This window comes from Rhizobium moroccans (genome assembly GCF_057559155.1).
Genome location: NZ_JBHFJG010000007.1, coordinates 1 through 54,613 on the forward strand (window position 1 = coordinate 1; position 54,613 = coordinate 54,613).

General features: G+C 62.2%; 57 protein-coding genes, 1 tRNA gene, 1 other RNA gene and 1 riboswitch (1 of these 60 cut by a window edge). Of the genes, 33 read left to right on the top strand and 26 right to left on the bottom strand.

Annotation, left to right across the window (positions count from 1 at the left end; genetic code table 11):
* Window positions 1-274 precede the first annotated feature (274 nt).
* From ACE04I_RS04740 to ACE04I_RS04750, 3 genes are all read left to right on the top strand, one after another.
* A complete protein-coding gene (locus ACE04I_RS04740) occupies window positions 275-1,687 on the top strand; it encodes an FAD-binding oxidoreductase (RefSeq protein WP_046792614.1) in 1,413 nt (470 codons plus the stop codon).
* A gap of 136 nt (window positions 1,688-1,823) precedes the next feature.
* Complete coding sequence (locus ACE04I_RS04745) at window positions 1,824-5,534, top strand: AsmA family protein (RefSeq protein WP_487206702.1); 3,711 nt, start codon at window positions 1,824-1,826, stop codon at window positions 5,532-5,534.
* A gap of 10 nt (window positions 5,535-5,544) precedes the next feature.
* Entirely contained in the window at window positions 5,545-6,327 is a 783-nt protein-coding gene (locus ACE04I_RS04750) for a DUF3658 domain-containing protein (RefSeq protein ID WP_082118216.1), read from the top strand.
* Here ACE04I_RS04750 and ACE04I_RS04755 read toward each other — a convergent pair.
* The 5 genes from ACE04I_RS04755 to ACE04I_RS04775 form a co-directional block, all read right to left on the bottom strand.
* Entirely contained in the window at window positions 6,324-6,539 is a 216-nt protein-coding gene (locus ACE04I_RS04755) for a ribbon-helix-helix domain-containing protein (protein WP_046792611.1), read from the bottom strand. The genes ACE04I_RS04750 and ACE04I_RS04755 overlap by 4 nt on opposite strands.
* A 74-nt stretch (window positions 6,540-6,613) precedes the next feature.
* Window positions 6,614-6,808 carry a DUF4169 family protein gene (locus ACE04I_RS04760; protein ID WP_046792610.1) on the bottom strand — a complete coding sequence of 65 codons (195 nt, stop codon included), beginning with the start codon at window positions 6,806-6,808 and terminating at the stop codon, window positions 6,614-6,616.
* Window positions 6,809-6,822: 14 nt separating this feature from the next.
* Window positions 6,823-7,329 (bottom strand): SspB family protein, encoded by a 507-nt coding sequence (locus tag ACE04I_RS04765; RefSeq protein ID WP_046792609.1) that lies wholly within the window; start codon window positions 7,327-7,329, stop codon window positions 6,823-6,825.
* Window positions 7,330-7,447: 118 nt separating this feature from the next.
* Window positions 7,448-7,814, bottom strand: a transfer-messenger RNA (tmRNA) gene (gene ssrA, locus ACE04I_RS04770).
* 65 nt (window positions 7,815-7,879) lie between these two features.
* Window positions 7,880-8,686, bottom strand: a complete 807-nt coding sequence (locus tag ACE04I_RS04775) for an NAD(P)H-dependent oxidoreductase (protein ID WP_046792608.1) — start codon at window positions 8,684-8,686, stop codon at window positions 7,880-7,882.
* Between the two features lie 94 nt (window positions 8,687-8,780).
* On the opposite strand from ACE04I_RS04775, the gene ACE04I_RS04780 reads away from it, so the two are divergent.
* The 6 genes from ACE04I_RS04780 (at window position 8,781) to ACE04I_RS04805 (ending at window position 15,365) form a co-directional block, all read left to right on the top strand.
* A complete protein-coding gene (locus tag ACE04I_RS04780; protein WP_046792607.1) occupies window positions 8,781-9,698 on the top strand; it encodes a LysR family transcriptional regulator in 918 nt (305 codons plus the stop codon).
* Window positions 9,699-9,791: 93 nt separating this feature from the next.
* A complete protein-coding gene (locus tag ACE04I_RS04785; protein ID WP_046792606.1) occupies window positions 9,792-10,586 on the top strand; it encodes a thymidylate synthase in 795 nt (264 codons plus the stop codon).
* A complete protein-coding gene (locus tag ACE04I_RS04790; protein WP_046792605.1) occupies window positions 10,586-11,113 on the top strand; it encodes a dihydrofolate reductase in 528 nt (175 codons plus the stop codon). Before ACE04I_RS04785 ends, ACE04I_RS04790 begins: the two co-directional genes overlap by 1 nt.
* A gap of 146 nt (window positions 11,114-11,259) precedes the next feature.
* Window positions 11,260-12,360, top strand: coding sequence for an FtsH protease activity modulator HflK (gene hflK, locus ACE04I_RS04795; RefSeq protein WP_046792604.1), 1,101 nt, complete (start codon window positions 11,260-11,262; stop codon window positions 12,358-12,360).
* Complete coding sequence (gene hflC, locus ACE04I_RS04800; protein ID WP_046792603.1) at window positions 12,360-13,298, top strand: protease modulator HflC; 939 nt, start codon at window positions 12,360-12,362, stop codon at window positions 13,296-13,298. The genes hflK and hflC overlap by 1 nt, the downstream gene beginning before the upstream one ends.
* Window positions 13,299-13,769: 471 nt before the next feature.
* Window positions 13,770-15,365 (top strand): Do family serine endopeptidase, encoded by a 1,596-nt coding sequence (locus ACE04I_RS04805; RefSeq protein ID WP_082118215.1) that lies wholly within the window; start codon window positions 13,770-13,772, stop codon window positions 15,363-15,365.
* A 369-nt stretch (window positions 15,366-15,734) separates the two neighbouring features.
* Here ACE04I_RS04805 and ACE04I_RS04810 read toward each other — a convergent pair whose 3' ends face one another.
* Genes ACE04I_RS04810 through serB form a run of 4 tightly spaced genes read right to left on the bottom strand, consistent with a single transcriptional unit; the run spans window position 15,735 to window position 17,838 of the window.
* Window positions 15,735-16,337, bottom strand: a complete 603-nt coding sequence (locus tag ACE04I_RS04810; protein ID WP_245282030.1) for a GNAT family N-acetyltransferase — start codon at window positions 16,335-16,337, stop codon at window positions 15,735-15,737.
* The gene (locus ACE04I_RS04815) at window positions 16,334-16,621 is read right to left on the bottom strand and encodes a BrnA antitoxin family protein (protein ID WP_046792601.1); all 288 of its coding nucleotides are present in this window, start codon (window positions 16,619-16,621) and stop codon (window positions 16,334-16,336) included. Before ACE04I_RS04815 ends, ACE04I_RS04810 begins: the two co-directional genes overlap by 4 nt.
* Window positions 16,602-16,889, bottom strand: coding sequence for a BrnT family toxin (locus tag ACE04I_RS04820; RefSeq protein WP_046792600.1), 288 nt, complete (start codon window positions 16,887-16,889; stop codon window positions 16,602-16,604). Before ACE04I_RS04820 ends, ACE04I_RS04815 begins: the two co-directional genes overlap by 20 nt.
* 58 nt (window positions 16,890-16,947) lie before the next feature.
* Window positions 16,948-17,838 (bottom strand): phosphoserine phosphatase SerB, encoded by an 891-nt coding sequence (gene serB, locus ACE04I_RS04825; protein ID WP_046792599.1) that lies wholly within the window; start codon window positions 17,836-17,838, stop codon window positions 16,948-16,950.
* Here serB and miaA point away from each other — a divergent pair, their 5' ends adjacent.
* Complete coding sequence (miaA, locus tag ACE04I_RS04830) at window positions 17,839-18,729, top strand: tRNA (adenosine(37)-N6)-dimethylallyltransferase MiaA (RefSeq protein WP_046792598.1); 891 nt, start codon at window positions 17,839-17,841, stop codon at window positions 18,727-18,729.
* 9 nt (window positions 18,730-18,738) lie between these two features.
* On the opposite strand, the gene ACE04I_RS04835 is transcribed toward miaA, so the two are convergent.
* Complete coding sequence (locus tag ACE04I_RS04835) at window positions 18,739-20,823, bottom strand: ATP-binding protein (protein ID WP_487206703.1); 2,085 nt, start codon at window positions 20,821-20,823, stop codon at window positions 18,739-18,741.
* Window positions 20,824-21,203: 380 nt separating this feature from the next.
* Here ACE04I_RS04835 and ACE04I_RS04840 point away from each other — a divergent pair, with 380 nt between their 5' ends.
* Window positions 21,204-22,982 (top strand): acetolactate synthase 3 large subunit, encoded by a 1,779-nt coding sequence (locus ACE04I_RS04840; protein WP_046792596.1) that lies wholly within the window; start codon window positions 21,204-21,206, stop codon window positions 22,980-22,982.
* A 49-nt stretch (window positions 22,983-23,031) separates the two neighbouring features.
* Window positions 23,032-23,604 (top strand): acetolactate synthase small subunit, encoded by a 573-nt coding sequence (gene ilvN, locus ACE04I_RS04845; protein WP_046792595.1) that lies wholly within the window; start codon window positions 23,032-23,034, stop codon window positions 23,602-23,604.
* A gap of 3 nt (window positions 23,605-23,607) precedes the next feature.
* On the opposite strand, the gene ACE04I_RS04850 is transcribed toward ilvN, so the two are convergent.
* Window positions 23,608-24,453, bottom strand: coding sequence for an aldo/keto reductase (locus tag ACE04I_RS04850; protein WP_046792594.1), 846 nt, complete (start codon window positions 24,451-24,453; stop codon window positions 23,608-23,610).
* 166 nt (window positions 24,454-24,619) lie between these two features.
* Here ACE04I_RS04850 and ACE04I_RS04855 point away from each other — a divergent pair, with 166 nt between their 5' ends.
* Both ACE04I_RS04855 and ACE04I_RS04860 read left to right on the top strand, forming a co-directional pair.
* Window positions 24,620-25,213, top strand: coding sequence for a LysE family translocator (locus ACE04I_RS04855; protein WP_046792593.1), 594 nt, complete (start codon window positions 24,620-24,622; stop codon window positions 25,211-25,213).
* Entirely contained in the window at window positions 25,213-26,001 is a 789-nt protein-coding gene (locus ACE04I_RS04860; RefSeq protein ID WP_046792592.1) for a bestrophin-like domain, read from the top strand. Before ACE04I_RS04855 ends, ACE04I_RS04860 begins: the two co-directional genes overlap by 1 nt.
* 94 nt (window positions 26,002-26,095) lie before the next feature.
* Here ACE04I_RS04860 and ACE04I_RS04865 read toward each other — a convergent pair whose 3' ends face one another.
* The 4 genes from ACE04I_RS04865 to ACE04I_RS04880 form a co-directional block, all read right to left on the bottom strand.
* On the bottom strand, window positions 26,096-26,881 hold the full coding sequence (locus tag ACE04I_RS04865; protein WP_046792591.1) for an anti-sigma factor family protein: 786 nt from the start codon (window positions 26,879-26,881) through the stop codon (window positions 26,096-26,098).
* Window positions 26,878-27,429: an RNA polymerase sigma factor gene (locus ACE04I_RS04870; RefSeq protein ID WP_046792590.1), complete on the bottom strand. Its 552-nt coding sequence runs from the start codon at window positions 27,427-27,429 to the stop codon at window positions 26,878-26,880. Before ACE04I_RS04870 ends, ACE04I_RS04865 begins: the two co-directional genes overlap by 4 nt.
* On the bottom strand, window positions 27,413-27,787 hold the full coding sequence (locus tag ACE04I_RS04875) for a COG4315 family predicted lipoprotein (protein ID WP_046792589.1): 375 nt from the start codon (window positions 27,785-27,787) through the stop codon (window positions 27,413-27,415). Before ACE04I_RS04875 ends, ACE04I_RS04870 begins: the two co-directional genes overlap by 17 nt.
* A 102-nt stretch (window positions 27,788-27,889) precedes the next feature.
* Window positions 27,890-29,029 carry a mandelate racemase/muconate lactonizing enzyme family protein gene (locus tag ACE04I_RS04880; protein ID WP_046792588.1) on the bottom strand — a complete coding sequence of 380 codons (1,140 nt, stop codon included), beginning with the start codon at window positions 29,027-29,029 and terminating at the stop codon, window positions 27,890-27,892.
* Between the two features lie 137 nt (window positions 29,030-29,166).
* On the opposite strand from ACE04I_RS04880, the gene ACE04I_RS04885 reads away from it, so the two are divergent.
* Both ACE04I_RS04885 and ACE04I_RS04890 read left to right on the top strand, forming a co-directional pair.
* Window positions 29,167-30,294 (top strand): ATP-dependent DNA helicase, encoded by a 1,128-nt coding sequence (locus ACE04I_RS04885; RefSeq protein WP_046792587.1) that lies wholly within the window; start codon window positions 29,167-29,169, stop codon window positions 30,292-30,294.
* A gap of 104 nt (window positions 30,295-30,398) precedes the next feature.
* Entirely contained in the window at window positions 30,399-31,151 is a 753-nt protein-coding gene (locus ACE04I_RS04890) for a pyridoxine 5'-phosphate synthase (RefSeq protein ID WP_046792586.1), read from the top strand.
* On the opposite strand, the gene ACE04I_RS04895 is transcribed toward ACE04I_RS04890, so the two are convergent.
* Together ACE04I_RS04895 and ACE04I_RS04900 are read right to left on the bottom strand one after the other, a co-directional pair.
* A complete protein-coding gene (locus ACE04I_RS04895; RefSeq protein ID WP_487206704.1) occupies window positions 31,148-32,086 on the bottom strand; it encodes a bifunctional helix-turn-helix transcriptional regulator/GNAT family N-acetyltransferase in 939 nt (312 codons plus the stop codon). The two genes, ACE04I_RS04890 and ACE04I_RS04895, sit on opposite strands and share 4 nt — an antisense overlap.
* Window positions 32,087-32,143: 57 nt before the next feature.
* Window positions 32,144-33,031, bottom strand: a complete 888-nt coding sequence (locus tag ACE04I_RS04900) for an SDR family oxidoreductase (RefSeq protein ID WP_046792584.1) — start codon at window positions 33,029-33,031, stop codon at window positions 32,144-32,146.
* Between the two features lie 145 nt (window positions 33,032-33,176).
* Between ACE04I_RS04900 and ACE04I_RS04905 the strand changes: the two genes are divergently transcribed.
* Window positions 33,177-33,584 (top strand): winged helix-turn-helix transcriptional regulator, encoded by a 408-nt coding sequence (locus ACE04I_RS04905; protein WP_046792583.1) that lies wholly within the window; start codon window positions 33,177-33,179, stop codon window positions 33,582-33,584.
* Window positions 33,585-33,619: 35 nt separating this feature from the next.
* Window positions 33,620-34,204, top strand: coding sequence for an AAA family ATPase (locus tag ACE04I_RS04910; protein WP_046792582.1), 585 nt, complete (start codon window positions 33,620-33,622; stop codon window positions 34,202-34,204).
* Window positions 34,205-34,259: 55 nt separating this feature from the next.
* On the opposite strand, the gene ACE04I_RS04915 is transcribed toward ACE04I_RS04910, so the two are convergent.
* Both ACE04I_RS04915 and ACE04I_RS04920 read right to left on the bottom strand, forming a co-directional pair.
* The gene (locus ACE04I_RS04915) at window positions 34,260-35,306 is read right to left on the bottom strand and encodes an NAD(P)-dependent alcohol dehydrogenase (protein WP_046792581.1); all 1,047 of its coding nucleotides are present in this window, start codon (window positions 35,304-35,306) and stop codon (window positions 34,260-34,262) included.
* A 153-nt stretch (window positions 35,307-35,459) separates the two neighbouring features.
* Window positions 35,460-35,840: a VOC family protein gene (locus ACE04I_RS04920; protein WP_046792580.1), complete on the bottom strand. Its 381-nt coding sequence runs from the start codon at window positions 35,838-35,840 to the stop codon at window positions 35,460-35,462.
* Between the two features lie 91 nt (window positions 35,841-35,931).
* On the opposite strand from ACE04I_RS04920, the gene ACE04I_RS04925 reads away from it, so the two are divergent.
* From ACE04I_RS04925 to ilvC, 5 genes are all read left to right on the top strand, one after another.
* Window positions 35,932-36,843: an AraC family transcriptional regulator gene (locus tag ACE04I_RS04925; protein WP_046792579.1), complete on the top strand. Its 912-nt coding sequence runs from the start codon at window positions 35,932-35,934 to the stop codon at window positions 36,841-36,843.
* Window positions 36,844-37,038: 195 nt separating this feature from the next.
* Window positions 37,039-37,185, top strand: a riboswitch (FMN riboswitch).
* 113 nt (window positions 37,186-37,298) lie between these two features.
* Window positions 37,299-37,934 carry a 3,4-dihydroxy-2-butanone-4-phosphate synthase gene (ribB, locus tag ACE04I_RS04930; RefSeq protein WP_046792578.1) on the top strand — a complete coding sequence of 212 codons (636 nt, stop codon included), beginning with the start codon at window positions 37,299-37,301 and terminating at the stop codon, window positions 37,932-37,934.
* Window positions 37,935-38,124: 190 nt separating this feature from the next.
* The gene (locus ACE04I_RS04935) at window positions 38,125-38,763 is read left to right on the top strand and encodes a glutathione S-transferase family protein (RefSeq protein WP_046792577.1); all 639 of its coding nucleotides are present in this window, start codon (window positions 38,125-38,127) and stop codon (window positions 38,761-38,763) included.
* 173 nt (window positions 38,764-38,936) lie between these two features.
* On the top strand, window positions 38,937-39,575 hold the full coding sequence (locus tag ACE04I_RS04940) for a TetR/AcrR family transcriptional regulator C-terminal domain-containing protein (protein WP_046793008.1): 639 nt from the start codon (window positions 38,937-38,939) through the stop codon (window positions 39,573-39,575).
* 40 nt (window positions 39,576-39,615) lie between these two features.
* Complete coding sequence (gene ilvC, locus ACE04I_RS04945; protein ID WP_046792576.1) at window positions 39,616-40,635, top strand: ketol-acid reductoisomerase; 1,020 nt, start codon at window positions 39,616-39,618, stop codon at window positions 40,633-40,635.
* A 48-nt stretch (window positions 40,636-40,683) separates the two neighbouring features.
* On the opposite strand, the gene ACE04I_RS04950 is transcribed toward ilvC, so the two are convergent.
* Together ACE04I_RS04950 and ACE04I_RS04955 are read right to left on the bottom strand one after the other, a co-directional pair.
* Entirely contained in the window at window positions 40,684-41,235 is a 552-nt protein-coding gene (locus ACE04I_RS04950) for a hypothetical protein (protein WP_046792575.1), read from the bottom strand.
* Between the two features lie 30 nt (window positions 41,236-41,265).
* The gene (locus tag ACE04I_RS04955) at window positions 41,266-41,718 is read right to left on the bottom strand and encodes an RbsD/FucU family protein (protein WP_046792574.1); all 453 of its coding nucleotides are present in this window, start codon (window positions 41,716-41,718) and stop codon (window positions 41,266-41,268) included.
* A 266-nt stretch (window positions 41,719-41,984) separates the two neighbouring features.
* On the opposite strand from ACE04I_RS04955, the gene ACE04I_RS04960 reads away from it, so the two are divergent.
* The 7 genes from ACE04I_RS04960 (at window position 41,985) to ACE04I_RS04990 (ending at window position 49,954) form a co-directional block, all read left to right on the top strand.
* On the top strand, window positions 41,985-43,211 hold the full coding sequence (locus tag ACE04I_RS04960; protein ID WP_046792573.1) for an aminotransferase-like domain-containing protein: 1,227 nt from the start codon (window positions 41,985-41,987) through the stop codon (window positions 43,209-43,211).
* 151 nt (window positions 43,212-43,362) lie between these two features.
* Entirely contained in the window at window positions 43,363-44,346 is a 984-nt protein-coding gene (locus ACE04I_RS04965) for an ABC transporter substrate-binding protein (RefSeq protein WP_046792572.1), read from the top strand.
* Between the two features lie 12 nt (window positions 44,347-44,358).
* Window positions 44,359-46,053: an ABC transporter permease gene (locus tag ACE04I_RS04970; protein WP_046792571.1), complete on the top strand. Its 1,695-nt coding sequence runs from the start codon at window positions 44,359-44,361 to the stop codon at window positions 46,051-46,053.
* Window positions 46,041-47,069: an ABC transporter ATP-binding protein gene (locus ACE04I_RS04975; protein ID WP_487206705.1), complete on the top strand. Its 1,029-nt coding sequence runs from the start codon at window positions 46,041-46,043 to the stop codon at window positions 47,067-47,069. Before ACE04I_RS04970 ends, ACE04I_RS04975 begins: the two co-directional genes overlap by 13 nt.
* Before the next feature lie 53 nt (window positions 47,070-47,122).
* Window positions 47,123-48,232 (top strand): endonuclease/exonuclease/phosphatase family protein, encoded by a 1,110-nt coding sequence (locus ACE04I_RS04980; RefSeq protein ID WP_487206706.1) that lies wholly within the window; start codon window positions 47,123-47,125, stop codon window positions 48,230-48,232.
* Complete coding sequence (locus ACE04I_RS04985) at window positions 48,229-48,975, top strand: DNA mismatch repair protein MutT (protein ID WP_046792568.1); 747 nt, start codon at window positions 48,229-48,231, stop codon at window positions 48,973-48,975. Before ACE04I_RS04980 ends, ACE04I_RS04985 begins: the two co-directional genes overlap by 4 nt.
* Window positions 48,976-49,036: 61 nt before the next feature.
* Window positions 49,037-49,954 carry a PhzF family phenazine biosynthesis protein gene (locus ACE04I_RS04990; protein WP_046792567.1) on the top strand — a complete coding sequence of 306 codons (918 nt, stop codon included), beginning with the start codon at window positions 49,037-49,039 and terminating at the stop codon, window positions 49,952-49,954.
* A 103-nt stretch (window positions 49,955-50,057) separates the two neighbouring features.
* Here the strand turns inward: ACE04I_RS04990 and ACE04I_RS04995 are convergent, their stop codons facing one another.
* From ACE04I_RS04995 to ACE04I_RS05005, 3 genes are all read right to left on the bottom strand, one after another.
* Window positions 50,058-50,351: a hypothetical protein gene (locus tag ACE04I_RS04995; protein ID WP_082118213.1), complete on the bottom strand. Its 294-nt coding sequence runs from the start codon at window positions 50,349-50,351 to the stop codon at window positions 50,058-50,060.
* 84 nt (window positions 50,352-50,435) lie between these two features.
* The gene (locus tag ACE04I_RS05000; RefSeq protein WP_046792566.1) at window positions 50,436-50,948 is read right to left on the bottom strand and encodes a DUF2243 domain-containing protein; all 513 of its coding nucleotides are present in this window, start codon (window positions 50,946-50,948) and stop codon (window positions 50,436-50,438) included.
* 121 nt (window positions 50,949-51,069) lie between these two features.
* Entirely contained in the window at window positions 51,070-51,255 is a 186-nt protein-coding gene (locus ACE04I_RS05005) for a hypothetical protein (RefSeq protein ID WP_046792565.1), read from the bottom strand.
* 163 nt (window positions 51,256-51,418) lie between these two features.
* Between ACE04I_RS05005 and ACE04I_RS05010 the strand changes: the two genes are divergently transcribed.
* From ACE04I_RS05010 to ACE04I_RS05020, 3 genes are all read left to right on the top strand, one after another.
* Entirely contained in the window at window positions 51,419-52,156 is a 738-nt protein-coding gene (locus ACE04I_RS05010) for a helix-turn-helix transcriptional regulator (RefSeq protein WP_487206707.1), read from the top strand.
* A gap of 110 nt (window positions 52,157-52,266) precedes the next feature.
* On the top strand, window positions 52,267-52,929 hold the full coding sequence (locus ACE04I_RS05015; protein WP_487206708.1) for an acyl-homoserine-lactone synthase: 663 nt from the start codon (window positions 52,267-52,269) through the stop codon (window positions 52,927-52,929).
* Between the two features lie 34 nt (window positions 52,930-52,963).
* On the top strand, window positions 52,964-53,143 hold the full coding sequence (locus tag ACE04I_RS05020) for a hypothetical protein (RefSeq protein ID WP_046792562.1): 180 nt from the start codon (window positions 52,964-52,966) through the stop codon (window positions 53,141-53,143).
* A gap of 217 nt (window positions 53,144-53,360) precedes the next feature.
* On the opposite strand, the gene ACE04I_RS05025 is transcribed toward ACE04I_RS05020, so the two are convergent.
* Together ACE04I_RS05025 and ACE04I_RS05030 are read right to left on the bottom strand one after the other, a co-directional pair.
* Window positions 53,361-53,436: transfer RNA gene (locus ACE04I_RS05025), tRNA-Lys, on the bottom strand.
* A gap of 112 nt (window positions 53,437-53,548) precedes the next feature.
* Window positions 53,549-54,613: the 3' portion of an MFS transporter gene (locus ACE04I_RS05030; RefSeq protein ID WP_052760330.1), read on the bottom strand. It continues 129 nt past the right edge of the window; 1,065 of the gene's 1,194 nt are visible here — the last part of the coding sequence; its start codon lies off the right edge, out of view; the stop codon is at window positions 53,549-53,551.

Here is a 54,613-nt window from a genome sequence, read left to right on the forward strand (position 1 = left end):
CCGAACGGGACACGTCGCGTGTCACCTATAAAATTCAATACGAGGCACACGACGTGTCCCGGCCGTCCTCGGATCGCGCTTCGCTTGTCCGAGGATGACGAAAAGAAAACCGCTGCAGCACCAAGAGAGGAGTCCGTCCACTCGTCACCCTCGGGCCTTCGAGGAAACCGTTCAATACTCGGGTCGTCCTCCTCGGGCCTGACCCGAGGACGAGGGTGGACAAAGCGAAAACCGTCGCCTAACCAGTCCTCGTCAGTTGCAGGGAGATTGGTCGATGGCTGTGAAGGATGTGAGAACGGGAGTTCGCAATGAGGAGGGGATTGCCGCGGTCCTCGGCATCTTGAAGCAGGCCTTCGGCGAGCGCTTCCAGACCGGCCGGTCCTTCCGCGAACAGCATGCCCACACCGCCACTTATCTGCCGTCGCAACTGCCGGACGGCGTCGTCTTCGTCGAAAGTTCCGAGGACGTGAAGACGGTGGTGAAGGCCTGTGCGAGCCATCGCGTGCCCGTCATTCCCTTCGGCACGGGCTCTTCGCTCGAAGGGCAGGTCAATGCGCCCTCCGGCGGCATCTCCATCGATTTCAGCCGCATGAACCGCGTGCTCAGCATCAGCCCCGCCGATCTCGACGTCACCGTCGAGCCGGGCATCACCCGTGAGGAGCTGAACCGGGAGCTGCGCGATACCGGCCTCTTCTTCCCGATCGATCCGGGCGCCAACGCCTCGATCGGCGGCATGGTGGCGACCCGCGCTTCCGGCACCAATGCGGTTCGCTACGGCACGATGAAGGACAATGTCCTGTCGCTGACGGTCGTCACCGCCGATGGCGAGGAGGTCCGCACCGCCCGCCGCGCGAAGAAGTCCTCCGCCGGCTATGATCTCACCCGCCTTTTCGTCGGCTCCGAAGGCACGCTCGGTGTCATCACCTCGGTGACGCTGCGCCTGCAGGGCATTCCCGAAAAGATTGGCGGCGGCGTCTGCGCCTTTCCGACCCTCCAGGCCGCCTGCGATGCCGTCATCATGACCATCCAGATGGGCATTCCCATCGCCCGCATCGAACTGCTGGATGACGTGCAGATACGCGCCTGCAATGCCTATTCCGGCCTCAGCTACCCGGAAAAGCCGACGCTTTTCCTGGAATTCCACGGCACCGAGGAGACCGTGGCGCTGCAATCCGCCCAGTTTTCCGAAATCGCGGCCGAATGCGGCGGCGACGAGTTCCGCTGGACCGACAATGCCGAGGAGCGCACCAAGCTCTGGAAGGCCCGACACGATGCCTATTGGGCGAGCCGGGCGCTGGCGCCGCATCTCGACGGGCTTTCCACCGATGTCTGCGTGCCGATCTCGCGGCTTGCCGAATGCGTGGCCGAGACCCAGGCCGATATCGCCCGTGAGGGCTTGCTCGCGCCGATCGTCGGCCATGCGGGTGACGGCAATTTCCACGTGCTCATCCTTTTTGACGGCAAGGACCCGTCTTCCGTCGCGAAGGTCGAGGCTTTCACGGAACGCCTCAATCGCCGCGCTCTCGCCATGGATGGCACCTGCACCGGCGAGCACGGCATTGGCCAGGGCAAGATGGCTTTCCTGGAAGAGGAACTCGGCGGTGCGCTGGGGCTGATGCGTTCCATCAAGAAAGGGCTCGATCCCGACAATATCTTCAATCCCGGCAAGATCCTGCGGCCTCTTTAAGGAGGGCTCCCGCAAGCGTGACCTGCCAGCGGTCTTTCGACCTTTTCATTTCGTGGTGAAACGCACTAGGGTGACAAGAAAACGCGATTGCCGTTGAGATTATGTGAGGCGAACGGAACGGAAGGAAACGGGGACGGTGCTTCAACGCATCATGCTTGCAATCGGCGGACTTGTCGTGGTGGCGCTTTTCACCGCGCTGCTCGCTCCGTTCTTCGTGGATTGGTCGAGCTTTCGCGTCGCCTTCGAGGAGCAGGCGAGCCGCATCCTCGGCAAGAAGGTCTCCGTCCACGGCTCCGTCGATGCGCGTATCCTGCCGTTTCCCTCCGTCACCCTGCATGATGTGAGGGTCGGAACCGATACCGACGGCCAGCCGCTGGTTCAGGTCGCCCGGTTCTCGATGGATATGGAGCTTGCGCCTTTCCTGTCGGGCGAGGCGCGTATTTTCGACATGCGCATTGAGGAGCCGAAGGCGCGCATTCGCGTATTGCAGGACGGCACGCTCGATTGGATGCGCGGCAGCCGCCCGGCGATCCCGGCCCGCACCGTCGTCATCGAGGATGTGCACATCACCGATGGCGCGATCGACTTGATCGACGAGCAGACCGGCAAGTCGCGCCGCCTCACCGGGCTTTCGGCCGATATGTCGGCTGAAAGGCTCACCGGTCCCTGGCGGGGCGAGGGCGCCGCGATCCTTGATGGCCATGGCGCGCGCTTCACGCTGGCGAGCGGCGAGATCGACCGCGCGGCGGCCCGGCTTCCGCTTCGGCTGCGCCTATGGCCGGAGGCGCAGCCGGTCGAAGTCAATCTCGACGGCGAGCTGGCGATTGCCGACAACAAGCCGCTATACCGCGGCAATTTCACCTTCGGCTTTCTGCAGGAGGAAGACGAGACCGAGCCCGTGGAACCGCCGCCTCCGGGGCCACGCGTCAAGGGTGGTTTCGAACTCACCAACGAGCGCTTCCGCATCCCGGAATACCGCTTGGAGGCAGGCGCTCCGGACGACCCTTACGTCGTGACCGGCGAGGCGACGCTGGATACCGGCGAAAAGCCGGAATTCCTGTTGACCGCGGAGGGCCAGCAGATCGATGTCGACCGCCTCGGCAACGGCAATCGGGGCAAGACAGGCCGGTATGCGGCCGCCTCCGCCAATCGCCGCATCAACGCCTTCATCGAGCTTGCAGCCCGCATTCCCGTTCCGCAGATGCCCGGCAAGGCGACGCTTCGCCTGCCGGCGATCGTCGCCGACGATACGACCATCCGCGACATCCGTCTCGATATCCGCCCCGCCGGCCAGGGCTGGACCGTCGACAATGTGGTGGCGACCTTGCCGGGACGCACGCAGGTCGAAGGCAAGGGCCTGCTGACACTGGCCGGCCGGCCCTCCTTCGTGGGCGATCTCCTGCTCGCCTCGACCCAGCCTTCGGGTCTCGCGGACTGGCTTTCCGGCCAGGTGGACCCGGCCATCCGGCAATTGCGCACTGCGGGTTTCTCGGCGAAGGTCAATCTGACGCCGGAACTGCAGCGGTTCGACGACCTCGAGCTGGCGATCGGCCCGGCGACGCTGAAAGGCAGCGTCGAACGGCAGTCGCAGTCGAACGCCGTACCCGCGCTGACGCTCGATCTTTCGGGCAACGAGATCGATATCGATGCCATGCGGGCGCTCGCCTCGCTGATGACGGGCGACGATGCCGGTCAGGCCGTGCTCGACCACCGCATCGCCGCCAATCTGAAAGCCGACCGGTTCACCGCCTTCGGCGTGGCGGCGGAAAAGGTCGATACCGTCTTCACGCTTTCGGAAGGCGCACTGTCGCTGGAACGGCTGACGGTCGGCAGCCTGGAGGGGGCGACGATCAATGCCCGCGGCAAGGCGGAAGGCTCTCTGCTCTCCTATCTCGGCAATGCGACCGTCACTCTGAAGGCGGCAAATCCCGGCCGTTTCCTCGCAATGCTGCGCGACCGCCTGCCGCCGCATCCGGCCCTGCAAAAGCTGGCGCGCAATTCCGCCTGGTTCGCCGATACCGATCTTTCCGCCGACCTGACGATCGGCGGGGCCGGACGAAGCGGCATTTCCGCGGTGGTGACGGGCGCCATGAACGGGAGCAGGCTTTCCGCGGATCTGGAACTGCCACGCATCTTCGATCTCACCGGCGGGCCGGATTTTTCCGTCAAGGCTAGGCTCGACAATCCGACGCCGTCGATTCTTCTCGGCCAGGCGGGTTTCGATCCGCTGCCTTTTGAGGGCGATGGCGCCGGCCGTCTGGAACTCGATCTCCGTCAGCAGGGAGAAGGGCCTGCCGCCGCCGACTTTTCTTTCCGCACGGAGCGCACGCAGCTTTCGGCCAAGGGCGATGTCGATCTGAAGGCGGGTGGTTTCGGTGAGGGAAGGGCGCATGTGGATCTGCGGAGCGCCGATCTCGAACCCTATCTGCTGATGACGGGCATCGGCCTGCCGCAATTCGGCTCGGGCCTGCCGCTCCGGTTTGCGGGAGACGTGGCCGTGACCCCGCAGACCGTGAATCTGACGGGCGTGAACGGCGAGGCCGCCGGCAGCGCCTTTTCAGGCGAGCTGAACATCGATCGCACTCTACCGGGCTATCCCGCATCCGGATCGCTCGACTTCGATACGCTCGATTTGGCTTGGCTTGGCGAAGCCGTCTACGGGCCTTTGACCGAACCCGAGAGCGGTGCCTTTTCGGCAAGGGATTTCGGCCGGCCGATCTTCGGCGACGCCGATGTGAGCCTAAACGTGAAGGCCAAGGCCTTCTGGGCGGGCATGGCCGGCAGGATCGATGATTTTTCCGCGAAGCTCGTGCACAAGAATGGCGGTGTCACGATCGAGGACGGAAACGGGACGTGGCAGGGCGGCAGGGTTTCGGGCCGCATGATGATGTCGAACGGCGAAGGCGCCGGTATCTTCCAGACGAAAATCCACCTGGAGGACGCCGATCTTACGCCACTGGTCTGGAACCTTGACGAAGTGCCGATCGCAAGCGGCAAGCTGGGGCTCGATCTTTCGGCGGAGGTGACGGGAAAGAGTGTTGCCGAACTCGTGGATTCGGCCGGAGGCTCCGGCGAGATACGGCTCTCCGACCTTGCAGTCGAGGGCATCAATCCGAATGCCCTGCCGCCGCTCTCCGCCGAGATCGACAAGCTCGAGGGGGAGGTGACGGAAGCGAAGGTCCTGCCTCTGCTATCGAAGGTCGTGCACAAGGGCTCCGCCAATCTTGGTCAGGTCGCCATTCCCTTCACCATCACCGATGGCGAACTCCGGGCACAGAACGTCGCGGCCTCGACCGGTCCGGCGAAGCTGATGGGGGATGTCCGCGTCGATCTCCTGAAAGAGGCGCTCCAGGGCAATCTCGCGATCACATATGACGCCGGAGATGAAGCCATCGCGGGCGGAGATCCGACGGTGCGGCTCGTCTATTCCGGCGATCTTGCCGCGCCTAAAAAGACGATCGATGCCGCGCCGCTCACGAATTTCCTGTCGCAGCGCGCCTTCGAACGTGAACGGCGGCGCGTGGAGGCGCTACAGGCGAGCGTGTTGGAAAAGCAGCGCCTTCGCCGCGAGGTCGCGCTTTATAATTTCCAGGCGGCGGAGCGTGAGGCGGCCCGCCAGAAGGCGGAGGCCGAAGAGCGTGCGCGGCAGGAAGCCGAAGCCAGAAGGCAGGCGGAAGCCGAAACGCGCCGGCAAGCCGTTCTCGCCGAACAGCGCCGACAGCGGGAAACGCAAGGAAATCAGCCGTCGGCACCCGTTCTGAGCGTGCCTCCCACCGAGGACGTCATCCGGGAGAGCCTGCCGCCGCTCGGAAATTCAGCGTTCCAGAGCCTGCCGGGCGTTCAATAGCGGGTTTGCCATGACTGATTTTCACGTCGTTACTTCGCCAAGTGCCGCCGGCAGCTTGAAATATGCCGTCGAACGCCTTGGTTTGTCGGGCGACGTGCACTGCATCATGGATGATCTGAGACTCGGTCCCCTCGCCAGCGAAAGGGAGCGGTTTCTGTTTTGGCAGGGCCTTTCCAAGGGATATGGCGATGATGATCTGGATTTAACGATGCACGGGGAAGAGGATGTCTTTGCTCCGTGGCGGATATTGCGCGAGCAGGTGATTTCCGGAGGGCCGCATCGCGTGTTGATCTGGGCAAGCGGCAGCGGGGCGGACTATGTTTTCCTGCGGATGGCCTGCCATCGGCTTGCGGATACGGGGGCAACCCTGATGCATATTCCGGTGCCGCCGCGGCACGGTTTGCACGCTGTTGCCGTCCATACGCCGCAGTCGCTGATCGGTTTTGCGAGGGACGCAACTGTTGTCCCGGAGGGCGACCGTCGCCGCCTTGCCGCGGAATTCGAGGCGATCGCCGTTCGGCCGGAGCTCTTGCGGGAATGCGACGGGTCCGGACATCTGCGTTTCCGCGATCTGTCGGTTCACGATGCCTTCATACTGGAAAATTGCTCAGCCGAATGGCGCCTTGCGGCGCGGGTCGCAGGCGATGTGATGGGGAAATGTGACCCCCGAAACGGACTGAGCGACATGTTCATTCATTCCCGGCTGCAACATCTCATCGGCGAAGCGCTGATTGAGAGCGAGGGCCAGCGCCAGGGATTGCGCAATTACCGGGTCCGGTTGGCCAGCCCCTAGGAAAGTTTGTTCTTGAGCCGGTGAAACACGTGGACGCGGAGCGCCGAGGAGAGATTGCTCTCCGCTGCGCGGCCGTCGTCGATTTCGGCAATGAGCGCCGCAAGGCTGATGTTCCGCTCCTCGGCGATCAGCCGCAGCTCCTGCCAGAACTCGTCCTCGAGGGTGAAGCTGGTGCGATGACCATGCAGCGTGGTTGAGTGTTTTCGGATCATGCGGAGGCTCCATTAGGAGTGCATGGAGCGGTCAGGAATTCGGCTTCAAGGCCGCGCGGCGGCCGCACAGGCCGTCAATCTTCGTCGAGCGGCTTTTCCAGCCGACCCTGGTCCAGCGTCTTTTCCGCCTTTTCGTTGAGCGCGCGGGTCAGGGTCTTCTCCGCCTTGCCGCGACCGAAAGCGAGGCGGTTCTGCTCCGCCTGCTTTTCCTTTTCGCTGCGCGCCTTGTTCTTTCGGAACTGGCGAAGATTGACGACTTGGCCGGTCATGAGACCTCTTGGGATCAATGCTTCTTGCGGAAGGAATCGAGCGAGACGACCGAGCCAGGCTTCTTCTCTTCGCTGGGGGCGGCTTCCGGTGCCTCGACCGCGCGCGGCGCGGCTTCGACCGGAATGGCGGTGATTTCGGCCGATGCATCGTCCTCTTCCGACAGCGGCACTTCGAACTCGAGCTCGAAGTTCACGGACGGGTCGTAGAAGCCGCGAATGGCATTGAAGGGGATGGCGAGACGTTCGGGCGTATCCGAGAAGGAAAGTCCGATCTCGAACATGGTATCGGTTACCTTGAGGTCCCAGAACTGGTGCTGGACGACGATGGTCATCTGCTCGGGATATTTCGCTTTCAGGTGCTGGGAAATGCGCACGCCCGGCGCGCCGGTCAGGAAGGTGATGAAGAAGTGATGGTCTCCGGGCAGGCGACCGGTTGCCGCGACCTCCGCCAAAACCTTGCGGATGACGCCGCGCAAAGCGTCCTGCGCCAGAATGTCGTAACGGATATGATCCTGCCCCATACGGTCCTGTCTTTCCAATTCTCTGTCTTATGCAAAGCGCGTTATGCCATGCGGCCGGCTCGGGGAAAACCCCCGCGACGCTTCGAGTCAACCACATACTATTCGACTGGAGGGAGAAGGTGAAGGCTTCTGTTGCCAGGTGCCTTCGGACCCCGCCTTAAGGTGCTAACCCTAAGGACTTAGAGCGGAATTCCCGCACCGCCATTAGGCAGCGAGAGCATATTCCTTAGCGTTGTTGTCGTTTGCAACTACACTTGTGACCCGATGACGGTGGTATCATGCCGAGCAAAAGTTCGATCTTTACACCCTTGTCGATCCTATTTCGCCCCCATCAAAAGCCGGTCTTCGGACCGACCGGTTTTTGGTGGAGGCGCCGGGTACCGCCCCCGGGTCCAATAGGTTTATTACACCGACCGTTTATTGCCATAGCCGGGCAGATGCCCGGCAAGGCTGATATAGGTGTTTCCGGGCGCCATGAAAAGAGGCAGGCCGCGTTTGCGGCCTGAAAAATATTGGGAATTGGGAGGCGCGGCGGAAAGCCGGACATCCGTCAGGACGCCTTGCGGACCACCTCGGCGCCGCCGAGATGCAGCGCGAAGCCGCTCGCGGACGGATCGGCAAGGCCGGGTCGTAGCTGCATGCTCGGGATCAGATAATCGCCGCCATTCTGCCGCCGGTAGGGAATGGGCGCGGTGGTTTGCAGCGTGCGCATTCTCTCGCGCAGGCGCCCCGCGACGGTTTCGAATCCCGCCTCGTCGAGACGATCGACCTTGTAGGCCACGAATGGCGGCAGGACGTCATAACCCGGATAATAGAGGATGCCGTGATTGATCGGAAACAGCAGGTCCTCGATCGGTCCGTTGACGCCGCGGGCGGAATAATGCTCCTCCCATCCGCCGGCGGTCACGATCAGCATGGCGCGCTTGCCGGCGAGCTTTCCCTCGCCATAGCGGTCGCCCCACCGCGTGTCGCTATGCTCGCCGACACCATAGGCGAAACCATAGGCATAGACCCGCTCGACCCATCCTTTCATAATTGCCGGCATGCTGAACCACCAGAGCGGGAACTGGAGGATCAGAACGTCGGCCCATAGAAGCTTCTCGATCTCGGCCTTGACGTCGTCCGTCAGGCTGTCGGTCTCGAAGGCCTTCTTGGACGCCGCAACCGGCACAAGACGCGCATCCGGGGCGAGCGACGGGAAATCGGCGCGATCGACCTCGGATTTCCAGCCCTCCGCATAAAGGTCGGTCACTCGCACTTCGTGGCCCTGGGCTTCGAGTTCGTTGACGGCGACATCGCGCAGCGCCCCGTTGAGGGAACCCGGTTCGGGATGAGCAAAGACAAGCAGAACTTTCATGGTCGGTATTCCTCTGAAATGAGAACTTACCCTCAAGTAGACAGAAGGAATGTGATCCACTAGATGTGGCCAATGAATATGATTGTGCCGTATTATGGATAAATCGGACGTCACATTGGAGCGCATGCGCACCTTCATCCGGGTGGCCGAACGCGGTAGCCTCTCGGCGGTGGCGCGTGAACTCGGCATCGGCCAATCCACGGTGACGCGGCATCTGAGGGAGCTGGAAGAGGCGGTCGGCGTGCCGCTTCTGTCGCGGACTACCCGGCGGGTGACGCTGACGGATGAAGGCAGCCGCTATTATGCCGACAGCGTGCAGATCCTGCGTCTCGTGGAGCAGGCGGGGGACGAAGCGCGGGGCGCGCGCGGAGCACCGGCCGGCACGATCCGGATTTCCTGCACCGCGGCCTTCGGCGTGCTGCATGTCACCCGCCTGATCTTCGCCTTTCAGGATCGCTATCCCGATATCGGGGTCGATCTCAGCCTCACCGACGAACGAGTGGACCTCGTGCGGGAAGGCGTCGATATCGCGCTCCGGCTCGGACCGCTGACCGACAGTTCCATGAAGCTGCGGCCCCTCGGCCAGAGCCGCCGCTTGCTTGTCGCAGCGCCGGATTATCTTGCGGCCCATGGCAGGCCGGCTCGCCCGCAGGACATTGCCGAGCATGAAGGCATTCGCATGTCGAACGTGGCGGGAAGCGACACGCTCGTCCTGCAGGGGGAAGACGGCGTGCGGCATGTCGTGGCGTTCGGCGGGCGTTTTCGCGTCGATCACGGGCTTGCCGCGCGGGAGGCCCTTGCCGCCGGCCGCGGCATCGGCCCCACCCACCGCTGGCTTGTCGACGATCTGTTGGGGGAGGGACGGTTAGAGGCCGTCCTACCGGAATATTCCCTGCCTTCGGTGCCGCTGAACATGCTGATCGTGCCCGAGCGGGCCGGTATCGTCCGGGTTCGCCTGCTGGTGGATTTCCTCGCCGCAGAAATTTCCGCCATTCCGGGCATCGAACGATGAGACAGGCATATTCTGTGGAGGTGGCGGCAAGCAGGTGGCCCGCCGGCGCAGTCGGCGCTAATATGAGGGTAACAAGGAATCAGCGGCCGTATCATGAAGCAATATCTCGACCTCCTCCGGCATGTCATGGAAACCGGCATCGATCGTGGCGATCGCACCGGTAAGGGCACGCGCTCCGTCTTCGGTTATCAGATGCGGTTCGACCTTGCGGAAGGCTTTCCGCTGCTGACCACCAAGAAACTGCACCTGAGATCGATCATCCATGAACTGCTCTGGTTCCTGAAAGGCGACACGAATATCGCCTATCTCAAGGAAAACGGGGTTTCGATCTGGGACGATTGGGCCGATGAAAGCGGCGATCTCGGCCCCGTCTACGGCTATCAGTGGCGCTCCTGGCCGGCGCCCGACGGTCGGCATGTCGACCAGATCGCGCAGCTTGTCGAAGGGCTGAAGGTCAATCCGAATTCCCGCCGCCATATCGTTTCCGCCTGGAACCCGGCCCTGGTGGATGAGATGGCGCTGCCGCCCTGCCACTGCCTGTTCCAGTTCTATGTCGCTGACGGAAAGCTCTCCTGCCAGCTCTACCAGCGGTCGGGCGATGTCTTCCTCGGCGTGCCGTTCAACATCGCCTCTTATGCGCTGCTGACGATGATGATGGCGCAGGTGACGGGGCTGAAACTCGGCGATTTCGTCCATACACTCGGCGACACGCATATCTATTCGGATCATTTCGAGCAGGCGAAACTGCAGCTCACCCGCGAGCCGAAGGCGCCGCCGAAGATGCACATCAATCCGGAAGTGAGGGATATATTCTCCTTCCGCTTCGAGGATTTCACGCTCACCGATTACGATCCCCATCCGCATATCAAGGCGGCGGTAGCGGTGTGATGGCCGTTCCGGTTTCGATTTTCGTCGCGGTCTCCAGGAACAACGTCATCGGCCGCGATGGCGACATGCCCTGGAAGCTCTCGACCGATCTCAAGCGCTTCAAGGCGATGACGCTCGGCAAGCCGATGATCGTGGGGCGCAAGACGCTGGAGAGTTTCGGCGGCAAACCTCTGCCGGGGCGGCCGCACGTGGTCGTCACCCGCGATCCGGCCTTCCATGTGGAAGGCGCGGATGTGGCGCGGTCGCTTGAAGAGGCACTTGAGCGGGCGCAGGCGGTCGCGGCGCAAACGGGAGCGGATGAGATCGGAATCCTGGGCGGCGGGCAGATCTACGCCCAGGCGATCGACGTCGCCGACCGGCTCTATGTGACGCATGTGGAAGCAGAGATCGCCGACGGCGATACCTTCTTTCCGGCGATAGATCCCGCAGTCTTCGAAAAGAGCGAGGAACTATTCGTCCCGGCGGGCGAAAAGGACAGTTTTCCGACCCGTTTCGTCGTTTATTCCCGCCGCACTGCGGCAAACTGAAACATTTCGTTACCAAACACCTGGAAGTTATTGGTTGCCGCGTTGAAAGGCGCGAAACTCGTACCTATAACGGGCAATGACCTTGGCCGCGGCTGTTATAAGTTGTCGTTCCTGGGATGGGAGAATTTGCAAACAAAGAGGTTTTGATGCCCTGGAGCAATCAGAATGGTGGCGGCGGCGGCCCTTGGGGCGGCGGCGGTGGCGGCGGTAACAATCAGGGACCCTGGGGACAGGGACCCAACCGCCCACGCGGCGGCGGCAGCGGCGGCCCGCCGGATTTGGAGGACATCATCCGACGTAGCCAGGACAGGCTGCGGGGCATCGTGCCGGGAGGCTTCAATGGCGGCGCATTCGCGATCATTGCGCTGGTCCTCCTCGCCTTCCTCGCATTCCAGTCGATCTACACCGTGCAGCCGGACGAACGCGGCGTCGAGCTGCGCTTCGGCCGCCCGAAGGAAGAGATCGCCATGCCGGGCCTGCATTTCCATCTCTGGCCGTTCGAAACGGTGGAGATCGTCAAGGTTACCGAGCAGCAGCAGAATATCGGCGCACGCGGTTCCAGCAATTCGAACGCGGGCTGGATGCTGACGGGCGACCAGAACATCGTCAACGTGCAGTTCTCGGTGCTTTTCACGGTGACCGATCCGCGCGCCTATCTCTTCAATCTGGAATCGCCGGCCGAGACGTTGCAGCAGGTCGCCGACAGCGCCATGCGCGAGGTCGCCGGCCGTCGTCCGGCGCAGGACCTCTTCCGCGACGACCGCGAAGGTATGTCGACGCAGGTTCGCGATATCATTCAGGGCACCATGGACCGCTACGGCTCCGGCATTTCGATCAACGCCGTGCCGATCGAGGATGCGGCCCCGCCGCGTGAAGTGGCCGATGCCTTCGAAGAAGTGCAGCGCGCCGAGCAGGACGAGGACCGCATCGTCGAGGAAGCCAATCGATATGCGAACCAGCAGCTCGGCCAGGCTCGCGGTCAGGCCGCCCAGGTTCGCGAAGAGGCTTCGGCCTATCGCGACCGCGTCGTCAACGAGGCGCAGGGTGAGGCGCAGCGCTTCATCTCGATCTATCAGGAATATGCCAATGCGCCGGATGTCACGCGCGAGCGCATCTTCATCGAAACCATGGAGAACGTGCTGAAGAACTCGAACAAGATCATCATCGAGGGAGGCCAGGGCGTCGTTCCCTACCTGCCGCTCAATGAAATCAACCGGCCGGTGACGACGCAGCAGGGAGCAAACTGATGATTTCCAACAAGCTCCCCGCATTTCTGATTGGCCTCGCGGTCATCCTTTTCCTGGTCTACTCCTCGGTGTTCGTGGTCAACGAGCGCGAGCAGGCCATCGTCGTCCGCTTCGGTGAGATTCAGGACGTGAAGAGCCAACCCGGCATCTATCTCAAGCTGCCCTTCGCGTTCATGGATGCAGACCGCGTCCAGTATATCGAGGATCGCGCCTTGCGTTTCGATCTGGACAATATCCGCGTCCAGGTTCGCGGCGGCGCCTTCTATGAAGTCGACGCTTTCGTGGTCTATCGCATCGAAGACCCCCGCCGCTTCCGGGAGGCCGTGTCGGGCGACCGGGAGGCTGCCGAAGCGCGTCTCAGCACCCGTCTCGATGCCGGCCTGCGCCGCGTCTACGGTCTGCGCAGCTTCACCGCCGCGCTTTCCGACGAGCGCGCCTCGATGATGACCGAGGTTCATAACGACTTGAACCAGGCGGCCGAATCTCTCGGCGTCAAGATCCAGGACGTCCGCATCCGCCGGACCGACCTGACGCAGGAAGTCTCGCAGCAGACCTTCGCCCGCATGCGGGCAGAGCGTCTGGCCGAAGCGGAGCTGATCCGAGCCCGTGGTGGCGAGGAAGGCCAGCGTCGCCGGGCGATCGCCGACCGCCAGGTGGTGGAGTTCGTCTCCGCGGCCCAGCGCGATTCGGAAATCATCCGAGGCGAGGGCGATGCCCAGCGCAACAAGATCTTCGCGGAAGCCTTCACGCGCGATCCGGCCTTCTTCCAGTTCTATCGCTCGATGCGGGCCTATGTGGCCTCGATGGCGAATAGCGGAACGACCATGGTGCTGTCGCCGGATTCGGAATTCTTCCGCTTCTTCAACGGCTCCGGCGGCCAGCCGGGGCAGGCGACGCCGCCTGCCGCGCCCGCCCAGCCGGCGGCGCCGGCTAACTGACGGAACGATGATCGGGGCGGCTTCGGGCCGCCCCGATCTTTTGTGGAGACATCCACAGGCGAATGCCGGGTGAGGGGGCGGTCTCACGAAAAGGTAATTTCGCCTGTCTTTATTCCGCCTTATGCTCGGTCGAAACTTGAGGCCGAAGTTCAACAGTCCGCCCGCTACTCCGCCGGGCATACCCGATAGCGAGGAAACCAGATGGTCCATTCGGTTCAATCGTCCTGGAAGTGCTCAGTCGCGCTGATCGCGGCCTTCGCCGTTCTGGCGGGACCCTTGCAGGCTGCAGCCCAGACGACCGGGCCAGCCGTTCCTCCAGCCGCGCCGGAGGCGCAGCCGGTTCTCCCTGATACGCAGCCGGCTCCTGACACGCAGCCAGCTCCCCCGGAATCACAGCCTGCTCCCCCGGAAGCGCCACCAGCTTCTCCGGAGGTACAGCCGGTTCCCCCAGATACACAGCCGGCCCCTGACATGCAGCCTGCTCCCGAGGCGCAGCCGGCTCCGCCCGCGCCACCTGCCGCGGAAATGCTGCCGGCGCCGCCGACCTCTTCCCCGCCGATTGCGGGCACGCCGCCTTCGCCGGTTCTGCCGGGTGCCGGGCCGGCCTCGATCGCCGATATGGCCGGCGGGCTGCTCGATGCGGTGGTCAACATCTCCACCTCCCAGAGCGTCAAGGAGGAGGGCGCCGGCCCGCAGCCGCAGATTCCGGAGGGCTCGCCCTTCCAGGAGTTCTTCGAGGACTATTTCGACGGCCAGGGTGGTCAGGGCGGGGCCCAGAAGGTTTCCTCGCTCGGCTCCGGCTTCGTGATCGATCCGGCCGGCTTCGTGGTGACCAACAACCACGTGATCGAAGGCGCCGACGATATCGAAGTGGTTTTCCCGAACGGCAGCAAGCTCAAGGCCACATTGGTCGGCACCGACACCAAGACCGACCTTTCGGTGTTGAAGGTGGAGCCGAAGACGCCGCTGAAGGCGGTGCGTTTCGGCGATTCGCGGCAGATGCGGATCGGCGACTGGGTGATGGCGATCGGCAATCCTTTCGGGCTCGGCGGCTCGGTGACGCTCGGCATCATCTCGGCCCGCAACCGCAACATCAATGCCGGGCCCTACGACAACTTCATCCAGACGGATGCCGCCATCAACAAGGGCAATTCCGGCGGACCGCTCTTCAACATGAAGGGCGAGGTCATCGGCATCAACACGGCCATCATCTCGCCCTCCGGCGGCTCGATCGGCATCGGCTTCGCCGTCCCGACCGAACTTGCGGAAAACATCGTCCACCAGCTGATCGAGTTCGGCGAAACGCGCCGCGGCTGGCTCGGCGTGCGCATCCAGCCGGTGACCGACGAGGTCGCCCAGAGCCTTGGCCTGGACCGCGCCCGCGGCGCGCTGGTTGCCGGCGTCATCAAGGGAGGTCCGGTCGACAACGGCGTGCTGCGCTCCGGCGATGTCATCCTTTCCTTCGACGGCCGCCCGGTCAGCGAAATGCGCGACCTGCCGCGGGCCGTGGCAGAGAGCGCGGTGGGCAAGGAAGTCGACGTCGTCGTCCTGCGCGACGGCAAGGAAGAGACCGTCAAGGTGACGCTCGGCCGTCTGGAGGACAGCGCCGATGCCGCCGCCGACGATGCCGAACAGCCGGTGCTGCCCGAAGGCGAGGGCGAGGACATGGCTCCGGAGAACGGTGCTCCCGGTGACCAATCCGGAGATCAGTCCGGGGATCAATCTGGAGATCAGCCCAATGATCAGTCCGGGGCAGTAACGGACGACCCGACGCTCAGCCTCGGCATGACGCTCGCGACACTCGATGAAGAGCGCCGCAAGAGCCTCGGCATTGCCGAAAGCGTCGAGGGCGTCGTCATCACCGCCGTGGAGGCGGATTCAGCCGCGGCCGGAAAGGGTCTCAAGCCCGGCGAAGTGGTGGTCGAAGTCGGGCAGGATTTCATGGCGAGCCCGGCCGATGTGGTGGCCAAGGTTCAGGCGCTGAAGGCGGAAGGCCGCCGCAATGCGCATGTGATGATTTCCGACGCGACCGGAAACCTGCGGTTCGTGGCAGTTCCCCTCGAATAGGTTAGGGCCAATCGACATTCAGGGTTTGGAGCGCGGTATGAGGGAAAATCGTTCAGTTCTAGGAGCGAAACCGATGGTGGAGCCGAACTCCATCAAGGTTTCGCGACGCGGAAATGGGCGATTTTCACCATATCCCACGCGCAACCCCGAAAATGCTTCAGCATTTTCGGAAAGGATTGCGCGCGTTCCGGAGAGCGCTGCGTCCTTTAGCCGGCCTTCAGGCCGGCTGGCGCAGCGTGGGACGCGGCGGATTTCGCGCCTTGCTGCGTCGAAGGCCCCTCGTGGAGTTATGCTCCACGTCGGTTCCTTCTCCTTGCCATCCACGAAATCCGGCTCGCGCCGCGTCCGAAACCTGATTGTCGATTGGTCCTAGGCCGGCGTTCTGCCGGCCTCCCATTCTTCCCGGCTGAGGGCGTAGACCACATGGCCCTTCAGGTGGGGGTGCGTGTCGGGCACGCGCGGATGGTCGAAGTCGCGCCCGGCATCACGCTTGAGGCCGATCCGTTCCATGACCGCCGTGGAGCGCCGGTTGCCGGCCACAGCGAAAGAGACGATCTCCTCAAGGGCGGCCTTTTCGAAACCCCAGCCGATGAGCGCGCTTGCCGCTTCCGTGACGTAGCCATTGCCCCAGAAGCGGGTGGCCAGCCGCCAGCCGATTTCCACCGTCTCCGGCGGAAAGATATCCGGCATGTTGGCGAGCGAAAGACCGCAGAAGCCCATCGGCTCGCCGGTTTCCTTGAGTTCCAGCGCGTAGAAGCCGAGGCCCGTCCCGGTGATGATGCCGTTCAGCTTTTCCATCATCGCATCGGCTTCCGCGTGTGTGCGCCGGAAGGGAAAGAATTCCATTACCTTCGGGTCGGAATTGATCTCGCGGAAGAGGTCTCGGTCGGAGGCAAGCCAGTTCCGCAGCCGCAGCCGTTCGGTTTCGAGGATGATGGTGGGCATTTCCCGGTGGATCGGATTGGACGTCATGCCCGCTTCTTTTCCTGCCGGGCAACATGCTGACGCAGCACGCTGTTGATTTCGGTCTGATAGCCGCTGCCATGAGCGTGCGATTTGAACCATTCGATCACGTCGGCATCCAGCCGGATGGTGACGGATTTTTTCAGTGGTCTGTAAAGGTGGCCTCGTTTTGCCAGGCGCCACTGTTCTTCCGTGATTTCCGGGATATCGCTGGTGTCGATATCGCCATCGTTCAGCGCTGCGATTTCCGCCAGTTCGGCCAATTGATCGTCACTAAAAGGCTTCTTGCTCATATCGTCTCCTCTCATGCGAAGTGGCCTTTCGAGCGCTGATGATACGGATCACCTCTTGTGCTCCGGCGCTCCGGTAGACATGCGCAACGACGAGAATGGTCACCGATGCGACCGAGCCTATCGCAAGCCAGCGCTCTTCGCCGTCATAGACCCCGTCCGGGATAATCACATGATGCGGATCGTCCCAGACATGTTGCGCGATTTCAAATGAGACCTTGTGCTTCGCCTTGTTCAGGTTTGCTTTCTGAGGGTCCCATTCGAATTCCATCGCATCACCTAGTGTACATACATTTTTGTAATGCTTCAACGGCGATGAATGATGGTATTCATGGCGTCACGAAATCCGCTTTCCTGTAGCCCTGGATGTAGAGAAGGGCGGTGAGGTCGCCATGGTCGACGCGCATCTTTGCCTGAGCGGCGACGGTGGGTTTGGCGTGCAATGCTACACCGGAGCCGGCAAGCCCCAGCATGCCGAGATCGTTGGCGCCGTCGCCGACGGCGATCGCGTCTTCCGGCGTGATGCCGAGCCTTTCGCTGATCTCGACCAGCGCGTTGATCTTGGCCTGCTTGCCGAGGATCGGTTCGGCCACCTCGCCGGTCAGCAGCCCGTCCTTCTCGATAAGGAGATTGGCGCGGTTCTCGTCGAAGCCGAGGCGCGCCGCGATGCGGCTGGTAAACACGGTGAAGCCGCCGGAAACGAGGGCCGAATAATGCCCCTTCGCCTTCATGGTGGCGATGAGCTCCGGTCCGCCGGAGGTGAGCGTGATACGCTTGGCGATCACGTCATCGACTACGGAAACCGAAAGGCCTTTCAGGAGAGCGACACGTTCCCGCAAGGCGGGTTCGAAGGCGATTTCGCCGTTCATGGCCCGCGCGGTGATCGCCGCGACCTTCTCTTTCAGGCCAACCACGTCGGCGAGCTCGTCGATGCATTCCTGCCCGATCATGGTGGAATCCATGTCGGCGATCAGGAATTTCTTGCGGCGGGTTTCGGCCTCCTGCACCACGAGGTCGATCGGGCTTGCGGCGATCACGGCCTGCAGATTGGCTTCGGCCGCCCGCGGATCTGCGCCGTCGCGCAGCGCGAGATCGCAGGCGATGCCGTTCGCAAGCCAGTAGAGACCGGCGGCATTCACCGCCTCGGCCGCCTTCTCCCCAAGCGCGGGTGACAGAATGGGGTTTGACGGATGGGCGATGAGCGTGGCAACGAAAGCCATATGGAAGACCTTTTGGATAATGCGGACGCGATCCTGATAACCGGGCCGACGGCGAGCGGCAAGTCGGCGCTTGCCGCGCGGCTCGCCGAAGAGCAGGGCGGCGTGGTGATCAATGCCGATAGCATGCAGGTCTACGATACATTGCGGGTCCTCACCGCAAGGCCGTCGGACGAGGAGATGCGCGGCGTGCCGCATCTGCTCTATGGGCACGTGCCGGCGACGCGCGCCTATTCCACCGGCGAATGGCTGCGCGACGTCTCGGCCGTTTTGACGGAGTTGAAGGCAGAAGGCAGGCTGCCGGTGCTGGTCGGGGGCACGGGGCTCTACTTCAAGGCGCTGACCGGCGGTCTCTCCGACATGCCGGAAATCTCGCAGGATATCCGTTGCCGGGTGCGCCTGCGCTTGAAGGAAGTGGGGCCGGAGGCCCTCCATGCCGAACTCAGCTTTCTGGATGCGTCGGTCGCGGCAAGCCTCGAACCCAAGGACGGTCAGCGGATCGTCCGCGCGCTCGAGGTCCTGGAGGAGACGGGCCGTTCGATCTCGCAGTTTCAGGATAGGCGCGGCCCGATGGTCATCGATCCGGCGCGGGCGCGCAAGATCGTCGTGCTGCCGGATCGCACGCTTCTGCACGAGCGGATCAATCGCCGTTTCGAGACCATGCTGGAGACCGGCGCGGTCGAGGAGGTGAGGGCGCTTCTCGCTCTCGATCCGGCACCCGATCTACCGGTGATGAAGGCGATCGGCGTGCGGGAGATCGCCGAAATGCTGGAAGGCGGGATGACGAGGGAAGAGGTCATCGAAAGAGGCTCGGCGCTGACGAGGCAGTATGCCAAGCGCCAGATGACCTGGTTCCGCAACCAGATGGACGAGAGCTGGGAACGGCTGGGGTAGTCGGCCCGCTCAATCCTTGTCGTAGAGGCTGCTCAAGGGCCGCTTCAGCAGGCTTTCCCGCAGCGAACCCTCGCGTCTCGGCAGGGGAGCGCGTGGGCCGTCTCCGCCCGGCGAAGGGGGCTGAGCGGCAGGCTCGGGAAAGCGCTGCTTGCGCAGTTCGGCGAAGCGATCGGGCCATGGCGTCGAAGGCTGCTTGGCAGAGGCATCGCCGCGGGGCAGCATGTAGGGCCTGTAGGGCTCTATCCGCGGGGCCTCGGGGCTCCCTGACGGGTCGGCGGTTGGTCTCGAATCGCCATGCATCTCGCGATCCCAACGCTCGAATTCCTCGTCGCTTGCCGGCGGAAAGTCATGGACTTCCGGGCTGCCTTCGAAGGCCAGATTGTCCGGTGCGGTCGCCGCCTCGTAGCGGCGCTGGAAGGTGGAAATGTCCGGGCCGCTTATCGCGCGCATGCGGGTAATGACCGCGCGCAGATCCACAGTGTCCGGCGTCTCTTCCGTTTGCCTTTCTGCTATCCCATGCGCCTTCGGCAGGTGCAGGCGGTCGACGCGCGAAAAACGCATGCGCATCGGCACGGAAATCGCCTCGCCGAAGGCGATCGCCTCGCCGTTGCCGATCGAGGAGAGGAAGCTCGTCGTGGAGATGGAGGAATTCGGGATCGCGGACTTGATGATTTCCTGGTCGCGCTCGTTGGAAAGCCGCATGGCGAACACTGTCGAGCATTGCGAAAGAATCGTCTGGTCGAGCTCGCCCGGCCGCTGGGTGATGATACCGAGCGACACGCCGTATTTGCGGCCCTCCTTGGCGATTCGGGAAATGGCCTGCCGGGTGGGGAAGAAACCGAGTTCCCGGTCGGCGGGCACATAGCGGTGCGCCTCCTCGCAGACCACCAGAACATGGATCGCGCCATTGCTCCAGAGCGCGATCTCGAACGCCATGCGGCAAAGCACGGACGCGACCGAATTGACGACCTCGGAAGGGATGCCCGCAAGCTGGAAGGTGGAAATCGGCCTGTCTCCGCCCGGAATGCGGAAGATATGCGCGATCGTCTCCATGATCGTGTCGCTGATCGTATTGTTGGAGAACATGAAATGATAGCGCGGATCGTTGATCGCCGACATGATCCGCACCTTGAGCGAGCGGAGGGACGGCTTCTCGCCGCGTCCTTCCAGCCGTCCGATGCGTTCGTCGATGAAGGCCAGGAGGTCCGCCACGCGATAGGGAACCGGCGTGTCGGCGGTGATCGAGCTCCGCTCCACGCTGCGCCGCGCCGGCGAGCCCTCGCTGCCCCGGAAGGCGCGCTTGGCCTCGGGAATGAGATCGCGCAGGATATCCATCTCCTCCGAGACCGGCGGGCGGCCGCGGAACACCACTTCCGCGAATTCGTCGAGCTTCATCAGCCAGAAGGGCAGGTCGAGCTTGTCGGTATCGATGACGACGGCGTGGTCCGGAAAGGCGGCCGCGAATTCGTTATGTGGATCGAGGATCAGCACCCTGAGCTTGGGGTCGGTTTCGATCGCCTTGTGCAACAGCAGCGAAACGGCCGTGGACTTGCCCACGCCCGTCGAACCCACGATCGCGAAATGCTTCGACAGCATCGATGGGATGTGGATCGTCGCGTCTATGGTCTCGTCCTGGGTGATCTTGCCGATGACGCAGGTGTCGCTCTTGCCGGTGTCGTAGATGCGCAGCAGGTCGGACGCGCGGATGCGGTGGGCCATGGCGCCGAGATGCGGATAGCGCGATATGCCGGTGGAAAACTCGTCCCGGCCATCCGGGCGCGTGCGGACCTCACCCAGAAGCTCGACTTCGATATGGAAGCTGTTGTCCTCGCGCTCGCTCCAGTCCTGACGGCTGGTCTGCATGGAATAGGCGAGAGCCACCACCCGGTTTTCCCCGACCGCGATGGAGATGAGGCGGCCGACGGACCAGAGTTCCGCAACCTCCGTGTCACCATCCGCGGCAATAGCCGCGATCGTGGCATGCGATCCGCTGCAGGCGACGACCCGGCCGAGCAGGCGGTCGCCGGCCTTTTGAAGATCGCGCCGGTCGTGCTCGCCGGCCGAGATGGAACGATGGAGGTCGTTGTTCAGCAAAACTGGCCCCTGTCGCTGGGGTTGGCTTGCGGCTCGTCAGCGAGCTCGCGCTATCCCTTGAAATGCCGGGAATTGTATCGCCGCCGGTTTAACAAGTGGTGTAGCGGGCGGCGGTTCGGCCGCCGCGAAAAAATCGAGGTGGCATTTTTTGACGCAGGGCCAAGTTGACGAATGCCGATTATGTGGCTAACACTTCGCACCATGAAGATTTCGAGCGCACTTATTGTGGTGGGACCGCGCATGGGCAGGATGGTGTAACCATCCGGCGACAGCCACCCATGCGCGGAAAGACAGGCTCCTCAAGGGGCCTTTTTTTATGCCTTCAATCCGGCTCGCAATGAGCTTAATGCACCAAAATCACCGGCGAATGGACGAGAGCAATGACGGATACTGACAATCGCATGACGGGCGCGGAGATCGTTCTGAAAGCGCTGAAGGACAACGGCGTGGAGCATATCTTCGGCTATCCGGGCGGCGCCGTGCTGCCGATCTACGACGAGATATTCCAGCAGGACGATATCCAGCACATTCTCGTGCGGCACGAGCAGGGGGCCGGCCACGCTGCCGAAGGCTATGCCCGCTCCACCGGCAAGGTCGGCGTCATGCTCGTCACCTCCGGCCCCGGCGCGACCAATGCGGTAACGCCGCTGCAGGACGCGCTGATGGATTCCGTTCCGCTCGTCTGCATTTCCGGCCAGGTCCCGACCACGCTGATCGGCTCCGACGCCTTCCAGGAATGCGATACGGTGGGCATTACCCGCCCCTGCACCAAGCACAACTGGCTGGTCAAGGACGTCAACGAGCTTGCCGGCATCATCCACGAGGCCTTCCGTATCGCCCAGAGCGGGCGGCCCGGTCCTGTCGTCGTCGATATCCCGAAAGATATCCAGTTCGCGACCGGCACCTATACGCCGCGTCCGGAAACGCCCGTCAAGTCCAGCTACCAGCCGAAGGTCCAGGGCGATCTCGGTGCGATCCAGGCGGCGGTCGAGCTGATGGCCTCGGCGCGCCGGCCGATCCTCTATACCGGCGGAGGCGTCGTCAATTCCGGTCCGGAAGCGTCGCGGCTGCTGCGCGAACTGGTGGAACTCACCAATTTCCCGATCACCTCCACGCTGATGGGGCTCGGCTCCTATCCCGCATCCGGCAAGAACTGGCTGGGCATGCTCGGCATGCACGGCTCCTACGAGTCCAACATGGCCATGCATGATTGCGACGTCATGGTCTGCATCGGCGCCCGCTTCGACGACCGCATTACCGGCCGGGTCAACGCGTTCTCGCCGAACTCCCGGAAGATCCACATCGATATCGATCCGTCCTCGATCAACAAGACCGTCCGGGTCGACCTGCCGATCATCGGCGACGTCGGGAGCGTGCTGGAGGATATGGTCCGCCTGTGGCGGGCGCTGCCGAAGAAGCCGGAAAAGGCGCAGACCCAGGAATGGTGGGCGCAGATCGAAAGCTGGCGGGCGCGCAAGAGCTTCTCCTACAAGAACTCTTCGGACGTCATCATGCCGCAATACGCGCTGGAGCGGTTGTTCGAGGCGACCAAGGGCAAGGATACCTACATCACCACCGAGGTCGGCCAGCACCAGATGTGGGCAGCGCAGTTCTTCGGCTTCGAGCAGCCCAACCACTGGATGACCTCCGGCGGCCTCGGCACCATGGGTTACGGCCTGCCCGCCGCACTCGGCGTCCAGGTCGCCCATCCGGAGGCGCTCGTCATCGATATTGCCGGCGACGCGTCGATCCAGATGTGCATCCAGGAAATGTCCTGCGCCATCCAGCACAATCTGCCGGTCAAGATCTTCATTTTGAACAACCAGTACATGGGCATGGTGCGCCAGTGGCAGCAATTGCTGCACGGCAATCGCCTGTCGAACTCTTATACCGAAGCCATGCCGGACTTCGTGAAGCTGGCGGAAGCCTATGGGGCAGTCGGCCTCTATTGCGATGATCCGAAGGAACTGGACGACAAGATCGAAAAAATGATCGCGGTCGACAAGCCGGTGATCTTCGATTGCCGGGTGGCCAATCTCGCCAACTGCTTCCCGATGATCCCCTCGGGCAAGGCGCATAACGAGATGCTGCTGCCGGACGAGGCGACCGACGAAGCGGTAGCGACGGCGATCGACGCGAAGGGGCGCCAGCTCGTCTGATGCGGGCTCGCTTTCTTGAACTGAATTCTAAGGAAACGGACCCAAGATCATGAATGCCCATCAACAACCGACCGGCTCCGCCTATTTCATTTCGCCGGAGACGGAAAAGGTCGAGAGCCATACGCTTTCGATCCTCGTCAGCAACGAGCCGGGCGTGCTCGCCCGCGTCATCGGCCTTTTCTCTGGGCGAGGCTACAATATCGAGAGCCTGACGGTTTCGGAAACCGAGCATGAGGCTCACCTTTCGCGCATCACCATCGTGACACGCGGAACGCCTCATGTGCTTGAACAGATCAAGGCGCAGCTCGAGCGGATCGTGCCGGTGCACCGCGTCGTGGACCTCACCGTGCGGGCGCGCGATCTCGGCCAGGAACGGCCAATCGAGCGCGAGGTGGCGCTCATCAAGGTGGTGGGGCAGGGCGAACGCCGCGCCGAGACGCTTCGGCTTGCCGATGCCTTCCATGCCAAGGTGGTGGACGCCACCGTCGAGCATTTCATTCTGGAGATCACCGGCAAGTCCTCCAAGATCGACCAGTTTGTGGCCGTCGTGAAGCCGCTCGGGCTCGTGGAAGTGTGCCGCACCGGCATCGCGGCCATGAACCGCGGCCCGCAGGGGATGTGAGCTTCAGATCATCTCCAGCGGCTTCTTGCCTCGGGGCGGCGGAAAGGCGCGATCCAGCGCCGCCCAGTCCTCCTCGCTGATCTCCAGCGATATCGCGTCGCGATTCTCCTCGACCCGGTCCGGATGGGCCGTCTTGGGAATGGCGATCACGCCCTTGCGCTTGACGAGGAAGGCAAGCGCCACCTGCGCCGGGGTCGCCTGATAGGCCTTGGCGATGCGGATGAGTTCGGCATTGCGGGCAAGCCGCCCCTGCTCGATCGGCGAATAGGCCATCACGGGAATACCGCGTTCCTGGCACCAGGGCAGGAGGTCGTATTCGATACCGCGGCGGGAGAGATTGTAGAGCACCTGGTTTGCCGCGCAGTTTGCGCCCTCCGGCAGCTCCATCAGTTCCTCCATATCGTCCAGGTCGAAATTGGAGACGCCCCAGGCGCCGATCTTGCCCTGTTGCCTCAGCGCCTCGAAGCCGGCGACGGTTTCTCCGAGCGGATGCTGGCCGCGCCAGTGGAGCAGGTAGAGATCGATGCGGCCCGTGCCCATTCGATCGAGGCTGCGCTCGCAGGCGGCGATCACCCCGTCACGGCTGGCATTCCAGGGATAAACCTTGCTGACCAGGAAGACCTCGTCGCGCCGGCCTTCGATAGCTTTTCCGACGACGCGTTCCGAACCGCCTTCCGCATACATTTCCGCCGTGTCGATCAATGTCATGCCGAGATCGATGCCGCGTTTCAGGCTTTCCACCTCGATTTCGGCCTTGCGCGGCTCCTCGCCCATCTGCCAGGTGCCGAGGCCGAGCGCCGGAACCTTTATGCCTGAAGGAAGGGTGACGGTGGGGATCGGATCGGACATCGCGGACCTCGGGCTTGAAGGCGGAAATCGTCCTAACATAAGACTTTCGATCCTGCCGCCAAGCCCGCTTGCCGATCGAGAGAATCGCGCTTACACCCCAATCATAGTCATCCGGCGAACGAGATGGCCCGCAAAAAGCTCATCATATTGGCGCTACGGAGTACTCATGTCGCTGGAAACCCTTCTGGCCCTGTTCCTGTTCGCCTTCACGACCTCCATCACGCCGGGGCCGAACAACATGATGCTGTTCGCATCGGGCGTGAATTTCGGCTTTCGCCGCACCATTCCGCACATGTTCGGCATCGGCGCCGGCTTCTTCTCGCTCCTGATCGCCGTGGGTCTCGGGCTCGGCGCGCTGATGCAGAGCGTGCCGCTCCTCTATACGGTGCTGAAGTTCGCGGGCGGCGCCTATCTCTTGTGGATCGCCTGGAAGATCGGCACGTCGCGCAGCCTTTCCGAAGGCGAGGCGGCAGCCCGGCCGATGACATTCCTGGGCGCGGCTGCATTCCAATGGGTCAATCCCAAGGCCTGGGTGATGGCCGTCACCGCCATGGCGACCTATACCGATCCCGCCTATTACCTGCCGACCGTGCTGATGGTGGGCCTGGTCTTTGCCGCCGTCAACGTTCCGAGCGTCTCCACCTGGGCGGGCTTCGGCTCGGCGCTAAGGGAATGGCTGTCGGTGCCTGTGCGGCTTAAATGGTTCAACATCACCATGGCGGTCTTGCTTGTCGCGAGCCTCTGGCCAATGTTGAAGTGATGAGCGACTTCCTGACCTCTCTTGCGACCGGTATCGGTTTCGTCCTGGCGACGATCGCTCTGGTGCTCGGCAGCTATTTCATCGCGCGAAAGCTGCTCCATCCGGGGTACGAGGGGGACAGGACATGGGACGTGGCCAACAATGTCGCGGTCAGGATCGCGACATTGCACGGGTTGATCCTGGGTCTCGTCTATGCACAGGAGCTTGACGATTACAAGGGCGTGCGCGCCACGCTGACCGACGAGGCGATCGCCATCTCGGATGTCTATCACGATGCTGGGCGCTATGGCGGCGTGATCGTCGCACCGTTGCAGGAGGGGCTGGCGCGGTATCTGGCGGTCGTCGTGGATGAGGAGTGGCCGCTGCTGGCGCAGCATCAGGGCCTTTCCGCAAAGGCCTGGATGATATGGGATGAGGTTTACCGACGCCTGCTGGACCTCTCTCCGACGACGGACCGCGAGCGATATCTGAGCCAGCGCATGAAGGATCGGATCGCTTCCATCGCGCGTTACAGGCAACTCCGGGAGGCCACCTCGGTCAGCCGCTTCTCCGGCCTGTTCTGGGGACCGGCCCTGATCGGCCTGATTCTGGTCTCGGCCGCGTTCTACGTCTCCCGCCCGACGCGGACGCATATAGCGCTGCTATCGCTGTTCGGCGCTTACTCGGGCGTCATCCTCTTCTTCATCTTCGCTTTCTCCAACCCCTATGCCAATCCCGGAAAGCTGGAGCCGCGGCCTTTCGAACACCTGATCCGGGGAGAGATCGGCAGGAGCCTGCCGGCAGGTTAGGACCAATCGACATTCAGGGTTTGGAGCGCGTTTCAGGGAGCGCCGCGCCCGAAACCTGATTGTCGATTGGCCCTAAGCGGTGCTATTCGCCTCTTCATGACGGAAACTGCCGGTAGCATTCCTCCGCCACCTGTCGCAGCACGTCGCGCGGCACCTCGCCGGTGACCGCATAGCCGAGGTCGCCGTCGATCCAGTAGAAGGTCTCGACCTCGCCCACGGAAGCGAAGCGGAAGCTCGTCGTCCTGTTTTGCGAGTTGCGGCCGAGCAGCACCGTCAGGCGCTCGCCGGCCTGGTCCTCGTACATGAACATGGCGCCGGGCTGGCCGTCCACCGGCAGCAGCCGGCCGCCGACCAGTTTGAAGCCGAGCCTCTGAAGGTTCGGAACCTTCAGATCGTCGATGGCGAGCCTCTTGCCGAGCCAGGTGGCGAGATGCGCTTCCTCTTCGGCGAACACTTCCACCGGATGCCTGACCTCGCCGGCATAGACGAGGAAGGCGGTCTGCGCCTCCTTCGGCAGGATCTCGGCATAGGTGAGTTCGATCTGCGGCTGGCCGAGCAATCGCGGAGCAAAATGGCCGCTCAGCGCTCCGATCGCGAAGATCGCGGCCGCAGCGCCCGCAAGCTGCAGGCGCCTGGCGGACGAGGTCTTCTTCGGAGCTGCGCCACGGGCAATCAGCCGAACGTCGTTCTCCATGCTTTTCGCATGCCCTGCGAAAGCGGCGCGTATCCGGTCGTTCTGCGTCTTCCAGTCGGCGATCATCGCCGCGGCGTCCGGATTGGCGGCAAGCCAGCTTTCGATGCGCGCGCGCTCTGCCTCGTCGAGAAGCCCGTCGACATAGGCATGCAGTTCCGCTTCGCTCACGCGTGCCTCTTCGTTCATCTTGGTCTCCGCAGATGAATGACGTTTTCTTCCGCGAGTTGTTCGCGCAGCATCTGGCGTGCGCGCGACAGACGCGACATCACCGTTCCAATCGGAATTTCCAGCATTTCGGCGACTTCCCGGTAGCCATATCCCTCGACCGCCACCAGCATCAGGACGGCGCGCGCATCGGCCGGCAGCGCCTCGAGCGCCAGCGAAAGCCGCTTCATCTCCAATGGATCGCCGGGACCACCCGCCGTCATTGCCTCGGCCTCCTCGATGCCGACGGAAGGATGCCGTCGCAGCGTGCGGCGCCGGTTGAGGTGGAGATTGGTCATGATCCTGTAGAGCCAGGACTTGAAGTTGACGCCGCGCCATTGGGCACGGCTTGAAAGCGCCTTCTCGACGCAATCCTGCAACAGGTCCTCGCCCTCGCTGTCGGAGCGCGTGAGGCTGCGAGAATAGCGCCTCAGCGACGGCAGGAGCGCGAGCATATGCGCCTCGAAGGAAACCGGCGCGGAAGCAGCCGCCCCGTGCGCCGGTTCGGCTTCGTCAGGGTTTCGCGACATCCCAGACACCGCCCACGCCGTCGCCGGTGACATCGCCTTCCTTGGTATCCTTGACCCAGTAGTAGAGCGGCATGCCGTCCTTGGCCCATTGCTTCGACCCGTCCTTGCGGGTCACGAGCGAGTATGCGCCTTCTTCGGTCGCGTTGCTATCCGCCATCAGCGGCGGCCAGTTGGTGGCGCATTTGTCGTAGCAGTTGGACATGCCCTTCTTGTCGTTGCGGAAGGTATAGAGCGTCATGCCGTTTTCGCCGGCAAGCACTTCGCCCTTCTCGGACTTGACGGTCTTGACCGGCGGGGCGGCAAAGGCCGCGGTGGCCAGCGCAACGAATGCGAAGGGCAGGAGAATGAGGGTTTTCATGGGGGTCTCCTCTCAAGTGTGAAGGCGGCTTTTTCCTGCCGCCCATGTCGAGACACCGAAGGGGAGGGTTTTATTCCGTACCGACCTGAGATTTTTGCAGGTTTATTTGCTGCCGCCCTTGAAGGATTTCTTCAACTCCACCGAATTCGTCCGGCAGGCGTCAAGCGCGCTTCGGCTGAACGCGATGCCGTGGCCCGGCACATCGAGCGGCGTTCCTACGCCGTCCCTCGTGAGGATCGGGTTTTCGATGAGGCCGAGTTCGGTGAAGCTGCCACCCACCACGTCCTCCAGCATGTAACCGTTCGGCACGCCGCAGAGGAGCGGCAGCGAAATCTCCATCATGTAATGGGGCGCGATCGGCTTGCCGAAGCTGCCGGCGAGATGCGCGACCTTGAGCCATTCGGTAATGCCGCCGACGAAGGCGACATCTGCCTGCACCACGTCCACGGCGCCGGCCCTGAGATAATTGAGGAACTGGTATTTGCTGTAGAGGCTTTCTCCGAGCGCGATCGGCGTCTTGCTCGAGCGTTTGAGGTCCGCGTGACCCTGGACATCGTGATAGAGCAGCGGCTCTTCGATCCACTCGAGATTAAATTGCTCGAGCCGGCCAGCGGCCTGGATCGCCTGCGCGGCGCTCCATTTCTGGTTCAGGTCGACCATCAGGCGCACATCGCACGGGAGCAATTCGCGGAGCCTGGCCAGGCGTTCGATATCGGCCTCCAGGTCGGGCTTGCCGATCTTGATCTTGATCGCCTTGTAGCGCCGGGCGAGATAATCCCGGGCGCGGGCCAGCAGATCCTCGACACGGTCGCTTTCGGAAAGATTGATCTCGCTGATATAGGCGGGGATGCTTTCGCGCGCCGCGCCGATGAGCTGGTGCAGCGGCTGGCCCTTGTGCTTGCCGATAATGTCCCAGATCGCGATATCGATGGCGGCGATGGCCATCGAATTGACGCCGAGGCCGAGCCGCCGCGACTGGTTCGAAAGCCTCGTCCAGACCTGTTCGTAGGCGAGTGGATTCATTCCGATCGCAAGCCCGGAAAGATAGTCCTCGATAAGCGTGTGGATCGCGGTGCCGCCGATATCGACGCTGTAGCTGAAACCGGTGCCGGTGATGCCGGTGTCGGTCGTGACCTCGACGACGACGAATTCGAGCGCCTCAACCTTGTTGGTGGCATCTTCCCAGGGCGAGGCGGGCGGCAGCCTATGGACGCTGGACGTTATGCTTTCGATTCTCATCATGCTCCTCCGTTTGCCAATCCATTCCACACCCATCCGCCGAGTACAACACGCTCGGGCGACCATTCGCCCTAGCTGTTTTGATCCTCTTTCGTTCTTTTCGGTTGCGCCTGCGGCCCGAATCCTGCCAAGTCGCTCCCATGCAGTTCGCACCCCAACAGGACGAGGCTCTGAAAGCCGTTTCGCAATGGCTGAAGGAGGGGCGCAGCCAGGTTTTCCGCCTGTTCGGCTATGCCGGCACGGGGAAGACGACGCTTGCCCGCTATTTCGCCGAGCATGTGGACGGCGATGTGCTGTTCGCGGCCTTCACGGGCAAGGCGGCGCAGGTGCTGCGCTCGCGCGGCGCCCGCAACGCCAAGACGATCCATTCGCTGATCTATCGCCCGCGCGGCGAAGAGGCGGTCGAGAACGAGGAAACGGGTAAGACCTCCATCTCGCCGATGTTTTCCATCAACCGTCAGAGCCCTGTCGCAAAGGCCGCGCTCATCGTCATCGACGAGTGCTCGATGGTGGACGAACAGCTCGGCCGCGACCTCCTGAGCTTCGGCACGCCGATCCTGGTGCTCGGCGACCCCGGCCAGTTGCCGCCCGTGACCGGCGGCGGCTTCTTCACCGAACAGGAGCCGGATTACCTGCTGACGGAAATCCACCGCCAGGCGCGCGACAACCCGATCATCAAGCTTGCCATGGACGTGCGCGAGGGCAGGGAGCTGATGTATGGCGACTACGGCACGGCGCAGGTGATTTCCCGCAACGAGGTCAACCAGACCCTCGTGATGGAAGCCGACCAGGTGCTGGTTGGCACCAACAGGACGCGCAAGCGCTACAATCAGCGTCTGCGGGAGCTTAAGGGTTTTTCGGCGGAATACCCGCAATCGGGCGACAAGCTGGTCTGCCTTCGCAACGATCCGGCCAAGGGGCTGCTCAACGGCTCGCTCTGGCAGGTAATGAGTTCCTCGCGCGAGACGGTGAAGCCCGGCATTAACCTGATGATTCGCCCCGAAGATGACGACATGGATCGGGGTGCTGCCAAGATAAAGCTCTTGAAGGCCGCCTTCGAGGATCAGGAAACCGAGATCCCCTGGTCCACCAAGAAGCGCTATGACGATTTCGACTTCGGCTATGCGCTGACCGTTCACAAGGCTCAGGGGTCGCAGTGGAACAATGTCGTGCTGTTCGACGAGAGCTTCGCTTTCCGCGATACCCGCGAGCGCTGGCTCTATACCGGGATTACCCGCGCCGCCGAGACGCTGACGATCGTTCGCTGATCGCTTCCATCAAAACTTTGCATGGGCGGATGGCAGAAAAGCCATTGGCCTCTACTATCTCGATGGCATAAGCAGGTCACGTCGTCTCAGATGGAACTTTCGCCATGCCCGCCAAGCTTTCGGTCAACATTAACGCCATCGCCATGCTGCGCAATCGCCGCGATCTTCCCTGGCCGAGCCTTGAACATCTCGGCCGTATCGCTCTGCAGGCCGGCGCGGCGGGGCTGACTGTCCATCCACGTCCCGACCAGCGGCATATCCGCTTCTCCGACCTGCCGGTGATCCGCGCGCTGATCGACGACGAGTTTCCGGAAGCGGAGTTCAACATCGAAGGCTATCCGAGCGAGGATTTCCTGGCGCTCTGCGAAAGAACCGAGCCGGAGCAAGTGACGCTGGTGCCGGACGATCCCGCCCAGGCGACCTCGGATCATGGCTTCAATTTCCGCGCGCAGGGCGAGTTCCTGAAGCCGATCGTCGCACGGCTGAAGGCGAAGGGCGTGCGCGTGTCGCTCTTTGCCGATGGAGATGGCGATGTCGAGGCCGTCAAGCTTGCCAAGGCGACCGGCGCGGACCGCATCGAGCTTTATACCGGGCCCTATGGCGGCTGCTACGACAAGCCGGAACTCGCGGCGGAAATCCTCGAAAAACTGGGGCGGACGGCCGATGCGGCGGCGGCCGAAGGGCTTGCCGTCAATGCCGGCCACGACCTGACTGTCGCCAACCTGCCGGCGCTGGCGAAGCGCATTCCGACGCTCGCGGAAGTCTCGATCGGCCACGGCCTGACCGCGGACGCGCTGGAATACGGCATGGCGGAAACGGTGCGCCGCTTCCGCCATGCCTGCGGTCAGAAAGTCTAGGCGGAAAGCCTTGCCTCGCTGAGGTCGAGAACCCAGGTCTGCCCGTTGCATTCCGGACCGAACATGGCGTGCTTCTCTTCGGAAACCAGCCGGAAGCCGGCCTTCCGGTAGATGTGAATTGCCGCCGTCAGGACGTCATTGGTCCAGAGCGAGAGCTGGCGATAGCCAGCAGTCTTTGAAAAGCGGATGCATTCCTCGACCAAGGTTCGGCCGAGGCCGAGTCCACGCGCTTCGGGAGCGAGATAGAGAAGACGGAGCTTGGCGATGCCGTCTCCGCCATCCGCGGCCACGATCGAACCCACCCTCTGGCCGTCGCGCTCGGCGATCCAGCAGCGTTCGCGTTCAGGGTTGAAATTCGTCAGGAACTTGCCGGCCACTTCGGCAACCATGCCTTCGAACTTTTCATTCCAGCCGTATTCGGCCGCGTAGGCCTTGGCTTGCGCCTCGATGATCCAGCCGATATCGCCGATCCGGTGGGGGCGAATGATCGCCGGACCGGCCGGCATTGACGGGTCGAGAGTTGCGCGGATCGTGTTCATCGCGCCGATTAGAGCCTGACGGCGGGTATCTTCGACGTTATCGAGGTCCGCGGCGATCTGCCGGCGGGAAAGCTCGCCAAGCATTTCGAATTCCGCCTGTCCCCTATCGGTGACGATGAGAATCTGGCTGCGCCCGTCGGCGGGATCGGGCTCGCTTTCGATGAAACCTGCCTCGCGGAACTTCTTCAGGATGCGGCTGAGATAGGCCGGATCGAGACCGAGTTCGCGATTGAGTTCGGTTGCCGAAAGTCGCTTTCGGGCGCCGATCTCATAGAGGATGCGCGCTTCGGTGAGCGTGTAATCGGTATCGAGATAACCCTTGGCCAGCAGGCCGAGCTTGTTCGTGTAGAAGCGGTTGAAGCCGCGAACGGCGTCCAGCATGGCGATATCGGTCATGGACAGAGCCTCCCTTTGGAGACTCTGTCTGATATTTATTGGACTTAGTCAAATACTTTATGCGGCGAGGAGCGCTGCTTTGTGTTCCGCGAAGTAGGCGCTGAGAGGTTGAGGCTTCACGCCCGTCAGCTTCTCGAAATCCCCGGTCACCAGATCGAAATTGCCGGCCCGGATATTGGCGTCGGTCGAGACCAGCATTTTGACGACGAAACCCGGTAGCCCGGCACCGATCAGACCTTGCTCGAGTTGCTCGTCACTCGCATGCACGACCTCCAGCGGCTTGCCGGCGGCGGCCGAAACAGCCGCGGCGATCTCCTCCGCGGTATGCGCCTGCGGTCCGGTGAGCGTCAGCGTCTGGCTGCCGGCAGGCGGGTTGGCAAGTGCTGCGGCGGCGGCACGGGCGCAGTCGTCGCGGGAGATGTTGGAGACCCGGCCCTTGCCGAATGCGGTATACCATTTGCCGGCCTGGAGGTTGTGCGGCATGGAGTGCAGGTAGTTGTCGTAATACCAAGCATTGCGCAGGATGGTGTAGGAGAGGCCGCTCGCCTTGATCGCTTCCTCCGTGCCGAGGTGGTCGGGCGCGAAGGAGATGAGCGATTTGTCCGGATTCGGCATGGAGGTGTAGACGACGTGCTTGACGCCCGCCTTGGCCGCCGCCGAGACGGCGTTGCGGTGCTGGATCAGGCGCTTGCCAGGATTGGCGAGATCGTCGGTGGAGATGATGAGCACGCGGTCAGCTCCCTTGAAGGCGGCGACGAGGCCGGCTTCGTCATCGAAATCGGCCTTGCGGGTTTCGATGCCCTTTTCGGCAAGGCCGGCAAGCTTTTGCGGATCACGGCTTGCAGCGATGATGTCGCTGGCGGGCACCTTGGACGTTTCCAGGAGGTGACGAATGATCGACTGGCCCAGTTGGCCGGCGGCGCCGGTGACGAGCAGCTTGCTCATGAAATCTTCCTTTTCTGGCGGCCGCTTGCACGCGGCAGCGTTGGTGAGTGTTGGTCTCAAAAAGAGACTAGCGCTAAAATAGGAATTGACCTCAGGCTGTAAAGAAGGCAGTTTCGCGGGAGATCGTTACCGGGAGGGAACCACCATGGTTCTGAGCAAAACCAGCCCGCAGCTGCAGCGCGAGGAGTTCGACATCACCGCGTGGGATATGGACAACTGCCCAGTGCGCGACGTGATCGATCGCATCGCCGGCAAATGGTCCACGCTGCTCCTGGAGGCGCTTGCTATCCGTCCCTATCGCTTCGGGGAACTCCGCCGGCTGATCCCGGATATTTCGCAGCGCATGCTGACCCAGACCCTGCGGGACCTGCAGCGGGACGGCTATATCGAGCGGGAGGTGTTTCCCACCAAGCCGCCGAGCGTGGAATATCGCATGACCGATCTCGGACGCTCGCTGTTCGAGCCGCTGTCCAAGGTTCTTCGCTGGGCGGAAGCCAATCATGCCGACGTCAAGGCGGCGCGGGAGCGTTACGACGCGAGCGAACTCGCTTGAATGCGAAATTGAATGCGAACTCGGCGGAGAAGCGGGTGGGGCAAAGACTATCGGGCATCCTGATTGCCGGGAGTTCGCATGTGGGTAAAACCACGCTCGCGCGGCGTCTCGCCGAAACGCTCGGCTGGAATATGGTATCGACCGACCGCCTCGGAAGACATCCCGGCCGACCATGGCCGAGCATACCTCAACCTGTCGCCGAATATTACGCGCGGCTTTCACCGGAGACGATCTACTGGTTTCTGAAGGTGCATCACGAAAACATGTGGCCCAATATCAGGCGGATGATCGAGTGCGAGATCGAAGCCGGGAGGCCGCTTGTCCTTGAGGGATCGGCGCTTCGGCCAGAGTTCATAGCGCCTCTTGTTTCCGATAGGGTTGCCGGGATCTGTCTCCATGCGGATGCGGATTTTCTGCGGGAAAGAATGCGGTCCGAGGCGGAATATCGGCAAGCCGACGAGCCTGTCCGCGCCATAATGGATAAGTTCATCGAGCGGTCCTTGCAGGACAACTCGGAAATGCATGAGGCTGCAATGCAGCACGGGATAACCATCGTGGATGTATCTGATCCCCAAGCTGTCGCCTGTCTTTCCGACGATTTGGTGCGCCGGGCCTCATAGAGCTTTGCGACAGAAAAAGGAGAAGGGCGGCCGGAAACCGCCCCTCTCGGTTTGATCAGGCCGCCAGCGAGGCCATGTCGATGACGAAGCGGTAGCGTACGTCACTCTTCAGGACGCGTTCATAGGCTTCGTTGATCTCACCGATATTGATCGTCTCGATCTCCGAGACGATGTTGTGCTGACCGCAGAAATCCAGCATTTCCTGGGTTTCCTTGATCGAGCCGATCATCGAGCCGGAAAGGCTCTTGCGGCCGGGGATCAGCGAGAAGGCATGAACTGGTACCGCATGCTCCGGCACGCCGACCAGAACCATGGAGCCGTTGACCTTGAGAAGGCCGAGATAGGCGTTCCAGTCGATCGCCACGCCCACCGTGCAGATGATGAGGTCGAAAGTGCCCGCGAGCTTGGTAAAGGTCTCGGCATCGCTGGTGGCGTAATATTCCTTGGCGCCGAGCTTCAGCCCATCTTCCTTCTTGGAGAGCGATTGGCTGAGAACGGTGATGTCCGCGCCCATGGCCGCGCCGAGCTTGACGCCCATATGGCCGAGACCGCCCATGCCGACGATCGCGACCTTTTTGCCAGGGCCGGCATTCCAGTGGCGAAGCGGCGAGTAGAGCGTGATGCCGGCGCAAAGCAGCGGTGCTGCGGCATCGAGCGGCAGGTTTTCCGGGATCGACAGCACATAGCCTTCCTTGACGACGATCGAGTCCGAATAGCCGCCATAGGTCGGCGTCTTTCCATCGGCCTCGTAGTCGTTATAGGTCTGCACGAGACCGGGCATGTACTGCTCGTTGTCGACATCGCGGGAAGCGCAGCCGACGCAGCTGTCGACGAAGCAGCCGACGCCTACCTTGTCGCCGACCTTGAACTTCGTGACCGACGAACCGACGGCCGCGATCGTGCCGACGATTTCGTGGCCCGGCACCATCGGATATTTCGACCCGCCCCATTCGTTGCGGGCCTGGTGGATATCGGAATGGCAGACGCCGCAATACTGGATCGAGATGACCACGTCGTCGGCATTCGGTTCGCGGCGCTCGAAGGTGAAGGGCGTCAGCGGCTTGGACGCGTCGGTGGCGGCATAGCCTCTAGCAATAGCCATGAGAAGCTCCAATCATCTGTTGATTTGAGGGAAAAGGGACGAGGCGGAATATGCATCCGGGCAGCCGATAGGTGTTAGATCGATCCTGCAAGCTTCTTGCACGATCCTGCAAAATTCATGGCGCGCTCCGTGCCAGGCTATTTCACGAAACGTCTAAGTGTTTCGGTCCTCCGGTTCGCCGATCTCGATCGCATGTCCATCCGGGTCGTAGAAACGAAAGACCCGCTGCCCCCACGCCTGTTTTTCTATGGGATGTATCAACTCCACATGCGGCGCGATGCTTTCAAAGGCGGCATCGACATCGCTGTGTTCGAAATACAGAAGCAAATTCCGTCGGCCATAGGGTTCGCCGGTGTCACGCTTCCGGTTCCAGACCGTTTGCTCGAGCGATTGACCTTCGTGGATTGCAAAGCCGGACTCGAAAAGGACGAAATTTCCGGCGTCTTCGATAATTTTCAGACCCAGCAGCTTGTTGTAGAATTCCTTGGAGCGGCTTATGTCGCGAACGAAAGGGATGGGATTGATAAAACGCATCGTTTTCTCCGTAAGCCGACTGCGGATTTGTAGAATGGCGCCGTGACGCCTAGATTGGAAGAAACCTGCGGCCATCCCAGAGCGAGTTTCCATGACGCTGCCCTTCAATCCCTATCAGGAAATCGCCTCCATCGCCGCGCGCCATACGCCGGGCGAGGGCGAGTTCGACACGGCCATCGACAATCTGTGTCTCAGCCGGCGCTCTACGCCGAGCGAGTCGTTCCACAGCAGCTATCGCCCCTGTGTGGCGATCGTGCTGCAGGGTGCCAAAAGCCTGCGTCTCGGCACGGAGACGATCAACTATGCCATGGGCGAGTATCTTCTCACCTCGTTGGATCTGCCCGTCACCTGGCGGGTGACGGAAGCAAGCCCGGAAACCCCGCATTTCTGCTTCGCGCTCGCGATCGACAGCGGGAAGCTCGCGGAGCTTCTCAACCGCATCGAGCTTCCCCGGCGGCAGGCCAATGCGGAAAGCCAGCGCGGCATCACCGTCAATGCCGCCTCGCCGGAAATCCTGGACGCGGCGGTGCGTCTGTTGCGCCTGCTCGATCGCCCGCAGGAGATACCGGCCATGGCGCCGCTGATCCAGCAGGAAATCCTCTACCGCATTCTCACCGGCCCGGACGGCGCGCGGCTGCTCAACATCGCGGTCAACGACAGCAACGGCAACCGGATCGCACGCGCCATCGCCTGGCTGCGCCAGAACTACGCCCGTCCGCTTCGCATCGAGGAACTGGCGGAGCGCGTCAATATGAGCGAATCCTCGTTCCACCATCACTTCAAGGCGGCGACGGCGATGACGCCGGTTCAATTCCAGAAGAAGCTGCGCCTGCATGAAGCGCGCCGGCTGATGCTGGTGGAAAAGCTGGATGTCGGCACGGCGGGCCATCGGGTCGGCTATCAGAGCCCTTCCCAGTTCAGCCGCGAATACAGCCGGCTCTACGGCCTTTCGCCCTTGCGCGACATGGAATCGGAATCGGTCCGCGAACCCGTCACCGCCTAGCCTTGTGGCGCTTCACGCGGACATGTCGACGATGTGTTCGTGCCCGATATCGGCAATGCTCGTCACGCCGAGCAACGCCATGTTGTCCGGAAAAATCTTCTCCGGCAGATGCCGCTGAAGGTGATTAATTCCTCGGTACAAAGCTCGGCTGTCGCAAAGCCTCTTGCAAATCACCCGCGGAAGTCATTATTTTGGAACCGTTCTCAGGGCGGGGTGCAATTCCCCACCGGCGGTATCGGGAGTGATCCCGGAGCCCGCGAGCGCTTTCACGCAAGTGGAAGGTCAGCAGATCCGGTGAGATGCCGGAGCCGACGGTTAAAGTCCGGATGGAAGAGAACAACGCCGGGTGTTTCCTGTTCGGGGGACGAGTCCGGCTTGTTCGCCCAAGGGATAAATGGCGGCTCGCAAGGCCGTGGTTTTACCGCTAACGCGGGTAACCCTTGAAAGGCACTGAAATGACAATCGCAAAAATCGAAGATGCTCTCGAAGCTCTGGCTCGTGGCCGGATGATCGTCGTCGTGGATGACGAGGATCGGGAGAACGAGGGAGACATCATCGCGGCATCGGAAACGGTGACTGCGGAGACCGTTGCGTTCATGATGAACCACGCACGCGGTCTGATCTGCGTGGCGATGGAAGGCGAGCGGCTGGATGCGCTCGACATCCCGCTGATGGTCCCGCGGAATACGGAATCCCATAAGACGGCCTTCACCGTTTCGGTGGATTACATTCCGGGAACGACGACGGGCATCTCGGCGGCCGACCGGGCAGCAACGGTGAGGGCGCTGATGGACCCGAAGGCGCAGCCGGACGACTTCGCGCGGCCGGGCCATATCTTTCCCCTCCGCGCCCATCCGAATGGCGTACTTTCACGCCCCGGACATACGGAAGCGGCCGTGGAGCTCTGCCGTCTGGCGGGCCTGAAGCCTTCCGGCGTCATCTGCGAGGTTGCCAAGGATGACGGCACCATGGCGCGGCTGCCGGACCTCGTCGAGTTCGCGAAACTCCATGGAATGCCGCTGGTTACGATCGCGGACCTCATCTCGTATGTGAAGGGTCTGCGCGGCGTGGGCGATGCCTACGCCGCCTGATCCGGCCGGGCTGAAAACGCCGACATATCATGAAAGGCCCGATCAAAGCCGGCGCAGGTTTGCGCCGGCTTTGATCGTTTCGAAAACGTCCGAAACGATCGGGCGGCCAGACGTGCATTTTTGTTCCGGCATGTCGGATACTCGTGCCCGCTCTCGTCTTTAAAAGGAGATGAATGGAGGCACGCCTGTTATGAAACTGTATTTCAGCCGCAATCCCAACCCGCGTCTGGCGGTGGCTGCTGCGCGCTATCTGAATGCGCCGGTCGAGTTTGAATACGCATCGCCGCGAGCGCCGGGGCAAGCCGAGCGTTACCGCTCGCTGAACCCGAACCTGTTGGTGCCTATTCTGCAGGGTCCCGGAAGGGCCCTTTGGGAGGCTGACGCAATCGTCTGCCGCCTTTCCCGCGACATGCGCTCGGATTTCTGGCGCACCGACGATGACGAGCCGGAGATGATCCGATGGATCAGTTGGGGCATGCAGAATTTCGTGAAAGCTTGCGATATCGTGCATTTTGAACGCGGAACCAAGCTGCGGTACGGGATCGGCCCCCTGGATCCGCAACAGGTCCAGGATGGATTGCGGCAATTTCACCGGGCCGCTGAGGTCCTTGAAGCCGAACTTTCAAGCCGGCTTTGGCTGGTCGGGGACACGCTTTCTTTCGCGGACTTCCGAATGGGTACGTTTCTGCCCTTCAACGATGCGGCGCTGCTGCCGATCGATGATTATCCTTCCATTCGCCGCTGGTATCGTCGGCTCGAAGACATCGACGCGTGGCGTGATCCCTTCCGGGGATTGGAGGCGCCGGAATTGCCGCCGCTGCCGGCCTAGCCCCAACTGACAAGATCGGTTTCGCCGGCAACGGGACGCCGCTGGAAGAACTGCCGATCAACTTCTCCCGAACCGTCTTGACGCCGGCTTGCGACTGCGTCATAAGCTGCACCCGAACCGTACCGTACGGTACGGAAATTGGAGGCCCTACAGTGATCGCCGAAGCAGGCCGCATGCCGGAATTTTCGCCCCGCCAGAATGTCGTTCTGGAGCAGGCGCTTCGGCTACTCGTGGAAGGGGGCGAAAAGGCGCTCACGACTTCCGGCCTGGCGCGCGCAGCGCATTGCTCCAAGGAAAGCCTCTACAAGTGGTTCGGCGATCGCGAAGGCCTGCTGGCTGCGATGATCGCCCATCAGGCAAGCAAGGTGCGCACCTTCGAGCGCTCAGGCGAGCGGCTGAACGCCGTATTGCTGCGCGAACATCTGGAGCTTTTCGCCCGCGACCTGTTGGAGGTTCTGGCCGGCGACGTGTCTCTGGCGCTGAACCGGCTGGCGATCGGCCAGTCCAACCGCGACGGTTCCAAACTCGGCAAGCTGCTGCTCGAGCACGGCCGCCGCCAGATCGATCGCCGCGCAATCGCGTTGATCGATGCGGGCAAGCGGGCAGGGCTCCTGCGCTTCGACGATGCCGACGCGGCCTATCACACGCTTTACGGCCTGATCGTCTCCGACCTGCATGTGCGCATGCTGCTGGGCGAGCCGGGCCTCAAGGACAATGCACGCCAGGCGCAGAAGGCGGTCGACGCCTTCCTGACGCTGCACGGCACGCAGAAGGATTCGGGGGAGGCGCTCCGCGCCGCCTCGGGACGATGAACATCATCAACAAGCGACACGCATAGGGAAGGAAAAAACGATGCGCGTTTATTACGATCGGGATGCCGATATCAACCTCATCAAATCGAAGAACGTCGCCGTCATCGGCTACGGTTCGCAGGGCCGCGCGCATGCGCTGAACCTCAAGGATTCGGGCGCCAAGAACCTGGCGATCGCGCTGAAGGCCGGTTCGCCGACCGTCAAGAAGGCCGAGGCCGATGGCTTCAAGGTCATGACGGTTGCCGAAGCCGCCAAGTGGGCCGACCTGATGATGATGGCGACCCCGGACGAACTGCAGGCCGATATCTACAAGGCTGAAATCGCTCCGAACATCCGCGACGGCGCTGCAATCGCCTTCGCCCACGGCCTGAACGTGCATTTCGGCCTGATCGAGCCGAAGGCATCGGTCGACGTCGTCATGATCGCGCCGAAGGGCCCGGGCCACACGGTTCGCGGCGAATACCAGAAGGGCGGCGGCGTGCCGTGCCTGGTCGCCGTTCATCAGAACGCTTCCGGCAATGCTCTTGAACTCGCTCTCTCCTACGCCTGCGGCGTCGGCGGCGGCCGTTCGGGCATCATCGAGACCAACTTCAAGGAAGAGTGCGAAACCGACCTCTTCGGCGAACAGGTCGTTCTCTGCGGCGGTCTGGTCGAGCTCATCCGCGCTGGTTTCGAGACGCTGGTGGAAGCCGGCTACGCGCCGGAAATGGCCTATTTCGAGTGCCTGCACGAAGTGAAGCTGATCGTCGACCTGATCTATGAAGGCGGCATCGCCAACATGAACTACTCGATCTCCAACACGGCCGAATGGGGCGAATACGTCACCGGTCCGCGTATCATCACCGACGAGACCAAGGCGGAGATGAAGCGCGTCCTGAAGGACATCCAGACCGGCAAGTTCACCTCCGAATGGATGCAGGAATATCGCGCCGGCGGTGCCCGCTTCAAGGGCATCCGCCGCAACAACGACAACCACCAGATTGAGGAAGTCGGCACCAAGCTGCGCGCCATGATGCCTTGGATCGGCAAGAACAAGCTGGTCGACAAGACGGTCAACTAAAACAAAACTCTGGCAATCTACATCATAGGCCGGGGCGTATGCTCCGGCCTATTGATATAGGTCGCTTACAAATATGCCATTGTCAGAGAGGGTTTCGTCAGCCTTATCGAGATATTCATTTATGCAGCGAAGAAAATCCGTAAGCTTGAACATTTTTTTGTGAAATTTTTCAGATTTTATAGAGATGGCGGCATCAATTTCATCTTTGTTTCTCATGATTTCCATAAAGTCTTCTGAAATGTATTTTCCAACATCCTTAAATACATCTATTTCCACACCGTGCAAAATGTTGCCGACTATGTCCCAACAGTTTTCCTGGCCGCCCGTGTGATTGCCTCGCTCATCGGTAATCATAGCTTTTATGCGGAGGTTTTTCAGTTCGCTTGTGCTTTTTGTCATTTCAGCCAGACGTCTGACGGAAATGGCTAATATTATCAGGTCCTTTTTGCAGAGCTCTTCGGCTAAGGAAAAGTAATCACCGAAGCCGAGTATCTTCAGGCTGCGTGACGTCGCATAAGCCGCAAGTCTTGCTATCCTTTCCACTGCTTCGTCGTAAGCATGTTTACAAAGCTGTGGATTTAGCTTTAGTTTTTCGCTCATGGGGTCAGAGCTTTCCTCTGCGCAAATAGTTCACGCCGCCGGCGGAATGACGCCCTTGGTGAGCAGGAAGCAGCCGTAGAACCGCGTTTCGCCGGTCGCTATCACGCAATAGGCCTTTTTCGCCGCCTCGTAGAAGGCGAAGCGCTCGATACCGTACATGGGGGCGGACTGGCCTTCGGCTGCGTCGATCTTGGCCTGTACTTCCACCTGCACGGGCTCGAGCTGATCGGGCGCGCCCATGACCTCCATCCGGCCGACGGAGGGTTGGAGCGGGGTGTCGAGCGGCAGCACCGAGAGGATGGCCTCCATGGCGCGTGCCGCGGAGACATTGTCGATCCTGAGCAGTTTGCCGAGTGTGCTCTGGCGCGCGACCGATTCGGCCGGAAAATTGGTGTCCACGAGCGCCAGCGTGTCGCCGTGTCCCATGGAACGCAGCGCGTGCAGCACGTCGGCGTTGAGCGCCGGATCGATATTCTTGAGCATGTTTTCCTCTTGGGCCGGGCGGCCGCTTCGCTATTTGTCGGGGAACGGAAACTGGCGTCTATTTGCCGTTCTGGCAAGCGCGGGTGCAGTCTGTTTTCACGCAATTGCGGCCGCAAAACCGCTACGCACTTTTGCTGGAATGGCTCTGGTGGCATAGTGGGCAAGAGGACAAAAAAATACCTCGCCGGCCAATAGGTCAGTATTGCTGACCTGTCGATCTTTCTGTAAAGAAAGACGATAGAAAATTGAAATAAGAGGAAACATCCGTGCTTGATTGGGAACATATCTTTGCGACGCGCTCCAGTCGCATGCGTGCGTCCGAAATCCGTGAGCTCCTGAAGCTGCTCGAGCGTCCCGACATCATCTCCTTCGCAGGCGGCATTCCCGACCCGGCGCTCTTTCCCGATCAGGAATTCAAGCAGGCCTATTCGGATATCTTTTCCGGCCCCCAGGTGAATGCCGCGCTCCAGTATTCGGTGAGCGAGGGCTACAAGCCGCTGCGCGAATGGCTGGTCGGCGAGATGGCCAAGATCGGCATCCCTTGCGCGGTCGAAAACGTCTTCATCACGTCGGGCTCGCAGCAGGCGCTGGATTATCTCGGCAAGCTCTTCCTATCGCCGAAGGATACCGCGCTCGTCACTTGGCCGACCTATCTCGGCGCACTGCAGGCTTTCAACGCCTACGAGCCGACTTATGACCAGCTTTCCTTCGGCAACCGCACGCCGGCCGCGTATCAGGAGGCTGCGGCCAAAGCAGGCGGCGCGGTGAAGTTCGCCTATCTCTCGGCCGATTTCGCCAATCCGACCGGCGAGACGGTGGATCGGGCAGGGCGCGAAAAGCTGCTCGGCCTTGCCGATGAGCTCGACATCGCGGTCATCGAGGATGCGGCCTACCAGTCGCTGCGCTACGATGGCGAAGCGGTCCCGCCGATCCTGGCGCTCGACATCGCCCGCAAGGGCGGCATCGAGAACACCCGCACCATCTATTGCGGAAGCTTCTCCAAGACCCTTGCTCCCGGTCTTCGCGTCGGCTTCGTGGTCGCCGCCATGCCGGTCATCCGCAAGCTGGTGCTGATGAAGCAGGCGGCCGACCTGCATTCCTCGACCATCAACCAGATCGCCATCGAACATGTCGCGACGCGCGGCTTCGACGCGCAGGTGGCCAAGATCAAGACAGCCTACAGCGCCCGCCGTGACGCCATGCTGGCCGCGCTCGCCAAGTACATGCCGAAGGGCACGAGCTGGACGAAGCCGGAAGGCGGCATGTTCGTCTGGGTCACCGTTCCGGCGGGCCTCGACGGCGCCGAGCTTCTCGCCCGCTCGATCGAGACGGAGAAGGTCGCTTTCGTGCCGGGCCAGGCCTTCTTCGCCGACCGCTCGGGCGCGAATACCCTGCGGCTCTCCTTCTCCTGCGCCGACGAGGCGATGATCGAGGAAGGCATCCAGCGGCTCGGCCGCCTCATCGGCAACGCGCTTTCCGCCGCCGCTGCCTGATCAGGTCGCTTACAAAGTTCAAAGCCCTGTCTCCACTCGGTGACGGGGCTTTTTTATTGCGGATAGTCTTTCTGCGGGGCTGGTCGCGACTGTCACATACCTGTCAGATCGATCGTGTTTAAGCGGTTATCCATTCAGAAGGACTGCTCAGATGAAAAAGCTTCTCTCCGCCTTCACCGCGCTCGTCGCGCTTGGCCTTGTCGCGGGTGCCGCGCAAGCCGCCGACCTCGTGCTCTACACCAGCCAGCCGAACGAGGATGCCCAGGCGACCGTCGATGGCTTCAAGGCCGCCAACCCGGATATCGACGTCGAATGGGTTCGCGACGGCACGCCGCAGATCATGGCGAAGCTGAATGCGGAGATCCAGGCCGGCAACCCGATGGCCGACGTTCTGCTGATCGCCGATACCGTCACGCTGGAACGCATGAAGCAGGCTGGCCAGCTTCTCGCCTACAAGTCGCCGGAAGCCGCCAATTTCGACGCTGCTCTCTATGACGCCGACGGCTACTACCATTCCACCAAGCTCATCACCACCGGCATCATGTACAACACCCAGGCCGGCATGAAGCCGACGAGCTGGGCCGATCTCGCCAAGCCGGAAGCCAAGGGCCTGGTCGCTATGCCGAGCCCGCTCGCTTCGGGTGCTGCGCTCATCCACGCCCAGACGCTTGCCGGTGTCGACGGCCTCGGCTGGGATTATTACAAGCAGCTCAAGGATAACGGCGCCGTCGCTGCCGGCGGCAATGGCGGCGTGCTGAAGGCGGTCGCATCGGGCGAGAAAGCTTATGGGGTGGTCGTCGACTACCTGCCGATCCGCGAGAAGGCGAAGGGCGCGCCGGTGGAGTTCGTCTTCCCGACGGAGGGCGTCTCGGCCGTTACCGAGCCCGCGGCGATCCTTTCCTCCACCAAGCATGCCGATGCCGCCAGGAAGTTCATCGACTATCTGCTGTCGGAAAACGGCCAGAAGATCGCCGCCAAGCTCGGCTACATCCCGGCCCGCAACGGCATCGATCTGCCGGCCGGCTATCCCGCCCGCGAAGAGATCAAGGTATTGCCGATCAACGCGGCCGAAGCTCTCAAGGCTTCCGAAGAGGATGTGAAGACCTTTTCGGATATCTTCGGCATCAAGGGCTGATATAGAGAGCGCATGACGCGATCCGGAAATCCGGGAAACAGCCAGCCGCGCTGGCTGTTTCCTTTTGTCGTCACCGTCGTCTTCTTCCTGAGCGTGCTGCCGCTCGGCAGGCTGGCGGCGACGGGGCTTGCTTCGGCGTTCGAAGGCGGGGCTGCGAAGCTCTTGTCCGATCCGGCACTCTGGCGGTCGGTTTACGATACGCTCGTCACGTCCTTCCTCGGCATGATCGCCGCGGTGATCCTCGGCGGCGGTTTCGCGCTCTTGCTGACGCTCTTCGACATTCGGGCGAAGGCGCTGCTCGGTTTCCTCTTCATGCTGCCGATGATGATCCCGCCGCAGGTGACGGCGCTCTCCTGGATCGGCATGACGGGGCCTTCGAGCGCGCTTCTGAAGGCGCTGGGGCTCGCGCCGCCGCTCGGCAGCCCACAGCCGCTCTATTCGATCGGCGGCATAGCGCTGCTCTTCGGCGTGCAGCATGCGCCGCTCGTCTATCTTTCGCTGCGGGCCGGGCTGCTTGCCCTGCCGCGCGATGCGGTGGAAGCGGCAAGGCTTTCCGGCGCGTCGTCGCGCCGGGTGCTCATCGATATCATCCTGCCGCTGTCGCTGCCGGGGCTCGTGGCCGGTGCGGCGATCGCCTTCGTCTCGGGCGTCGGCAATTTCGGCATTCCGGCGATCCTCGGTATCCCCGCCTCGATCTACACGCTGCCGGTGCTGATCTATTCGAAATTCGCAAGCTTCGGTCCCGGCACCTTCGGCGACGTATCGCTCATCTCCGCGCTGATCGCGATTATCTCGATCATCGGACTTTCCGTGGAAAGCCGGGTTCTCAAGGGGAGGGATTATCGCGTGATCGGCCTTTCCGGGCAGGTCGCGGTTTTCCGGCTGGGCGGCTGGCGGGTGTTTGCCGAAGCGCTGCTCTGGCTCGTCATCCTGTTGATCCTGGTGATGCCGCTGACGGCGCTCGTCGCAAGTTCCTTGGCACCGGCCTATGGCGTGCCGCTGAGCGCCAAGACCGTGACCATCCACGCCTACGAGGAAATCCTCTTCCGTCAGTCGGTGACGCGCACCGCGTTTTCCAATTCCATTTTTCTCTCCGTTTCGACCGCTTTCGGTCTCCTGGCGGTGACGGTGCTGACCGGCTATTTCCTCGTGCGCACGAAGAGCCGGCTTGCCGGCCTCATCACCGCGCTTGCGGAAATTCCCTACGCGCTTCCGGGCATCGTGCTGGCCGTCGCCTTCATCCTGCTCTTCGCCGCGCCGATCCCGATCCTTCGCATCTCCATCTACGGCACGATCTGGATCATCCTGATCGCCTACTTCTCCAGTTTCTTCGCCGTCAGCCTGAAGCCGGTGGTCAGCGCCTTCCGCCAGCTCGATCCGTCGCTGGAAGAGGCTGCACGGCTTTCCGGCGCCGGCTTCGGACGAAGGCTCGCGGATATCCTCGTGCCGCTGGTGGCGCCCGCCGCCGGCGCCTCGGTGATCCTCGTCTTCCTGATCGCCTGCAACGAACTGACCATCTCCGCGCTGCTCTGGTCGGCGGGCACGCAGACGCTCGGCGTGGCGATCTACAATCTCGATGACAGCGGCAGTTTCAATCTCGCCTCCGCTCTGTCCGTCCTCGTGGTGGTCATGGTCGTCGCCATGATGATCGCGCTGGAGCTGATGGCGAAACGACTGCCGAAGGGAGTGGTGCCTTGGCGAAGCTGATCCTCAATCGTGTCTCCAAGGCCTTCGGCTCGGGAAAACCGGCCGTGAACGATCTGTCGCTGACCGTGCGAGAAGGCGGCTTCCTGGCGCTGCTTGGCCCCTCCGGCTGCGGCAAGACGACGGTGCTGAGGATGATCGCCGGTTTCGAGCAGCCGACCGATGGCTCCATCCTGCTCGGCGAGCGGGTGCTCGCGGATGCCGGGGAGATGATTCCGCCGGAAAGCCGCAACATGGCGATGGTCTTCCAGTCCTATGCGCTCTGGCCGCATATGAGCGTCGCCGACAATGTCGGCTATCCGCTCAAGGTGCGCGGCATTTCCGGCGAGAGGCGGCAGAAGAAGATCGGCGAGGCGCTTGCCGCCGTTCGCCTGGAAAACTTCGCGGACCGCCGGCCGGCCGATCTTTCCGGCGGTCAGCGGCAGCGCGTGGCGCTGGCCCGCTGCCTTGTCACCGAGCCGGATGTCGTGCTTCTCGACGAGCCGCTCGCCAATCTCGACCGGCATCTGCGCCAGGAGATGGAGGAGACCTTCCGGGAATTCCACGCCCGCTCGGGCGCGACGATGATCTATGTCACGCATGATCAGGGCGAGGCCATGGCGCTCGCCACCGATGTCGCGGTGATGTCGGAGGGGCGGCTGCTGCAGGTAGCCTCGCCGGAGGAGATTTATGCCAGGCCGGAAGGCCGCCTCGTCGGCGCGCTGGTGGGGCAGGGAGCCATCCTCTCGCTGCCGTCACTGGCCGGTGACAACCGGCGTCTGGACTGGAGCGGCCTCCAGCTACTCTTCGATCCCGCCGGGACGAATACGGCGCATGCCGACATTCTTGTGAGGCCGCAGGATATCGCGGTGGCGGGCGGGGGGATCGAGGCCCGCGTCGTCTCCGTGCTCTTCGAAGGTGAGCGCTACGCCTTGCGGCTCGTCCTGCCGGACGGGCAGATGCTCCGGGCTTTCAGCCGCGATCCGGTGAAGGCGGGCGATGTCCTGCCGATCGTCATCCGCTCCGCTTGGAGATTGTAGCCAGCTTCGGCCCGCATGGTTATGGTGCCGTCGAAACAGGAGGATTCCGCTTCATGTCGCTGCGCCTCGGCACCTTCAATATCGAAAACCTCATGACCCGTTTCGATTTCTCCGGCTGGCGAAACCAGCTCCGGCAGGATCGGGTGCTGAGGCTCTACGACGTGCAGGACAAGGTCGTCTATCAGCAGCTCGAACAGGCGCGGCTGATCGCCGAGACCGACGACACCCGCCAGCTTTCGGCGCTCGCGATTGCGGAAGCCGATGCCGATATCCTCTGCCTGCAGGAAGTGGACAACATGCCCGCTCTTCAGGCCTTTGAATACGGTTACCTCTATCGCATGGTCGGCAACGGCTATCGCCAGAAATATCTCGTCGAGGGCAATGATTCGCGCGGCATAGATGTCGCGGTGCTGATGCGGGAGGAAACGCGGACGGGCGAGAAGATCGAGGTCGTCGACGTGCGAAGCCACGCCATGCTGACCTATCATGATCTCGGCTTCTTCAATGACGAACTGGCGCTCACCAACGATCCCTACGACAAGATCTTCAAGCGCGACTGCCTGGAACTGGAACTCAAGATCGGCGGCAAGCCCTTCTCGCTCTATGTTGTGCACTTCAAATCCATGGGCAATGCCCGCGATGGAACCGATGGCCGCACCGGAACCATGGCGATCCGCACCGCGGAGGCCAGGGCCGTCCGCCACATTATCGAGCGTCAGTTCGGCAAGGGGCGCACGGCGGACAAGAATTTCGCCATCTGCGGCGACATGAACGATTACCAGGAAAAGGTGCAGGTGATCGGCACGCGCAGGCTCGGCTACCGCTTCGAGCCGGTGCGGGAGGAGGCGAGCGCGCTCGACGTCTTCAGCCATGACGGTTTTGCTGAAAACCCCGTGGAGCGCCGCGACGTCATGGACCGGTGGACGCTCTATCATGCACGCGGACCGGAGGAGCAGCACCTCTGCCAGCTCGATTATATCTGGCTTTCACCGACGCTCGCGCGCCGCAGCGCGGAGCGCATTCCGGAAATCATCCGCGGCGGGCAGCCCTACCGCACGGTCTTCCCGCCTGGCCAGGAGGTGGAGCGCTTCCCCCGCATCGGTTGGGACCGTCCCAAGGCCTCCGACCATTGCCCCGTCGTGATGGAACTGGATCTCGAATGAATATCGAATTTTCCGATGATTTCGCCGGCTGGCCGCCGGAGCAGACCATCTTCCCGGTGGGCCAAGCGGAATTGCAGGTCCTGCCGGGCGATCATCCCCTCTATCTCGCGGAGCGGGAGGCCATCGCCGCAAACTGGGAAAAGGAAATCGCCGCCAATCCGGCGCTCTTCGACGGCCGTATGGTTCTTCACCGGAAGGTTTCGCTGACGCCCGAAGGCTTCCGCAGCGAGGGGCACGTCATTCCCTATTCCGCTTTCCTCTGGTGGCGCAAGCAGGCGAGCCGCGCCGGCGGTATCCACGTTTTCGGCTACCCCGTTCTCGAAAGTTCGGACGGTGCGCTCATCGCCATCCGCATGGGCGAGCATACCGCCAATCCGGGCCTCGTCTATTTCGCCTGCGGTTCCATGGAGCCCGAGGACATCGTCGATGGCCATTGCGACGTGGACGGCAATATGCGGCGGGAGGTGCTGGAGGAGACTGGCCTCGACCTCAGACAGGCAGAAACGGCCGAAGGCTATAACGTCTGCCGCTACCGCCGGGCGATCACCCTGTTCCGGCTGTTCCGGTTCGAACTGACGGCGGACGAGATGATCTCCCGCATAGAGCGGCATATCGAGGTGGCGGAGGAGAAGGAGATCGCTGCGGCTGTCGCCATCCGATCCGCCGATCGCGCCGCCCATCCGTACCATGTCGCCATGCTGCCGGTGCTCGATTGGTATTTCGGTGGGGGCAGCGGATCGTGACGCCTTGCGCTGGCCGATCTGCTCGGGCAGTTTGGCGCCAAGGGTAAATGAGGAGGTTCGTTTGGCGCGGCGCTACGGCATCTACGACGTCTTCACGGACAAGAGGCTTTCGGGCAACCCGCTTGCCGTGGTCTTCGACGGCGACGGCCTAGACGACCAGGCCATGCAGGCGCTTGCCAGGGAAATGAACCTTTCCGAGACGGTCTTCGTCCAAAAGGCGGAAAATCCTGCCTATGCGGCGAAGCTGCGCATTTTTACGCCTGCCCGAGAGCTTCCCTTCGCAGGCCACCCGACCGTCGGCACGGCGGTCGCCCTTGCCGGGCGCAATCATGTGGCGGCGGCTGGCAATGTGGATATCGTCTGCGTGCTGGAGGAAAATGTCGGGCCGGTGCGCTGCGCCGTCCGGCTGCGGGAAGGGGAAGCCGGCTTTGCCGAGTTCGACCTTCCGAAGAAGCCGGTGCGCATCAACCTGCCGCTCGACCGGCAAGGGATCGCCGATGCGCTGAGCGTCAAACTCGCGGATATCGGCTTCGAGAATCACGTCGCCTCCATCTGGAGTGCCGGCGTGCCCTTCCTTATGGTGCCGCTGCACAATTTGGCCGCCGTGCAGGAAATGGAGTTCGATACGATGCTGTGGGAAAAGGCCGCTCCCTTCGTGGAGGGCGGGCTCGCCTCGGCTTACGTCTATTGCCGCGGCGGCGTGCATCATCAGGCGAAATTCCATGCCCGCATGTTCTCGCCCGACATGGGGATTGCCGAAGATCCCGCAACGGGGGCGGCGGTCGCGGCACTTTCAGGCACGATCCAGCATTTCGACGCGCTTCCGGAAGGGCATCATCCGGTTCTGGTGGAGCAGGGGGTGGAGATGGGCCGTCCCTCCTATATCCATCTGCATATCGACGTGAAGGAAGGCGAGATTGCCAGAGCCAGGATCGGGGGCCAGGCGGTGCCGCTGGCGGAAGGCACGCTTCACATCTGACCTCGCTGATCTCATGCGACATCCCGACCGAAGCAGGGACGCGGGAAAACCGCCGGCTTTCGCACGGAAGCCGGCGGCTGAAGGCATATGGCTTTCGACACCGTTACGGCTGCGTATTGCCGCCCGTCGACGGAGTAGCCGGAGCCGGGCTGCCTGCAGGCGGTGCGCCAGGAGTTGCCGGAGCCGGTGAAGGCGTGGCGGGCTCACTGGTGGCCGGCGGCGGTGTCGTGGACGACGTGGTTGCCGGGTCCGTGGGCGAGTTGCCCATCTGCGACCATATGAAGGCACCGACCAGGATGACCGCAATCACGGCAATCCAGGCACCCCACATGGAACGACGCGGAGATTCCGGAGTCGTCCGGAGATCTGGCTTGTTGTCATACGGGTCCATAGTCATGTTCACTTCCTCCTTGTCCTCCCACACAATGCTCGTTCGGGGAATTTGTTCCACCACGTAAGGATGTGGCCGCCGGAAGGCGGGTCACCGCTCGGACGGGCTCTCGTGTTTGCCGACCCTTGAGAGTACCCAGCCGCCGGCAAGCATGAGGGCGCCCCAGGCCAGGAAGCCCATATCCCAATAGATCCATTGTTCGCGCGGCACCGTCTCGTTCACGTGGTGAAGGCCGAGGATCTGATGATTGATCAGGCCTTCGACGAGGTTGAACAGGCCGAAACCCATCAGCATCGAGCCGACCAGCATCTTGCTCGACCAGTAGAGATGCCTGCGATGCGCCGAACGCCAGAGGATCACCAGCCCGATCACCACGAAAATGTAAGTACAGATGTGGAAGAGGCCGTCGAGCAGGATGTTGAGCCTCAGGTTTTCGACACTGTCGGCGGAATATCCCGCGCTTGTCGCCATATGGTGCCATTGGAGGACCTGATGCAGGACGATCCCATCGAAGAATCCGCCGAGACCAAGCCCGAAGAAAATGCCAGCCGCGGTCGGAAACCGGGCTCCAGACCGGGAAGAATCGGTTCGTTGGTCAACCATGGGCGGCAAACATCTGCGGACGCAAATTGTTCCTGCATCGGAATGGCGGCGCACGAATGCCACGCCCGCGATCTGCTATGAGCGAGCAGCCGGCCCTGAAAAGCGGGGGCCGAATCGCATCCTACGAGTGATCCGGCGGCTCTTCGCTACCCGCTCTCTCGTGGCAGAGTTCCTGATACACATCGATCCAGAAGGCTGCCTGATCGAGCGATCCGGTGCGCTCGGCGACCAATGCGCGCGTGAGCGTTTCCGACCCCGCCAAATCTCCGTAGATACTCAGGGCGGCGAGAGCTTGATGCACCGTCATGGAACAAGCGCCTCCGACCGTATCGCTGGGTAATTTGCCATCATTACGCATAAGGTCTGCTAGCACGGCGCCTTCGCATTGTCACATCGTACACATGTACGAGGACCCTTGCTTGCTTACAATGCAACCGTTACGTTTCGGCCATAAAGTTGGGGCGCAGGCGATGACGGTAGATGATAGCGAGACCCTCATATACGAAAAGGCGTTTGCGGCAATAAAGTCGGCGGCCAATGTCGGGGCGGCGATCGCGGCGCTTCGGGACTGCTATGAGGAGGTCGCGCATGTGACCTATCATCATGCACAGACGATTGCGCGCGGGACGGCAGTCGACGCACCCTTCGTGCGCACGACCTATCCGGATGGCTGGGTCGCGCGTTATCTCCTCAAGGGATATGTCACGATCGATCCGATCGTGCGGGAAGGGCTCCTGCGGCAGCTACCGTTCAGCTGGACCGAGGTTGACGTCGGTCCGGAGTGTTTCGAACTCTTCTCCGATTTCCAGACGAGCGGCCTCAGTCCGAACGGCTACTCGATTCCGGTAATCGACAAGGTATCCAGGCGCGCACTGGTATCGTTCAATGCGCATCCGCATGTGACGGATTGGGAAGGCTATCTGCAACGCCACCAGCAGGACTGGGCGGAGTTGGCGCACACTCTCCACCGCAAGGCGGTGGTGGAGCTCTACGGTGACAAGGATCCCTTCCCGCAGATCAGCCCGCGCGAACTGGAAACGCTCTACTGGATCAGTCAGGGCAAGGAATCCAAAGACATCGCGATCATCCTGGCGATCTCCGAGCATACGGTGCGCACCTATATGCGATCGGTGCGCTTCAAGCTGGATTGCGCCAATCTCTCGCAAGCTGTGGCGAAGGCGATGACGCTGCGTCTCATCCGGGGATAACCCCTCCCACATACGTACGAAGGCCTATGTGTTAGCCTCTACGTGCGAATTTCTGACAACTAAAATTTGAACCATTCTCCGCCCTGTAGACAAACGGGACGGAGTTCAAAATGTTTGTTACGATTCAAGCACATGAATATACGAAATACTCCCATATTCTCGATCAGATGTTCCGCCACCGCAAACGTGTCTTCATCGACACGCTCGGCTGGAACATACCCGCCTCCGGTGACCGCGAGCGGGATATCTATGATGAGCTAAATCCTGTCTACCTCGTCTGGTGCAGCGATGATTTGAGCCGCCTTTACGGTAGCATGCGCCTGATGCCGACAACCGGCCCCACGCTGCTCTACGACCCGTTCCGGGCGACCTTCCCAGCCTCGGTCAACCTGGTGGCTCCCGGCATTTGGGAGGGGACGCGGATGTGCATGGACGAGCAGGCCATTGCTGCCGACCATCCGAACATCGACGCTGGGCGTGCGTTCAGCTTGCTGCTTCTGGCCCTTTGCGAATGCGCGCTCGCTCATGGCGTACACACGATGATTTCCAATTATGAACCGCACCTCAAGCGGGTCTATCGACGCGCCGGGGTGGAGGTCGATGAATTGGGGCGCTCTGACGGGTATGGCCGGCATCCGGTCTGCTGCGGTGCTTTCGAGGTCTCTCAGGGCATCCTTGCGGACATGCGTGAATCGCTGAACGTCGACACGCCACTCTATCGTCGGTCAACACCGGCCCGATCAGTATTGTCGCTGATGTCAGATGCCGCATGAGGCAGGCTGAGGGGCGATTTGGAGCTTTAGTGCTATGAGCATAAGCAATGATAACGATATTGGCGCCAGTATCGCTTCGGACGTACGTTCCGTTTTAAAAAAATCGCGTGCGGCGCGCTATGATATGGTGACTTATTTCTGCGGGTTGATCCTGCAGGAGCTGATGCTCATCAAAGTTGAACGCCTCGAAAAGAAAGAGGATGGGGTTGCATAGATTTTTCCCCTGCGGCTGATGGATAGTTTCAAACAGCCTCCTCTAAGCCGGAGGCTGCTTTGCAGACATGTTGGACCGTCTGCACCTGGTGGACCGAATAACTTTTCGTACTGAGTTTTGTCGGGGCGTCGCCTGATGGCATGTGGAAAGGCACGAGGACGGGCTTCCAATCCGTTGAAAGCACGCTTGAACGTCTGTCTCTAACCTGTTGAAATGATGGTGGGTGATGTAGGGCTCGAACCTACGACCCGCTGATTAAGAGTCAGCTGCTCTACCAACTGAGCTAATCACCCAAGATCCATCGTCGGCGGCCAGGTGGCGCCGGCGGTGTGAGGGGGCGTATAAAGTGGAACGATCGGCTTGTCCAGCGTCATTGCGAAAATTTCGTGAAATTTTCGGGACGCTTCATTCCGCGCCCGCCACCCTTGTCCGCCGCGCCTCCAGAGTGCGGAAGGCGAGGGCGAGCGCAAAGCCTATAACCGCCGTGAAGGCGACGAAGAAGGGGGCCGCGGACCATCCATGGGCGGCCACGATCGAGCCAACCAGAAGCGGCCCGGCGCATTGCCCGATATTGGAACCCTGCATCACGAAGCCGCTCATGGTCCCCACGAGATCCGGGCGCGGTGAGTAGACCGGAAGCGCCCCCATCAATGTCGCGGGCAGGAGCCCGCCCGAGACGGCATAGACGACGGCGGCTCCATATCGCAGGCTTAAAGGTAAGCCGCCGCTGAAGACGGCGAAGGCCATCAGCGTGAGGATGACGCAAGGGCCGGCGATAAGCAGCCAGCGGGCGATGCCCAGCCTGGCGAGAAAGCCGCCGAGCACATTGCCGCCCGCATTGGCGAGAACGGCAAGCGCCGTCATTACCGAGGCAAGCGTCAGCGCCAGTCCCATGTCCTCGATCAGCATGGTCGGCAGAAAGCCGAAGACGGACATGAAGCTCGAGCTGTAGGTCGCGAAGATGCCGGCCAGCAGCCAGGAGGCCGGTTGGCCCGCGGTGAGGCGCAAACCCGTCACCAGCGAAGCGGACGAGGCCGTGGGCGCGGCGCGCGTTGACGAGCCGGTCGCAGCGAGCGCCGCCAGCGGCACGAGACAGGCAAGCGTGGCGGCAACCCATGAGCCGCGCCAGCCGAAGGCGGGAAGAGTGAACGGCGAGGCAAGCATCATCACGGCGACGCCCATGGGCAGCCAGACACCCCATATGGCGAAGGCGACGGCCCGATCGGAAGGTGCCGTAACCGAGGCGATCAGGCCGGGTGCGGCCACCACCGTCATGATGAGCCCGACGCTTTCGACCGCGCGGCTTGCGAAGACCACCGCTTCGGAAGAGGTGAGGGCGCCGGCAAGACTTCCGGCCGCCAGAAAAAGGAGGCCGAGAATCATAGAACGACGATGGTTGAGCTGATCTGTGAGGCGGCCGATGAATAGCCCGCAGACGGCGCCGATGGCGCTCACCAGGCCCATCAGCCA

Bases quoted from the DNA above. Each gene is read 5' to 3' on its own strand.
- ACE04I_RS04740 (WP_046792614.1), top strand. From the start codon at position 275: ATGGCTGTGAAGGATGTGAGAACGGGAGTTCGCAATGAGGAGGGGATT.
- ACE04I_RS04890 (WP_046792586.1), top strand. From the start codon at position 30,399: ATGCCCGCCAAGCTTTCGGTCAACATTAACGCCATCGCCATGCTGCGC.
- hflK (WP_046792604.1), top strand. From the start codon at position 11,260: ATGCCCTGGAGCAATCAGAATGGTGGCGGCGGCGGCCCTTGGGGCGGC.
- ACE04I_RS04880 (WP_046792588.1), bottom strand. From the start codon at position 29,029: ATGATGAGAATCGAAAGCATAACGTCCAGCGTCCATAGGCTGCCGCCC.
- ACE04I_RS04750 (WP_082118216.1), top strand. From the start codon at position 5,545: ATGACTGATTTTCACGTCGTTACTTCGCCAAGTGCCGCCGGCAGCTTG.
- ACE04I_RS05020 (WP_046792562.1), top strand. From the start codon at position 52,964: ATGAGCATAAGCAATGATAACGATATTGGCGCCAGTATCGCTTCGGAC.
- ACE04I_RS04915 (WP_046792581.1), bottom strand. From the start codon at position 35,306: ATGGCTATTGCTAGAGGCTATGCCGCCACCGACGCGTCCAAGCCGCTG.
- ACE04I_RS04765 (WP_046792609.1), bottom strand. From the start codon at position 7,329: ATGGGGCAGGATCATATCCGTTACGACATTCTGGCGCAGGACGCTTTG.
- ACE04I_RS04900 (WP_046792584.1), bottom strand. From the start codon at position 33,031: ATGAGCAAGCTGCTCGTCACCGGCGCCGCCGGCCAACTGGGCCAGTCG.
- ACE04I_RS04870 (WP_046792590.1), bottom strand. From the start codon at position 27,429: ATGTCGCGAAACCCTGACGAAGCCGAACCGGCGCACGGGGCGGCTGCT.
- ACE04I_RS04780 (WP_046792607.1), top strand. From the start codon at position 8,781: ATGGATAAATCGGACGTCACATTGGAGCGCATGCGCACCTTCATCCGG.
- ACE04I_RS04775 (WP_046792608.1), bottom strand. From the start codon at position 8,686: ATGAAAGTTCTGCTTGTCTTTGCTCATCCCGAACCGGGTTCCCTCAAC.
- ACE04I_RS04895 (WP_487206704.1), bottom strand. From the start codon at position 32,086: ATGACCGATATCGCCATGCTGGACGCCGTTCGCGGCTTCAACCGCTTC.
- miaA (WP_046792598.1), top strand. From the start codon at position 17,839: ATGGAAGACCTTTTGGATAATGCGGACGCGATCCTGATAACCGGGCCG.
- ACE04I_RS04805 (WP_082118215.1), top strand. From the start codon at position 13,770: ATGCAGCCTGCTCCCGAGGCGCAGCCGGCTCCGCCCGCGCCACCTGCC.
- ACE04I_RS05000 (WP_046792566.1), bottom strand. From the start codon at position 50,948: ATGGTTGACCAACGAACCGATTCTTCCCGGTCTGGAGCCCGGTTTCCG.
- ACE04I_RS05010 (WP_487206707.1), top strand. From the start codon at position 51,419: ATGACGGTAGATGATAGCGAGACCCTCATATACGAAAAGGCGTTTGCG.
- ilvN (WP_046792595.1), top strand. From the start codon at position 23,032: ATGAATGCCCATCAACAACCGACCGGCTCCGCCTATTTCATTTCGCCG.
- ACE04I_RS05005 (WP_046792565.1), bottom strand. From the start codon at position 51,255: ATGACGGTGCATCAAGCTCTCGCCGCCCTGAGTATCTACGGAGATTTG.
- ACE04I_RS04885 (WP_046792587.1), top strand. From the start codon at position 29,167: ATGCAGTTCGCACCCCAACAGGACGAGGCTCTGAAAGCCGTTTCGCAA.
- ACE04I_RS04965 (WP_046792572.1), top strand. From the start codon at position 43,363: ATGAAAAAGCTTCTCTCCGCCTTCACCGCGCTCGTCGCGCTTGGCCTT.
- ACE04I_RS05015 (WP_487206708.1), top strand. From the start codon at position 52,267: ATGTTTGTTACGATTCAAGCACATGAATATACGAAATACTCCCATATT.
- ACE04I_RS04820 (WP_046792600.1), bottom strand. From the start codon at position 16,889: ATGGAATTCGAATGGGACCCTCAGAAAGCAAACCTGAACAAGGCGAAG.
- ACE04I_RS04920 (WP_046792580.1), bottom strand. From the start codon at position 35,840: ATGCGTTTTATCAATCCCATCCCTTTCGTTCGCGACATAAGCCGCTCC.
- hflC (WP_046792603.1), top strand. From the start codon at position 12,360: ATGATTTCCAACAAGCTCCCCGCATTTCTGATTGGCCTCGCGGTCATC.
- ribB (WP_046792578.1), top strand. From the start codon at position 37,299: ATGACAATCGCAAAAATCGAAGATGCTCTCGAAGCTCTGGCTCGTGGC.
- ilvC (WP_046792576.1), top strand. From the start codon at position 39,616: ATGCGCGTTTATTACGATCGGGATGCCGATATCAACCTCATCAAATCG.
- ACE04I_RS04860 (WP_046792592.1), top strand. From the start codon at position 25,213: ATGAGCGACTTCCTGACCTCTCTTGCGACCGGTATCGGTTTCGTCCTG.
- ACE04I_RS04935 (WP_046792577.1), top strand. From the start codon at position 38,125: ATGAAACTGTATTTCAGCCGCAATCCCAACCCGCGTCTGGCGGTGGCT.
- ACE04I_RS04850 (WP_046792594.1), bottom strand. From the start codon at position 24,453: ATGTCCGATCCGATCCCCACCGTCACCCTTCCTTCAGGCATAAAGGTT.
- ACE04I_RS04940 (WP_046793008.1), top strand. From the start codon at position 38,937: ATGCCGGAATTTTCGCCCCGCCAGAATGTCGTTCTGGAGCAGGCGCTT.
- ACE04I_RS04985 (WP_046792568.1), top strand. From the start codon at position 48,229: ATGAATATCGAATTTTCCGATGATTTCGCCGGCTGGCCGCCGGAGCAG.
- ACE04I_RS04785 (WP_046792606.1), top strand. From the start codon at position 9,792: ATGAAGCAATATCTCGACCTCCTCCGGCATGTCATGGAAACCGGCATC.
- serB (WP_046792599.1), bottom strand. From the start codon at position 17,838: ATGGCTTTCGTTGCCACGCTCATCGCCCATCCGTCAAACCCCATTCTG.
- ACE04I_RS04875 (WP_046792589.1), bottom strand. From the start codon at position 27,787: ATGAAAACCCTCATTCTCCTGCCCTTCGCATTCGTTGCGCTGGCCACC.
- ACE04I_RS04955 (WP_046792574.1), bottom strand. From the start codon at position 41,718: ATGCTCAAGAATATCGATCCGGCGCTCAACGCCGACGTGCTGCACGCG.
- ACE04I_RS04815 (WP_046792601.1), bottom strand. From the start codon at position 16,621: ATGAGCAAGAAGCCTTTTAGTGACGATCAATTGGCCGAACTGGCGGAA.
- ACE04I_RS04760 (WP_046792610.1), bottom strand. From the start codon at position 6,808: ATGACCGGCCAAGTCGTCAATCTTCGCCAGTTCCGAAAGAACAAGGCG.
- ACE04I_RS04980 (WP_487206706.1), top strand. From the start codon at position 47,123: ATGTCGCTGCGCCTCGGCACCTTCAATATCGAAAACCTCATGACCCGT.
- ACE04I_RS04865 (WP_046792591.1), bottom strand. From the start codon at position 26,881: ATGAACGAAGAGGCACGCGTGAGCGAAGCGGAACTGCATGCCTATGTC.
- ACE04I_RS04855 (WP_046792593.1), top strand. From the start codon at position 24,620: ATGTCGCTGGAAACCCTTCTGGCCCTGTTCCTGTTCGCCTTCACGACC.
- ACE04I_RS04840 (WP_046792596.1), top strand. From the start codon at position 21,204: ATGACGGATACTGACAATCGCATGACGGGCGCGGAGATCGTTCTGAAA.
- ACE04I_RS04790 (WP_046792605.1), top strand. From the start codon at position 10,586: ATGGCCGTTCCGGTTTCGATTTTCGTCGCGGTCTCCAGGAACAACGTC.
- ACE04I_RS04995 (WP_082118213.1), bottom strand. From the start codon at position 50,351: ATGACTATGGACCCGTATGACAACAAGCCAGATCTCCGGACGACTCCG.
- ACE04I_RS04950 (WP_046792575.1), bottom strand. From the start codon at position 41,235: ATGAGCGAAAAACTAAAGCTAAATCCACAGCTTTGTAAACATGCTTAC.
- ACE04I_RS04970 (WP_046792571.1), top strand. From the start codon at position 44,359: ATGACGCGATCCGGAAATCCGGGAAACAGCCAGCCGCGCTGGCTGTTT.
- ACE04I_RS04925 (WP_046792579.1), top strand. From the start codon at position 35,932: ATGACGCTGCCCTTCAATCCCTATCAGGAAATCGCCTCCATCGCCGCG.
- ACE04I_RS04755 (WP_046792611.1), bottom strand. From the start codon at position 6,539: ATGATCCGAAAACACTCAACCACGCTGCATGGTCATCGCACCAGCTTC.
- ACE04I_RS04905 (WP_046792583.1), top strand. From the start codon at position 33,177: ATGGTTCTGAGCAAAACCAGCCCGCAGCTGCAGCGCGAGGAGTTCGAC.
- ACE04I_RS04810 (WP_245282030.1), bottom strand. From the start codon at position 16,337: ATGACGTCCAATCCGATCCACCGGGAAATGCCCACCATCATCCTCGAA.